The organism is Pseudomonas sp. GW821-FHT09E04, from assembly GCF_059416185.1.
Window position 1 is genome coordinate 57,672 of record NZ_JBWKOR010000009.1, and the last position, 56,465, is coordinate 114,136.

The following is a 56,465-nucleotide window of genomic DNA, read 5'->3' on the forward strand; positions in this document are numbered from 1 at the left end:
CAATCAGTCCGGTACGACTTCAGGCGCTTCCCGAGGCGCAGGCGCCGTCAGTGAAGTGATCTTGATCAGCAGGGCCAGGTGGCCGTTGTCCAGGTAGTTGAGCTGGCCGTTTTTGGTGTGGCTTTCCTGTTTCAGGCGTTCGCTGGCGGTGACCATGCCATTGGCGTCGATCTGGTTGACCCAGAAGTCGGCGTTCACGTCGGTGAAGCGCCCGAGCTTCATTTCGATCGTGCCCTCGATGGGGAACTGGCCGAACTGCTCCTGACCTTCGCTGACCGCGACCTTCGCGGGCGTCTCGCCCAGTGTCTGCTGCCAGGCTTTGTGCATCAGCACGCTGTACTCGCCGCTGGCGGTGAGTTTGGTGGCGACGTCGTTCAGCGCGGTGGTGCGCTTGCTGTCATCGCCCAGGCGTTGGGCGCCTGCGGCCCAGTCTTCGGGTGCGGCACGGCTGACGATGGCCGGCACGGCGTTCTGGCGCACCAGAATCATTTCGACCTGATACAGGTCATCGGCAAACACCGAGGGCGCTACCAGAGTCAGTAGCAAAGTCAGAGAGCGAAACAGGCGCATGCGGCGTCCTTCAAGCAGTTTTCGGGATGAGGCGCTCGAACAGCGCCTCCACAGTATTAAAGCGCTCTTCCGGGCGCTCCATCGGCACCTGGAACTTGAACATCGTGGCGCCTTCGAATTTGTAGCGTTTTGGCTGACTCTGGATCAGTTTGATCAGGGTCATCGGATCGACCGGCGTCTGCGCCGCGAACTCGATGCGTCCGCCTTGCGGGCCGCCATCGACTTTCTTGATGCCCAGCTGTTCAGCCTGCAATTTCAGCGCCGTGATGCGCACCAGATTTTTGGTCGGTTCCGGCAGCAGGCCGAAGCGGTCGATCATCTCCACTTGCAGATCCTTCAGGCCTTCCTCGTCGGTGGCCGAAGCGATGCGTTTGTAGAGGATCAAGCGTGCATGCACGTCCGGCAGGTAATCTTCCGGGATCAGCGCCGGCACCCGCAGGTTGACTTCCGGACCGCCGCCGAGCGGTTGATCGAGGTTCGGCTGTTCGCCCTTGCGGATCGATTTCACCGCGCGCTCGAGCATTTCCATGTACAGCGTGAAGCCGACCGCCTGAATCTGCCCGCTCTGTCCGTCGCCCAGCAGTTCGCCGGCGCCACGGATTTCCAGGTCGTTGGTCGCGAGCACGAAGCCCGCGCCCAGATCCTGAGTATTGGCAATCGCCTCCAGGCGCTTTTCCGCATCACCGGTGATCTGCTGGCGTGGCGGAGTCAGCAGGTAGGCGTAAGCCTGGTGGTGACTGCGGCCAACACGCCCGCGCAACTGGTGCAGCTGCGCCAGGCCGAACTTGTCGGCGCGCTCGATGATGATGGTGTTGGCGCTCGGCACGTCGATGCCGGTCTCGATGATGGTCGAGGCGATCAGCACGTTGAAGCGCTTGTGGTAGAAGTCGCTCATCACCTGCTCGAGTTCGCGTTCGCGCATCTGCCCGTGGCCGATGCCGATTCGCGCTTCCGGCACCAGTTCGGCCAGTTCGGCGGCGCATTTCTCGATGGTCTTCACATCGTTGTGCAGGTAATAGACTTGGCCGCCGCGCAGCAGCTCACGCAGCAAGGCTTCTTTGACCGTGCTCTTGTTCTGCTCCATGACGAAGGTGCGCACCGACAGGCGTCGCGCCGGCGGTGTGGCGATGATCGACAGATCGCGCATGCCCGACACCGCCATGTTCAGCGTGCGCGGAATCGGCGTGGCGGTCAGCGTGAGGATATCGACTTCGCTGCGCAGGGCCTTGAGCTGTTCTTTTTGACGGACGCCGAAACGGTGTTCTTCGTCGATGATCACCAGCCCGAGGTTTTTGATCTTGACGTCATCCTGCAGCAGCTTGTGGGTGCCGATGACGATGTCGATGTTGCCTTCGGCCAGCTCGGCCACCGCAGCGTTCACTTCCTTGGTCGACTTGAAGCGGCTCATCACTTCCACGGTTACCGGCCAGTCGGCGAAGCGGTCGCGGAAGCTGTTGTAGTGCTGCTGGGCGAGCAGGGTGGTCGGCACCAGGATCGCCACTTGCTTGCCGCCGTGCACGGCGATGAACGCGGCGCGCATGGCCACTTCGGTCTTGCCGAAACCGACGTCGCCGCAGACCAGCCGATCCATCGGTTTCGGCGCGAGCATGTCTTCGCGCACGGCTTCGATGGTGGATTGCTGGTCCGGGGTTTCCTCGAATGGGAAACCGGCGCTGAAGGTTGCGTAGTCGGCTTTCGGATCGGCAAACGCGTAACCCTCGCGGGCAGCACGACGGGCATAGATGTCGAGCAGTTCGGCAGCCACGTCGCGGACTTGCTCGGCAGCCTTGCGCTTGGCCTTCTGCCAGGTCTCGGAGCCGAGGCGGTGCAGCGGCGCCAGTGCATCATCGCTGCCGGTGTAACGGGCGATCAAATGCAGGTTGGCCACCGGCACGTAAAGCTTGGCGTTCTCGGCGTATTCGAGGGTCAGGAATTCCGCGGCCTGATTGTCGATTTCCAGAATCGTCAGGCCGAGATAGCGACCGACACCGTGGTCGATGTGCACCACCGGCGCACCTTCGCGCAGCTCGGTGAGGTTCTTGATCACCGCGTCGTTGTTGGCGTCGGCGCGTTTTTCGCGACGGCGACGCTGCATCACGCGTTGGCCGAACAGCGGACTTTCCGCGACCAGTGCCAGCGCCGGGTCGTCCAGCATCAGGCCTTCGTCGAGCGGGGCGATGGTGATCGCCAGGCGATCCTTGCTCGCGACAAAGTCCGGCCAGCTGTCGACGGTTTTCGGTCGCAGCTTCAAGCGTTCCAGCAATTCCAGCAGCACTTCGCGACGGCCGGCGGATTCGGCGGTGAACAGCACGCGCCCCGGGAATTCGTCGAGGAAGGCGGAAAGCGCGGCCAGCGGTTGCGTGGCCTTGGCTTCGATCGCCAGATTCGGCAAGGCCTGCGCCGGGAAGCGCTCACGGCCGGCACCGGTTTCCACGTCCTGCTGACTGGCGACCACTCGCGGCCAGTTCTTCAGGCGGGCGAAACAGTCTTCCACCGGCAGGAACAGTTCGGCCGGCGGCAATAAAGGACGCGATGGATCGACGCGGCGCTCTTCATACCGATTGCGCACGTCGTTCCAGAAGTTTTCCGCCGCTTGCTCGATGCCCGGCAGCGAGAACACCTGGGTGTCCTGGGGCAGGTAGTCGAACAGGGTCGAGGTCTCTTCGAAGAACAACGGCAGGTAGTACTCGATACCGGCCGGCGTGATACCGCTGCTCAGATCCTGGAAGATCGGGCAGCGTCGGAAATCGACGTCGAAGCGCTCGCGAAAGCGCGCCTTGAAGCGGGTGACCGCGTCCTTCTGCAGCGGGAATTCCTTGGCCGGCAGCAGCTTGACCGAATCGACCTTGTCGATGGAGCGCTGGTTTTCCGGGTCGAAGGTGCGCAGGGTTTCGATTTCGTCGTCGAACAGATCGATGCGATACGGCAGTTTGCTGCCCATCGGGAACAGGTCGATCAGTGCACCGCGTACGGTGAATTCGCCGTGTTCGTAAACCGTGTCGACGTAGCGATAGCCACTGGCTTCGAGCCGCGAGCGCATTTGCTCGACGTCGAGCTTCTGCCCGACATCCAGCACCAGGCTGCTGCCAAGCAGGAACTTGGTCGGTGCCAGGCGATGCAGGGCGGTGGTGATCGGCACCACCAGCACGCCATGTTCCAGTTCCGGCAGTCTATAAAGGCTGGCGATGCGCTGGGAGATGATGTCCTGATGCGGCGAGAACAGGTCGTAGGGCAGGGTTTCCCAGTCCGGGAAATGCAGCACCGGCAAATCCGGGGCGAAGAAACTCAGCTCCTGCTCCAGCCGTTCGGCACTCTGGCTGTCGGCGGTCAGTAGCAACGTGAAGCGCTTGGCAGCGCTGGCAGCCTCGGCAATGGCCAGGCTCAGGGCGGCACCGGGGAGGTTGCCCCAGTGCTGTTTACCTGCCGCGGCAGGGAGAAGCGGTAGACGCAGAACAGGCACGGAAGGTTGAGCTCCAGGCGTTGCGACAAAGTCGGTAATTGTAGCGGCGTCCGGTGCCGCCTGTCAGTTGCAGACTGCGTCTATCTGCGCTGTTTCAGCGAAATGTAGTGGTAACCATAAAAACGAGCACTTTTTTGACGATTATGTAGTGCCGAAAGTGGGCGGTGTTACGGAGGGTTACAGACATCGTCTAACAGTCGTCGAAAAACTGACTGCGCTGAAAGCCCCGGTTTTACTGGGCTGGCGGAGAGCGTTATTTTTTTGGACGGAATTTTGTTACCGTTTGCGCGACAAGCGCGCATTGCTACGAGAGCTTCTCGGCGGCATAATGTAGCCCCTTTTTTCTGCCCCTACATGTGGAAGGTTCCCGTGACTCAGAAGCCCGACCAGTGTCTTGGTGAATGGATCGACCGTGAAGCACTCGCAGAAGCGATGATTCCGCTTATCGGTCAGCTCTACCGCAATAACAACGTGGTGAGCTCGATCTATGGCCGCAGCCTGATCAACCAGTCTGTCATCGCGATTCTCAAAGCTCACCGCTTTGCTCGCCATCGTTCTTCCGACGATAGCGAACTCTCCGTCCACGAAACATTCCCTCTGCTGAAGGCCATGAGCGAGCTCAAGCTCGGCGCGGCTTCGGTAGACCTGGGCAAGTTGGCGTTCAAATTCCGCAACGAAGGCAACGGCCGTACCGCCGAGCAATTCGTTCGTGAAGAAATGGCTGACGTGGTTGGCCAGCAGAACGCTTCGGCCCGCAAAGGCACTGACGTTGTGCTTTACGGCTTCGGTCGTATCGGCCGTCTGCTGGCGCGCATCCTGATCGAAAAAACCGGTGGCGGCGACGGCCTGCGTCTGCGTGCCATCGTGGTGCGCAAAGGCGCCGAAAACGACCTGACCAAACGCGCCAGCCTGCTGCGTCGCGATTCGGTACACGGTTCGTTCAACGGCACCATCACCATCGACGAAGAAAACAACACCATCACCGCCAACGGCAACCTGATCCAGGTTATCTACGCGAAAAACCCTACCGAAGTGGACTACACCCAGTACGGCATCAAAGATGCGCTGCTGGTGGACAACACTGGTGTATGGCGTGATGCCGATGGCCTGGGTCAGCACTTGCAGTGCCCGGGTATCGACCGCGTTGTTCTGACCGCGCCTGGCAAAGGCAAGCTGAAGAACATCGTTCACGGTATCAACCACAGCGAAATCACTGCTGACGACAAGATCGTGTCCGCTGCTTCCTGCACCACCAACGCCATCGTGCCGGTGCTGAAGGCTGTGAATGACAAGTTCGGCATCGTCAACGGCCACGTCGAAACCGTTCACTCGTACACCAACGACCAGAACCTGATCGACAACTTCCACAAGGGCGATCGCCGTGGTCGTAGCGCCGCGCTGAACATGGTAATCACCGAGACCGGTGCTGCCACCGCTGCTGCCAAGGCCCTGCCTGAGCTGGCCGGCAAGCTGACCGGTAACGCGATCCGTGTTCCGACGCCAAACGTGTCGATGGCCATTCTCAACCTGAACCTTGAGAAAGCCGCTACCCGTGAAGAGATGAACGAGTACCTGCGCTACATGGCGCTGCACTCCGATCTGCACAAGCAAATCGACTTCGTCAATTCCCAGGAAGTGGTTTCGACCGACTTCGTTGGCTCGCGCCACGCCGGTGTTGTCGACGCTGAAGCGACCATCACCCAGGATAACCGCGTTGTTCTGTACGTCTGGTACGACAACGAGTTCGGTTACAGCTGCCAGGTGATCCGCGTGATGGAAGACATGGCCGGTGTAAACCCGCCAGCCTTCCCGCGCTAAGCCTTAGCTGCAAATGAAAACGCCCCGACTTTGGTCGGGGCGTTTTTGTTTGTGCGCGATTCAGGTCAGTTGGGGATAGCCGCTTGTGCCGTGCGCAGTTCGTGCTTGTTGCCATGGAACAGCACCAATGTCGCGATCAACCCCAGCACCGCTGCGCCGCTCAGCCAGATCCCCGGTGCCGCCTTGTTGTCCAGCACATGAATCAGGTAAGTGCAGGCGGCTGGCGTGAATCCACCGAAGGTTGCGGTCGCCAGGCTGTAGGCCAGTGAGAAGCCGGTCGTACGAACTTCTACCGGCATGATTTCGGTCAGCGCTACCACCATCGCGCCGTTGTACGAGCCGTACAGGAACGACAGCCACAATTCGACGATCAGCAAATGGCTGAAGCTCGGGTTCGCCACCAGCCACGACAGCGCCGGGTAGGCGGTCAGGATTGCCAGAATCGTCGCCGCCAGCAGCAGGGGTTTGCGACCGATCTTGTCAGAAAGCGCGCCCATCACCGGCAGCCAGAAGAAGTTCGACAGTCCGATGCATACCGTCACCAGTAACGCATCGAAGTCCGACAGGTGCAGTTCCGCCTTGCCGAAGGTCGGGGTGTAGGCGGTGATCAGGTAGAACGACACGGTGGTCATCACCACCAGCGCCATGCCGGCGATGACAATGCCGAAGTTCTGACCGATCGAACGAACGATTTCCTGCAGGGTAGGGCGATGTTTACGTGCCTGGAATTCCGGCGTTTCCTCCAGGGAACGACGAATGACGAAGATCACCGGAACGATCATGCAGCCGATCAGGAACGGCACACGCCAGCCCCAGTCGCCCATCTGTTCCGGGCTCAGCCAGTGGTTGAGGCCGACGCCGAGCAGACCGGCGAATACCACCGCCGCTTGCTGGCTGGCGGACTGCCAACTGACGAAGAAACCCTTGCGGCCAGGCGTGGCGATCTCTGACAGGTACACCGACACACCGCCCAGTTCCACGCCGGCCGAGAAGCCCTGGAGCAATCGGCCGAACAGCACGATCAGCGGCGCGGCAACACCAAGGGTGGCGTACCCCGGCACGCAGGCGATCAGCACCGTACCGGCCGCCATCAGTGCGAGGGTGATGATCAGGCCTTTGCGACGGCCGTGACGGTCAATGTAGGCACCGAGGAAAATCGCCCCCAATGGACGCATCAGGAAGCCTGCGCCGAACGTCGCCAGTGCGAGCATCAGGGAGGCGAAGGCGCTGTCGGTGGGGAAGAAGGTCTTGGAGATGGCTACGGCGTAGAAGCCATAGACCATGAAGTCGAACATTTCGAGAAAATTGCCGCTGACAACGCGAAAAATCGCTTTGCCTTTGCCCGTGGTGGAGGACATGTTCAGGTACTCACTTTTTTGATTTTGTATGAAAGCGTTGCATCCGTTTGGGAGCTAGCGGGCTCTGTGGTCATAATGGCGGGCTCGGTTTTGCTCGGAGATGAAGAATTGTTAACTGGACGGTTGGTGGTTTTCGTGATTCTTCTCGGCGTTTTGTCCGGCTGCGGCTCCGGCGACTCGATGGAGAGCTTCGGCGGCCCAACCATGGGCAGCACTTATTCGATCAAGTACGTGCGCCGCGCCAATCTGCCTGCCCCTCAGGATGTCCGCGTCGAAGTCGAGAAGATCCTCGCCGACGTCGACCAGCAGATGTCCACCTACCGTGCGGACTCCGATATTTCGCGCTTCAACGCGTTACCCGCCGATCGCTGTCAGACCATGCCGGCGCCGATCCTCGAATTGGTCCGGGTTGGCGAGCAGCTGTCGCAACAAAGCGAAGGTTCCTACGACCTGACCGTGGAGCCACTGCTCAATCTCTGGGGGTTCGGTCCGCAGGGGCGTGAAGAAAAGGTGCCCAGCGCGGCGGCGCTGGCTGAGGTGCAGAAACGGGTGGGCTACCGGCATCTGCGTGTCGATGGCGACCAGTTGTGCAAGGACGCGGCGGTCGAGGTCGATTTCAACAGTATCGCTGCCGGTTACGCGGTCGACACCATTGCCGCGCGACTCGACGCCATGGGGATTCATGATTACCTCGCCGAGGCCACGGGCGAGCTCAAGGCGTCCGGCAAGAAACTCGATGGCTCGCCATGGCGCATCGCGCTGGAAGAACCCCGTGACGATCAGCAGGTGGCGGAGCGGGTTCTCAGCGTCGATGGCTATGGCCTTTCAACGTCCGGCGACTACCGCAACTATTTTCAGCAGGATGGCCGGCGCTATTCCCACACCTTCGATGCCCGCACCGGGGCGCCGGTCCTACACGATCTGGCGTCAGTCACGGTAATTCATCCTTCAGCGTTGATGGCCGATGGACTATCGACACTGTTGCTGATTCTCGGGCCGGAAAGGGCCTGGGACTATGCCGAAAAACACGACATTGGTGCATTCTTTGTGATTCGTGCCGATACAGGTTTCGTCACCCGCACCAGTCAGGCTTTCGAGCGGCTCAGTGGCGCAAAAGTTGACTGAAGACAGTACGAAAACTGGCGTTGTAGTGCAGGCAAAAGTAGCCTACGACGCGACCAAGGGTTAATGTGCGCGGCGTTGACGCTTCTATAGACTGTGTCCGGGTTTTCTACTGGCCCCCAATTGTTCCTTCGCGCCGCCGTTCGGCGTGATTTAGCCGCCGGTGCTGCTGGCACCGCGGCCTGTTCTGAGGAGTACGCATGGCTGTCTACAACTACGACGTGGTGGTATTGGGTTCCGGCCCGGCGGGAGAAGGCGCGGCAATGAACGCCGCCAAAGCAGGGCGCAAGGTGGCGATGGTCGACAGCCGTCGTCAGGTCGGCGGTAACTGCACCCACCTGGGCACCATCCCGTCCAAGGCCTTGCGTCACTCGGTGCGGCAGATCATGCAGTTCAACACCAACCCGATGTTCCGTGCGATCGGTGAGCCGCGCTGGTTCTCCTTCCCGGACGTGTTGAAAAGCGCCGAGAAAGTCATCTCCAAACAAGTCGCTTCGCGTACCGGCTACTATGCCCGTAACCGCGTCGACGTGTTCTTCGGCACCGGCAGCTTCGCCGACGAGCAGACCATCGAAGTGGTCTGCGCCAACGGCGTGGTCGAGAAACTGGTGGCCAAGCACATCATCATCGCCACTGGCTCGCGTCCTTATCGCCCGGCGGACATCGATTTCCACCACCCGCGTATCTACGATAGCGACACCATTCTCAGCCTCGGCCACACCCCGCGCAAACTGATCGTTTACGGCGCCGGCGTGATCGGTTGCGAATACGCTTCGATCTTCAGCGGTCTGGGTGTACTGGTCGAGCTGGTGGACAACCGCGGTCAGTTGCTGAGCTTCCTCGACTCGGAAATTTCCCAGGCGTTGAGCTACCACTTCAGCAACAACAACATCACCGTGCGCCACAACGAAGACTACGACCGCGTCGAAGGCGTGGACAACGGCGTGATCCTGCACCTGAAGTCCGGCAAGAAGATCAAGGCCGACGCCTTGCTCTGGTGCAACGGCCGGACCGGCAACACCGATCAGTTGGGTCTGGAAAACATCGGCGTCAAGGTCAACAGCCGTGGCCAGATCGAAGTCGATGAGGCCTACCGCACCTGCGTGCCGAACATCTACGGTGCCGGTGACGTGATCGGCTGGCCGAGCCTGGCCAGTGCCGCCCACGACCAGGGTCGCTCGGCGGCCGGCAGCATCGTCGACAATGGCAGCTGGCGCTTCGTGAATGACGTGCCGACCGGCATCTACACCATTCCGGAGATCAGCTCGATCGGCAAGAACGAGCAGGAACTGACCCAGGCCAAAGTGCCGTATGAAGTGGGCAAGGCGTTCTTCAAGAGCATGGCGCGTGCGCAGATCGCCGGCGAGCCGCAAGGCATGCTGAAGATCCTGTTCCACCGTGAAACCCTGGAAGTGCTGGGCGTTCACTGCTTCGGTTATCAGGCATCGGAGATCGTGCACATCGGTCAGGCGATCATGAACCAGCCGGGTGAGCTGAATACCCTGAAGTACTTCGTCAACACCACGTTCAACTACCCGACCATGGCCGAAGCCTATCGGGTAGCGGCGTACGACGGCCTCAACCGGCTTTTTTGACGGGCTCCGGCCGGTGGCCTGAGCCGGCCGGGGAGACCGATTTCAGCTATTCCCAAGGGTGGCAGTGGCCAAACCGGGAAAGTCTGTAATCAGGCTGTCAACGCCGAAGTCGGCGAGTCTGCGCATCAGCGCAGGCTCGTTGACGGTCCACACCGACACGTGCAGCCCTTGGCGCTGCGCCTTCTGCAGGCGTTCCGGCGTACACAGCGTCCAGTTCAGCGCGAGAATCTCGCAGCCATAACTCTGAGCGACCTTCAACGGGTCGAGCCAGGCGTATTCGGCCACCAGGCCGCGCGATACGTCGGGCACCAGATCCAGCGCAGCCTTCAATACTTCCCTTGAGCTCGAGGTGATCGTCACCTTGTCGAGCAGCCCGTGCCTGACCGCCATTTCGCGGATGGCCAGCACGGTGGTCGCGGCGCGGGTGCGCGAAGCGCTTTTGACTTCGAGCTGCCAGTGATCGAAATCACATTGCTCGAACAGTGCTTCCAGCGTCGGAATCGGACACGGCTTGATCCAGCCCGGGCCGCCCTTGCGGGCGTCGTAGGTCACCAGATCGGCAGCAGAGTGCTCGACCACCTTGCCACGGCGCTCGGTGGTGCGCTTGAGGGTCGGGTCGTGGATGACCATCAACTCACCGTCCTTGGACAGGTGCAGGTCCAGTTCGCAACGGCGTACGCCGTGCTTGAGACATTCCTGAAAACTGGTCAGGGTGTTTTCCGGTGCTTCGCCCTTGGCGCCGCGGTGGCCGTAGATAAGGGTCACGGTTCTTCCTTAATTAAATGCCTGATTCGTTCTGTTCGCGGGCCAGACGTCGTTCCTGTGCCTGCTTTTGCAAGATATAGCGGGCGAGCAACTGGCGCTGGGCATCGGTCAAGTGTTCGAACTCGGTGCCGATGTCGTAGCCGTCGCCCTTGCGGTCGCAATGGGTCACCCGGGCGCGCAGCAACAGGCCAAGCGCCTGGGGCATCAGCACCAGTTTGACCGACAGGTGGGCGCCGGTGGCGATCGGGGTCGGGTACTGAAAGTCGATGCCGCCCTCGGAGATGATCACTGGCTGCGGCTCGCCGATGTGGCCGAGCACGGTCAGGGCGACCACCTGGCTGAGCAGGTCAATGCGTTTGTTCTGGGATTTCAGGAACGCGGCGATGGCGCGGTCACGTTCACTGATCTGGCGCAGCAGGTGCTGCGACTCGAATTCGCTCAGGTGCAGTTCGCTGAGCAGATTGAACAGTGGGGAAGCATCCTGCAACACTTCCTGGCCTGCGGCTTCGGGAGCGGACAGGGGCCTAATTTCCAGTGCGATCGTGTCCTCGATACGGTAGTATTCGCGGCGATCTTCTTCATCTAATGTCGACATGGCGAACCCATGGTAGCGGCGGTGGTCTGAGTGTAAAGCTGGTTATCGACCCCCGCCACAAGGACGTTCCTTTTCCCTCCGAACAAGCCCCGACATGTTCAGACCTCTCTTCGTATTTATCGGCACGCGTTATACCCGTGCAAAGCGTCGCAATCATTTTGTGTCATTCATTTCCCTGACTTCGATGATCGGGCTCGCCCTTGGCGTGGTCGTGATGATCGTGGTGTTGTCGGTGATGAACGGCTTCGATCATGAGATGCGCACCCGCGTGCTGGGCATGGTGCCCCACGCGACCATCGAGTCCGGTGAAGCCATCAGCGACTGGCCGAGCCTGGCCGCCAAGGTCAAGCAGAACCCGCAGGTGGCGGCCGTCGCGCCGTTCACCCAGATGCAGGGGCTGCTGACCAACAACGGCCAGGTGTCCAAGGTGTTGCTCAATGCCATCGATCCGGCGCTGGAGCGCAACGTCTCGATCATCGACAACTTCATGAAGCAGGGCAAACTCGACGACCTGACGCCGGGCAGCTTCGGCATCGTGATCGGCGACAAGGCCGCGACCAAGCTCGGCGTGGGCATCGGTGACAAGATCACCTTCGTCGCACCGGAGGTCAGCGTGACGCCGGCCGGGATGTTCCCGCGCATGAAGCGCTTCACCGTGGTCGGCATCTTCCATGTCGGCGCCGGCGAGCTGGACGGTTACCTGGGCGTGACCAACCTGCAGGATCTGGCGAAGATGCACCGCTGGAAGCCTGATCAGGTGCAGGGCCTGCGTCTGAAGTTCGACGACCTGTTCCAGGCACCGCGTGAAGCGTGGAACATCGCTCAACGGCTTGGTGAAGACCATTACTACGCCCGCGACTGGACCCGCACCCACGGCAATCTGTATCAGGCGATCCGCATGGAAAAAGCCATGATCGGCCTGCTGTTGCTGCTGATCGTCGCGGTTGCCGCGTTCAACATCATTTCCACGCTGGTGATGGTGGTGAACGACAAGAAGGGCGACATCGCCATTCTGCGCACACTGGGCGCCACGCCGGGCACGATCATGCGCACGTTCATGGTGCAAGGCACGGTGATCGGTGTGGTCGGTACGGCCATCGGCGCCGTGGTCGGGATCTTTGCCGCGCTCAACGTCAGCGCCGCGATTTCGGCCCTTGAAGGCGTGATCGGACATAAATTCCTCAACGCCGACGTGTATTTCATCGATTACCTGCCGTCGCAGGTGCAGAGCCAGGATGTGATCATGGTCTGCGCCGCTGCGTTGGTCCTGAGTTTCCTCGCCACCCTGTATCCAGCCTGGCGTGCCGCGCGCACCCAGCCGGCGGAGGCGCTACGTTATGAGTGAGTCGGGCATGAGTGAAAAAGCAATCTTGAGCTGCCGCAACCTGGGCAAATCCTACGAGGAAGGCCCGGAATCGGTAGAAGTACTGGCCGGCCTGCAACTGGAGTTGCACCCGGGCGAGCGTGTAGCGATTGTCGGTACCTCGGGTTCGGGCAAAAGTACGTTGCTCAACCTGCTGGGTGGCCTCGACACGCCGACCAAGGGCAGCGTCTGGCTCGACGGCGAAGAACTCTCGGCCCTCAGCGAGAAGAAGCGCGGCCTGCTGCGTAACCGCTCGCTGGGCTTCGTTTATCAGTTTCACCACTTGCTGCCGGAATTCACCGCGCTGGAAAACGTCTGCATGCCGCTGCTGATCGGCAAGACGCCGATCCCGGAAGCGCGTCAGCGCGCCACCGCGTTGCTGGAGCGAGTCGGTCTGGGCCATCGTCTGGAGCACAAACCGGCCGAACTGTCCGGCGGTGAGCGTCAGCGTGTGGCGATTGCCCGTGCACTGGTCAACAAGCCTGGCCTGGTGATGCTCGACGAGCCGACCGGCAACCTCGACTCCCACACCGCCCAGGGCATTCAGGACTTGATGCTGGAACTCAGCACGTCGATGCGCACGGCGTTCCTGGTGGTGACTCACGACATGAACCTGGCTCGCCAGATGGACCGCGTCCTGCATCTGCAGGAAGGTTGCCTGACCCCTATCTGACGGCTTGAAACCCGATGCCTGAAAAGGCCTCGGGTCTTTTATTTTTATACGGTGCCCCAGCGAATGTTCAGACCGTTATCGATCTTTATCGGCACGCGCTATACCCGCGCCAAGCGCCGCAATCGCTTTGTTTCGTTCATTTCGATGACCTCGATGATCGGTCTCGCCCTCGGCGTGCTGGCGATGATCGTGGTGTTGTCGGTGATGAACGGCTTCCAGCGCGAAATGAGCTCGCGCATCCTCGGCATGGTGCCCCACGCGACCATCGTTGGCGTCAAGCCGATCGATGACTGGCAACCGGTGGCTGCCGCTGCCCTGAAAAATCCCGAAGTGACCGCCGCCGTGCCGTTCACCGAGATGGAAGGCATGCTGTCCTACAAGGGCATGATGCAGCCGATCCAGATCAGCGGTGTCGACCCGGCCCAGGAAGGCAAGGTGTCGATCGTTGCGCAGCACATCGTGCAGGGCCGTCTCGACGCCTTGAAACCGGGCGAATTCGGCGTAGTGCTGGGTGAGATCACCGCCCGCCGCTTCCGCCTGAACGTCGGCGACAAGATCACCCTGATCGTGCCGGAAGTCAGTACCGCGCCGGGCGGCATTACCCCGCGCATGCAGCGTTTGAACGTGGTCGGTGTGTTCAAGGTCGGCGCCGAGCTGGACGGTTCCATGGGCCTGATCCACGTCGCCGATGCCGCGCAGATGCAGCACTGGGAACCGAATCAGGTGCAGAGCGTGCGCCTGGCGGTGAAAGACCTGTACGCCGCGCCGAAGGTCTCGTCGGACATCGCCACCGGCCTTGGCACTGACTTCAAGGCTGACGACTGGACCCACACCCAGGGCAGCCTGTTCAGTGCGATGAAGATGGAAAAAACCATGATCGGCCTGTTGCTGCTGATGATCGTCGCGGTGGCGGCGTTCAACATCATCGCGACCCTGATCATGGTGGTGAACGACAAGGGCGCGGACATCGCGATCCTGCGCACCATCGGCGCCACGCCACGGCAGATCATGGCGATCTTCATGGTGCAGGGCACGGTGATCGGGATTGTCGGCACCATCATTGGTGGTGTGCTCGGCGTGATTGCCGCGCTGAACGTCAGTGAGATGGTGGGCTGGATCGAACGAGTGTCCGGTCAGCACATCTTCAGTTCCGACGTTTACTTCGTCAGCAACCTGCCATCGGAATTGCAGGGTGGCGACGTGCTGCTGATCTGCTCGGCGGGCTTCATCCTCAGCTTCCTGGCCACGGTTTACCCGGCCTGGCGAGCGGCGAAGATCGAGCCGGCGCACGCGTTGCGCTATTCGTAAGTTCCCCCGTTGAGGCCGGCATTGCCGGCCTCAATCGTTTTTCGGCAACTCAATCACAAACCGCGTCCACCCCAGAGCTGATTCGCAATGAATCTGCCCGCCATGGGCCCGGATGATCGACTGAGTAATCGCCAGCCCCAGCCCCGCATGCTCCGAGCTGCCTTCCTGGCGCGCCGGGTCCGCCCGGTAGAAACGGTCAAACAAGCGCGGCAACAAATCCGAAGAAATGCCTTCGCCACTGTTTTCCACAGTCACCCTCAAGGACTTCGCCTGCTCGGCCACCCGCACGCGTACTTCGCCGGCCGCCGGTGTGAAGCGCAACGCGTTATCCAGCAGATTCGATAGCGCTCGGCGCAACATCGCGCGATCACCCTCGAACCGCCCCTGACCGTCACGACTCAGGTTGACCTGAGCGTCCTCGGCCAGCGGTGCAAAAAACTCCAGTAACGCATCGGCTTCTTCCGCCAGTTCCAGCGGTTCGCGCTTGGGAACCAGCAATCCGTGGTCAGCCTTGGCCAGATAAAGCATGTCGTTGACCAGTTGCGCCATCCATTGCAGCTCTTCGAGGTTGCTGTGCAGGGCCTCGCGATAATCCTCGAGTGGGCGAGGGCGGGTGAGGGTGACCTGCGTGTGGGTCAGCAGGTTCGACAATGGGGTGCGCAGTTCATGGGCGATGTCGGCGGAGAACGCCGAGAGACGCTGAAAGGAGTCGTCGAGGCGTCCGAGCATGGCGTTGAAGCTGTGGGCCAATTCCGTGAGTTCCGCAGGCATCTGCGCTTCCGGCAGTCGGGCATTGAGCGATTGCGCCGAAATCCCGCGCGCGACGGCACTCATGCGTCGCAGCGGGCGCAATCCGCTGCGCGCTGCCCAGGCGCCGAGCAGTGCGGTCGCCAGTGCCGAAAGACCGACGGTCAGCCAGATCAGATGCTGCATGCGTTGCAGGAAGTGCTGGTGGTGGGTGATGTCCAGCAGCAGGGTCAACTGTGGCGAGTCGGTTTGTTCCGGGTAGAGCGGAGCGTTGAGCAGGCGATAATCCGTGCCGTTGTCGTTGATGGTGGCCAGGCCGGGCTGCTGCGGCAGGTTCGCCGGCATTTGCAGGGAGCGGCCGAACCAGCGTTGCCCCTCAGGGCTGCTGATGCGCAGGGTAACATCGCCCTGTTGGCTCAATTCAGCAGTGATATGCGCGGCGTCACCATCACCCAGCAGTGTCTGACGCACATTGATCAGCTTGCCTTCGAGCAGTTGCTGATCGAGCTCGATGAAATGCGCCTCACTGGCCCGATTGAAAACCACGCCCGCCACCAGCGACACCGTCGCGGTACACGCGGCGAAGAGCAACGCCAGCCGACTGCCGAGTGACAGGCGGCGCATCAGTCGGCACGCTCTTCAAGGACATAACCCATGCCACGCACGGTGTGAATCAGCTTGTTGGGGAAGTCGTCATCGATCTTCAGGCGCAGCCGACGAATCGCCACTTCGATCACGTTGGTGTCGCTGTCGAAATTCATGTCCCAGACCTGGGAGGCGATCAGGGATTTGGGCAGCACCTCACCCTGGCGGCGCAGGAGCATTTCCAGCAGCGCGAACTCTTTTGCGGTGAGATCGATGCGCTGACCGCTGCGCTCGACGCGGCGGCGAATCAGGTCAAGACGCAGGTCGGCCAGTTGCAGGCAGGTTTCCTGCGGAGTGGCGCTGCCGCGTCGCAACAGGCTGCGCACCCGGGCCAGCAGTTCGGAGAAGGCGAACGGCTTGACCAGATAATCGTCGGCGCCGAGTTCCAGGCCATGAACCCGGTCTTCCACGGTGTCTTTGGCGGTCAGAAACAGGATCGGGGTTTCGAGCCCGGCACCGCGCACCGCTTGCAGAATCTGCCAGCCGTTGCGACCGGGCAGCATCACGTCGAGGATCAACAAGGCATAGTCACCGCTCAAGGCCAGTTGCTGTCCGGTGGTGCCGTCGGCCACCAACTCGGTGTTGAAGCCGGCCTCGGTCAGGCCCTGGCGCAGGTAGTGGCCGGTTTTCGGTTGGTCTTCGACGATCAGCAGTTTCATGGGGTGTGGAGCTCAAATAGACAGAACAAGGGCGTTATACCGTGGGCGGTGGTTATGCAGACCAACCTGACAAAGTTGTAATCTGGCTGTCAGGTAGCTGCCAGCGCGGGCGGGCTAAAGTTTCCCACAGGCTGAACCTTATCTAGTTGGAGTATGACTATGTTTTTGCGCAACCCTCTGGCCGTCGCCGCCTGTCTGCTGGCGTTGAGCTCATCCGTTTGGGCCGACCCTGCGCACACCTATGACTTCGGCCAACCCGCCCCGGCCGCCAAGGCCAGCCGCAGCATTGAAGTGGTGATGGGCGACATGACGTTCGATCCGAAGGCCATCGAGATCAAGGCCGGTGAGACCATTCGCTTTGTCTTGGTGAATAAAGGCCAGTTACTGCATGAATTCAACCTCGGCGACGCGGCGATGCATGCCAAGCATCAGCAGGAAATGCTGCAGATGCAGCAAAGCGGCATGCTGACGCCGACCGGCATGAAAGAAATGTCCCACGACATGGCGGGCATGGATCATGCCTCGATGGGGCACGTCATGAAGCATGACGACCCTAACAGCGTACTGGTCGAACCGGGTAAGACCGCCGAGCTGACCTGGACCTTCAGCAAAGCCGTGAACCTGGAGTTTGCCTGCAACATTCCCGGGCATTACCAGGCCGGAATGGTCGGCAAACTGACTGTCAGTCAGTAAGCACTCAAAGGCGGGAGCAAAGGCTGATAGAATCCGCTGATTCTTCAGTCAGGTTTCCGCCATGCATCCCGCAGCCGAACATTCGCCGCTGGGCAAGTCCAGCGAATACATCGCCACTTACACACCGTCCCTGCTGTTTCCGATCCCGCGCACCGCGAAGTGGGCCGAGCTGGGCCTGACCGCCGAGACCCTGCCGTATAAAGGTGTGGATTTCTGGAACTGCTTCGAACTGTCGTGGTTGCTGCCGTCGGGCAAACCGGTGGTGGCGATCGGCGAATTCAGCATTCCGGCGGACTCGCCGAACATCATCGAATCCAAGTCGTTCAAGCTGTACCTGAACTCGTTGAACCAGACGCCGTTCGCCGACGTCGCGAGCCTGGAAGCGACGCTGGTCAAGGACTTGTCCGCCGCTGCCGGCAAGCCCGTGGGCGTGCGGGTTCGCAGCCTGAAAGACGTTGAAGCCGAAGGCGTCGTCGCGCTGCCGGGCGTGTGCATCGACGATCTGGATATCAGTGTCAGCAACTACGAACATCCGCGTCCTGAACTGCTGCGTTGCGATGATTCGCGGGTGGTGGAGGAGAGCGTGCACAGCCATCTGCTCAAGTCCAATTGCCCGGTGACCAGCCAGCCGGACTGGGGCAGCGTAGTCGTGGAATACCGTGGCGCGGCACTGGATCACGCCAGTCTGCTGGAATACATCGTCAGCTTCCGCCAGCACTCGGACTTCCACGAGCAATGCGTGGAGCGGATTTTCCTCGACCTGCAGCGTTTGCTGAAACCGGAAAAGCTCACGGTGTTTGCACGCTATGTGCGCCGGGGCGGGCTGGATATCAATCCGTACCGCAGCACTGAAAGCGTGCAGTTGCCGAACCATCGTCTGGTTCGTCAGTAACCTGCAAAGCGGACATGAAAAAGCCCTGCCATTGCTGGCAGGGCTTTTTGCATTTCAGGGGAGGGCGATCAGATGCCCATGCTGCCCAGCGCATTGACGATATTGCGCAGGGTGCCCGCAATAGCAGGGTGTTCGAGCTCGAAGCGATCAACTGCCAGATTCACGCCATCGGCGATGCTGGCGTCCTGCGTCGCGCTCTCCAGTTTGATTTGGGATTCGATCTGCGCCATAAGCTCACGAAGATGTTCGCGCTCTTCTTCTGTAAGCGGCGGATTCTGATCCAGTTGCTCGCGCAGGGTGTTGAGCTGTTCTTGCAGTTCGCGGGCGGGCATGGTGTTTTCCTTTTATCGAGAGGCACTGGCATAGACCGCAGCCGTGCGCCAAAGGTCTATGGCTCTCCTTAAGACTAATCCACTCTCGATGAACCTGCATGATCCCGGTCAGGGCTTTTCGCCTTTGAGGCGGCGCAGGCTGATGTCTGCCAGGCAGGTATCGAGATCGCCCAGGTGATCGATCACCGAGTGCACGCCCAGGCCGAACAGTTGCACAGTGGCCTTGCCGCGCAGTTGTTCGCGTTCTTTCTGACTGAGGGCTTGCCATTCACCCGGGGCCAGGCCGCAGAGTGAGCCACAGGACGCCAGGCCAATGGTCCACAGCCCGGCATTCAAGCCCGATTGCAGCAAGCGCGGTTCACCGCTGACCAGCACGCAGCCGTCCAGGCGATCGACATTCAACGCCATCAAGGCTTGCCAGCAGGCATTCGGTGCCGGCCATGGATTGTTTGTTGCGGGATGTTGCGAGGGTTTGATCCAGCCCGGCAATCCGGATGCCAGTACCTGGGTGAGGGCAGGGGGCAAGTCATCGAGCCAGGCGCAGGGGATCAGTTGACGCTGCAGGCTGCGCAGGCTGTCTAGCGCGCCCGGCGTGGTGTCTGCGTGCTCTGTGCCGGGGCTGGCGTGGTGACGGGCGCGGGCGCCGAAGTCCACCAGGCAACCGCTGAGCCCGAACAGCACGGCCGTCAGGTTGGGGGCGGACAGGGGCAAGGCTTCGGCTTGAGGCATGGAAAACGTCCCTGAAATAGAAGTCAGGCTAAGCATCGCCGGTGACAGTTGGATGACAAGCGCATGACGCACCGTCCTACAGAGGTGTTCATGCTGGAATGCCTAAAACCTTGTTTCCGTCTTATACTGCACCTCTTATAACCGTGGCCCGCTTGCCGCGTATGTACAATCCAAGGAGTTTTCTATGCGCTGGAGCAACCCTCTCGCTCAGCTTTGTGTATGTGCCAGCGTGATGCTGGTGCCGTTCGCCGCTAACGCTGCAACGGAAGAAGACCCTTGGGAAAGCGTCAACCGTCCGATCTTCCAGTTCAACGATTTCGTCGACACCTACGCGCTGAAACCTCTGGCGCAGGGCTATGAATATGTAACGCCGCAATTCCTGGAAGACGGCATCCACAACATGTTCCGCAACGTCGGTGACATCACCAACCTGGCGAACAACATTCTGCAGGCCAAACCAGCCGCTGCCGGTGTCGACACCGCGCGCCTGATCTTCAACACCACCTTCGGCCTGCTCGGCTTCTTCGACGTCGGCACCAAGATGGGCCTGCATCGCAGCGACGAAGACTTCGGCCAGACTCTCGGCTACTGGGGCGTCAGCAGCGGTCCGTACGTGATGCTGCCGTTGCTGGGCCCGAGCACTCTGCGTGACGCGCCGTCCAAGTACGTCGACACCTACACCGCACCGTACCGCTACATGAACGACATCCCGGCGCGTAACACCATCTACGGCCTGAACATCGTCGACACCCGCGCCAGCCTGCTGTCCAGCGAGAAGCTGATCAGCGGCGACAAGTACACCTTCATCCGCAATGCCTACCTGCAGAACCGCGAGTTCAAGGTCAAGGACGGTCACGTCGAAGACGATTTTTGATCTCGATTGATCGACATGAAGGGGCGACCGCAAGGTCGCCTTTTTTGTGGGCGCGTCCAATGATTGGGTTACGGTTGAAGCCGTTCTTATAACTGCGAGTGATTTGACAAACAAAGTCTCCAAGCGACCATCGGCGCATGCTTGAAACGCCTCTCGGATGGGAGTACCGTCTGCGCCTTAGAAGGGCACCTCTGGTGCAACCGTGTACAGGGCGAACGCTCTGAAACGGTGCAGCAGAGAGGCTAGAAAGCGAATCCAGTAGTCTGCGCCGGGCCGTTGCCCCGCCTGCTACGCCAACCTAATTCTGGCGCCGTTTGCCCACATGCCAAAAACCAGTGCCACGCTGCTGATAATCGATGATGACGAAGTAGTGCGCGCGAGCCTCGCGGCCTATTTGGAAGACAGTGGTTTCAGCGTCTTGCAGGCCAGTAACGGTCAGCAGGGTCTTCAGGTATTCGAGCAAGACAAGCCCGACTTGGTCATCTGCGATCTGCGCATGCCGCAGATGGGCGGTCTCGAACTCATCCGTCAGGTCACCGAGCGGTCACCACAGACTCCTGTGATCGTGGTTTCAGGTGCCGGCGTGATGAACGATGCGGTCGAGGCCCTGCGCCTGGGCGCGGCGGATTACCTGATCAAACCTCTCGAAGATCTGGCCGTGCTCGAGCACTCCGTGCGCCGGGCCCTGGATCGTGCGCGCCTGCTGCTGGAAAACCAGCGCTACCGCGAGAAGCTGGAAAAGGCCAACCGTGAGCTCGAAGCCAGCCTGAACCTGCTCCAGGAAGACCAGAACGCCGGTCGCCAGGTGCAGATGAACATGCTGCCGGTCAGCCCGTGGACCATCGACGAATTCAAGTTCGCCCACCAGATCATTCCGTCGCTGTACCTGTCGGGTGATTTTGTCGACTATTTCCGGGTGGACGAGCGTCGGGTCGCGTTCTACCTGGCGGACGTCTCGGGCCATGGCGCCTCTTCGGCCTTCGTCACCGTCCTGCTGAAGTTCATGACCACGCGCCTGCTGTTCGAGTCCAAGCGCAACGGCACCTTGCCGGAATTCAAGCCTTCGGAAGTCCTTGGTCATATCAACCGGGGGCTGATCAGTTGTAAGCTGGGTAAACACGTCACAATGGTCGGTGGAGTCATCGACGAGGAGACCGGTTTGCTGACCTATAGCATCGGCGGCCATCTGCCGTTGCCTGTGTTGTACACGCCTGACAGTGTTCGCTACCTCGAGGGGCGCGGTCTGCCCGTGGGGCTTTTCAATGAAGCCACCTACGAAGATCACGTGCTCGAGCTGCCACCGACGTTCAGCCTGACGCTGATGTCTGATGGCATTCTGGATCTTTTGCCAGAACCCACACTCAAAGAGAAAGAAGCTGCCTTGCCCCAACGGGTCAAGTCGGCGGGCGGCAGCCTGGATGGCCTGCGGCAGGTTTTTGGATTGGCCACGCTAGGGGAGATGCCGGATGATATCGCCTTGTTGGTGTTGAGCAGGAATCTTTAATGAGTACCGGTAGAATCCAGTTCGCCGAACAGGACGGCACCTTCGTCCTGAAGTTCGTCGGTGAAGTTCGCCTGACCCTGTGTTCGGCGTTGGATGCGACTATTGAGAAGATCTTCACCGCGCTGAATTTCAACGCGATCGTGATCGATCTGACCGAAACCCGCAGCATCGACAGCACCACGCTGGGCCTGCTGGCCAAGCTGTCGATCCTGTCGCGGCAGAAGGTCGGCCTGCTTCCGACCGTGGTCACCACCCACGACGACATCACCCGTCTGCTGCAATCGATGGGTTTCGAGCAGGTGTTCAATATCGTCAACCATCCCGTGCCTTGCCCGGAATGTCTCGATGACCTGCCGGATCAGGATCAGTCGGAGGAAGTCGTGCGGATCAAGGTGCTGGAAGCGCACAAGATCCTCATGGGCCTGAACGACTCCAATCGCGAAGCCTTCCATGATCTGGTGAATGCCCTCGAAAGGCATTGATTCACCCGCCATCAGGCACAAAAAAGGGCGAACCTGTGAGGGTTCGCCCTTTTTGCGTTTGCCGTCAGCCCATTACAGCTTGGCTTGCAGCAGCGCCTCGAGTTTTTCCTGGTCGCGGGCAAACTGACGAATGCCTTCGGCCAGTTTCTCGGTGGCCATCGCGTCTTCGTTGGACAACCAGCGGAATTGCGATTCATTGAGGCTCAGGCGTGCTTCGCCTGCGTGACCTGGAGCCAGTTTGCGCTCCAGTTTGCCGGTGTCTGCCGCCAGTTTGTCGATCAGGTCCGGGCTGATGGTCAGGCGGTCGCAGCCCGCCAGTTGCTCGATCTGATTGAGGTTGCGGAAGCTTGCGCCCATGACCACGGTCTTGTAGTCATTGGCCTTGTAGTAGTTGTAGATGCGCGTGACGGACTGCACGCCCGGATCATCGGCGCCGGTGTAGTCGTTGCCGTTAGCCTTCTTGTACCAGTCGTAGATGCGGCCCACGAACGGCGAAATCAGGAACACGCCGGCATCGGCGCATGCAGCGGCCTGAGCGAAGGAGAACAGCAGGGTCAGGTTGGTCTGGATGCCTTCCTTCTCCAGCACTTCGGCGGCGCGGATGCCTTCCCAGGTCGAGGCGATCTTGATCAGCACGCGGTCACGGCCGATGCCGGCCTTGTCGTACAGCTCGATCAGACGGTGCGCACGCTTGAGCATCGCGTCCTTGTCGAACGACAGACGTGCATCCACTTCAGTGGAAATGCGGCCCGGAATCACTTTGAGGATTTCCTGACCCACCGCGACGCCAAAGCGGTCGCTGGCCAGGCCGACATCGCCCTTGCAGTCGCGAACAGCGGCGTTCAGCAGCTCGGCATAGGCCGGAATGGCCGCCGCCTTGAGGAGCAGGGAAGGGTTGGTGGTGGCGTCGACCGGTTTGACCCGGGCAATCGCTTCGAAGTCGCCGGTGTCGGCAACCACGGTGGTGAATTGTTTGAGTTGTTCCAGCTTGGAAGTCATGAGCGTGCTCTGTCCTATGGGTCTGACGACATTACCCGAGCGCTGACGGCCACTCAAGGGCATGTGGATGTATCGATTGCCCCGTGGGCAACAACCTGAAAACGGCTGTTTGAATGATCGGGGCGCGATGTCGATAAATACGATGCCAAAACCGGCCACAGGTTCAAGGCATCTGACCGTCAGTACTCTGTGGGCCAGCTGATTACATAGGATTGAGCTCGGCTTTAACCGTGACTTCCGCAGGTTTCGGCTGGCCGTCGGCGTTCAGCATGCCGAAGTTCCTTTCCCGGTCATTGCTGCCCGACGTGGTGTCTTTCCATTCGTAAATCGATGTCAGCGGGATGTTGAGCCTTTTCATATCGGTGACGAACGCGCCGATTTTGCTAGCCTGTCCCGCATTCCCGCCATTGGAGGCGAGTGACGACACGCCCCATTCACTGATGACGCCCGGCAGATGGAATTTCTGCTGGATGAACGTCTGTGCGTTGCTGATCTGCGTCGTGGTCATGCCGTACGGGTGATAGGAAATCGCACTCAAGCATTTGGGGTAGGCACTGACGATGCTGTTCAGTGCCGCCGTTGATGCAGAGCTGTCACTCGGTGGCCGGGCGAAGCCGAAGCCGATCAGGGGTGTCGACGGTGGATTTCCCTGCAGCGTTTTACACACAGCGGTCATGAAGGGCGCGAACGTAGTGCTGAAATTGCCGGTTGGCCAGTAGGTGTCCAGATCCGGCTCATTCCATATCTCGATGGCGACCAGTTGCGGGCCGTACGCTTTCTCCAGGGTCGTCACCGCGCGGGCGAACGTCTCACCGGCCGAGGTGAAATCGCGGTTGTTGCCGGGTGCAGAGGTCAGCGCCTGGGTCGAACGTACGGTCAGCAGCACCGGCAGGCCGGCTGCCCGGGCGGTCGCAAAGGCATCGTTGACCTGTTTTTGATAGCCGGGGTCACCCAGGCTGTCCGTCCAGACACCAAAACGCACGAAACCCAGGCCGGCCGCTTTGATCTTTGCAGCGTCGGTGGGGGAAAAGGTCTGGATCTTGACCTGCACACCAATGGTCTTGTTGGCGGGCAGTTCAGGGAACAATTCAGTGGCGTGAACCTGGCTGGTGACACCGAGCACCGACAGGGTCAGGGCGGCAAGCCGTTTGAGGTGTGTTGATTTCATTTCTGTGTTCCTTGTTAGAAATGACACTGGCCATTGGTTATCACATCGCACGTTTTTAGAGCGTCGCAACGGTACAAAGTGCATCGATGTTATTTTTTGTCGGAAAACTTCGGTCGGGAAAATACCCTGAAAATCACAGTTATTTTTAGTCCGGTAATTCTGGTTGGGTGACTTTTAGACCCCGTGGTACTTAATGCACCGGTACTAACAGGCGAATCTATTTCCGAATGCAGGAAAGTCCGGTGGGTTCATTTCAATCCACACGGCATGTTGGCCGATTGACATTACACGGGAATGTAAACCTTGTTCAGAAAGATCCTTGTCGTCTGCGTGGGCAATATTTGCCGAAGTCCGACAGCTGAGCTGTTGCTGCGTAACGCGCTGGCGCCCTCGACGATCACGGTCACCTCCGCAGGCCTGTCTGCACGGGTTGGCGAGTCCATGGAGAGAACGGCCCGCCAGGTGCTGGAAGACCGTGGACAGAGCGCCGAAGGGTTCAAGGCGCGGCAACTGACAGCAGACATCGTCAATGAATCAGACCTGATTCTGGTCATGGAAAAAGAACATGTAAAACAAGTACTGAAGATTGCCTCTCACGCCAGAGGCAAAGTGTTTCTTCTCGGCAAGTGGCAGAACGAGCGAGAAATACAGGATCCGTATCGTCAAGGGCAGGCCGCTTTTATTCATGCCCATGCATTGATTGAAGATGCTGTTGGCTCATGGGCACAACGCCTCGGGCATTGATGAATATTCTTCAGAACAGTGAATGGTAAGAAAGACTTATGCAGTTACCGTCAGTAGTCGGCACCCGTGACAACGATCAAGACAGTATTGATCTTCTCGGCATATTTGGCAGTTTGATCGATCAGAAATGGTTGATCGGCGCCTTCACCGGCGCGTTCATGATGACCGGCGTTGCCTACGCGATTCTGGCCACGCCGGTATATCTGGCCAACGCGCTGGTACAGGTCGAACCGAAGAAGAACGACATGCTCGGTTTTTCCGATCTCAACAGCATGCTGGGCGGGCAATCGCCGTCCGTGACCGAGATCGGGATCATCAAATCCCGTGCAGTGATCGGCAAGACGGTCGACGATCTGCGCCTGGACATCGATGTCACCCCGAATACTTTTCCGGTGATCGGCGGCTTTCTCTCCCGTCGTTATCGCGGTGAAACCGAATTCAGCGTCGCACCGCCGCGTTTCGGCCTGAACAGCTACGCCTGGGGCGGTGAGCGCCTGGAGTTTTCCCGGCTCGATCTGCCCAAGGAGCTGCTGGGCAAGAAACTCAGCCTGATCGCCGGCGAGCAGCATCGCTTCCAGCTATTCGATGACAACGACAACCTGCTGGCAGAAGGCGTTGCCGGCGAAGCCTTCGCGCAGGACGGCGTAGAAGGGCAGATCACGCAGCTGTTGGCCAACCCCGGTACCCGTTTCGAAGTGGTGCGCTACCCACGAATCGTGACCATCCAGGGTTATCAGGACGCGCTGGATATTTCCGAGCAGGGCAAGGAGTCGGGAATCATCCGTCTGGCCCTGGCCAGCAGCGACGCCGCTGAAGCGGTGAAGATCCTCAACAAGATCGCGTCGCTGTACGTCGATCAGAACGTACGACGCACCTCGGCCGAAGCGGCGCAGAGCCTGGCCTTCCTGCAAAGTCAGTTGCCGCAGGTCAAACGCGATCTGGCCAAGGCCAGCGATGCGCTCAACGCCTACCAGACTCGCGGCAAGACCGTGAATATCTCCCTGGAAACCCAATCGGTGCTCGGTCAGTCCGTTGCACTCGAAACGCGGATTTCCGAGCTGAAACTGCAGCAGGCGGAGATGGATCGCAAGTTCACCAAACAGCACCCGGCCTATCGTGCGTTGATGACCCAGATTGGTGAGTTGACCCAGCAACAGCGGTCGCTGGAAGGCAAGGTCCAGGACCTGCCAGCCACGCAACAGGAACTGCTCAACCTGACCCGCGATGTCGAAGTCGCTTCGCAGATCTACACCCAGTTGCTGAACAAATCCCAGGAGCTGGACATTATCCGAGCCGGCGCCGTGGGTAACGTGCGTCTGGTGGATACGGCAGACGTCGACCTGACCAGCCCGGTCAAACCGAAGAAAGCCCTGATCGTGTTGATCGCGACCTTCCTCGGCGCTTTCGTCGGCGTGGCCCTGGTGCTGTTGCGCAAGTCGCTGAGCAAGGGCCTGGAAGGGCCGGAAGCCATCGAACAGCTCGGTCTGCCGGTCTACGCGTCGATTCCCTACAGCGCCCTGCAACAGGAAGAGGACACCAAGAAAGTCCGCGCCAAGGTCACGGTGGATACGCCGGCGTATCTGCTGGCGCTGCGCAATCCGACGGACCTGTCCATTGAGTCGATCCGCAGCCTGCGCACCTGCCTGCATTTCGCGGCGCTGGATTCGACCAACAACCGCATCATGATTTCCGGCCCGAGCCCGCAGGTCGGCAAGACCTTCGTGTCGTCCAACCTCGCGGCGGTCATGGCGCAGAGCGGGCAGCGCGTGGTGCTGATCGATGCCGACATGCGCAAGGGGCATCTGCACAAATCGCTGAACACACCGATCACCAACGGCTTGTCGGACCTGCTGGTCAAGCGCTGCACCCTCGAACAGGCGATCAACAAGGTCGAAGTCGACAATCTGCACTTCATCAGCCGTGGCCAGGTGCCGCCCAATCCATCCGAGCTGTTGATGCACGCCAATTTCCGCGAACTGCTGGCGCAACTCAGCGAGCGTTATGACGTGGTGATCATCGACACACCGCCGCTGCTGGCGGTGACGGATGCGGCGATTGTCGGTCGCGAAGCGGGCATCAGTCTGATCGTCGCGCGCTTCGGGGTGAACCCGGCCAAAGAGATCGAACTGACGATTCGCCGCTTCGCCCAGAACGGCATCGAGTTGAAAGGCGCGGTGTTCAACGGCGTCGAGAAGCGTGCGGCCAGTTACTACGGCAACGGCAACTACGGCTATTACAACTACGAATACGCGTCCGACAAGTCCTGAAAATCAGCGATTGTCCTTACCGGCAAGAAAGTGGGTGGGTTGTGAAAAAAATACTGCACGTGGCTGAAACGATAAAAGGTGGCGTCGCGACGGTGATCCGCACGATTTCCGCGTCCCCGGAAGAGGATCGCGCCAACTACGAGCTGGTGTATCTGGTGCCGCAGGATCAGGAAAAGGAGCTGCACGGCATCGCGCCACAGCAGATCCGTACTTTCGATCGAACCGGGCGCAATGTGCCTTCGCTGCTGCGTTTTGCCTGGCGCCTGATGCAAGTGATGCTCAAGGAAAAGCCCGATGTCGTGCACCTGCACAGCACGTTTTCCGGGGTGATCGGCCGTTGCGTGTGCGTGCTTTTGCGGCCGTGGCGCAAACCGAAAATCGTCTATTGCCCGCATGCCTTTTCGTTCCTGATGGAAAGCTCGCCGATCAAGCAGAAAGTCTATGCGTGGATCGAGCGGGTGCTGCAGAAGGTCACGGACACGATCATCTGCGTCAGTCAGTACGAGATGGACAAAGCCGCAGCGTTCGGCATCGAGCGCAAGCGCATGCGACTGATCTACAACGGCATCCACCCAAAGGATGACGAGCGCAAAGCCGAGGATCCGCAGCCGATTCATCTGCTCTTCGTCGGTCGGCTCGACTATCAGAAAGGTTTCGACGTGCTGCTCAAGGCCTATGCCAAGGCCGGGCGCAACGATCTGAAACTGACGGTGGTCGGCAGTGCGGTCAACGAGGCAACAGTCGAGTGCCCACCAATGGACGGCGTTCAATACCTGCCGTGGGTCACGCCGGCCGAAGTCAACGCGCTGTATCAGCAGGCCGATGCGCTGATCGTCCCGAGTCGTTGGGAAGGCTTTGCCATGGTGCCGCTGGAAGGCATGGCGCTGGGCCTGCCGGTGATCGCCAGCGACTGCACCTCGCTGCCGGAACTGGTCACTCACGGGGTATCCGGCTACGTGTTCCCCACCGGTGACCACCACGCGTTGGCCGATCGCCTGAAGCTGATCCAGAAACCCGCGTTGTCGGTCCTTGGTCTCGAAGGTCGACGCATCGTCCGCGAGCGCTTCAGCGCCGCGTTGATGATCCGCCAGACCTACGACGTGTATTCCGCTCCCTCTTATTAAGTAGAAATCCGCTCATGAACGTAACGATTTTGCATGGCTACAGTGCCTCCAATTCCGGCGATGGTCTGCTGGTCGATCTGGCCATCGCGCTGGTGCAGCGCAACTTTGGCGAGGACACCGCGATCAGTGTCGTGGCCTCCGATCCGGACTCTTTCAAATACCTGCCGCACCCGCGTTTCGACGCGCCGGTCATGGCAGCCAAGGGCCTGGGTCGGGTCAAACAGGCAGTCTTCCTCAATCAGTCCTACGCCGGGCTCGCGGATCTGTTGAAGAAAACCGATCTGATCGTCGGCGTCGGTGGCGGCTACATGCGTTCCAAAAGCGCCTTCGAACACATCAAGCTGAAACTGGGCCACGCCAAGCAACTGGAAACGGCGATCCTCAGCAAAGTGCCGTCGGTGTACCTGCCGCAAAGCATTGGGCCGTTCCATGGCGAGAGCGACAAGATCGTCGGGCACTACGCCAGTGCCGACGCAGTGTTCGTGCGCGATAACCGCTCCTCGGCGTTGTTCGATGCCTGCGAAAATGTCTACCGCGCACCGGACCTGGCGGTGCAGGCCCTGGCCGGCAAAATCCTTCAGCAACCCAAGTTCACCCGCTGCGCCTCGACGCCAGCCACGGTGTGCGTGGTGCTGCGCAAACCGCCAGCGTGGAGCAAGGAAAAGAAGCTCGCCTACGTGGCCAATCTGAAAGTGTTGCTGCAGCGTTTGAAGAACAAAAGCAAAGTGGTCTGCGCGGTGCAGAGCGCTGTGCGGGGCAACGACGACGGTGCGTTCTATCGCGAACTGGGTATTACCGAAGACCTGCTGCCATTGAAGGCGACGCTGGCCAAATACCAACCGGACCTGGTGATTTCCGTGCGTCTGCACGGGGCGATCGAATCGCTGCTGTCCGGGGTGCCGGCGTACCACATCAGCTATGAGCGCAAAGGCTTCGGCGCCTATCAGGACATGGGCGTCGAGGACTGGGTGATCAACGGCGGCGACATCAATGTCGACACCATCATCGACACGGTTTTTGCGCCGAACGCGCTGTCGAACTTCGGCAAACGCCTGACCGACACCTGCCGTGAAATCGAGGCGAAAACCGTGGCCATGGACGACATCATCAAGGGCGTCATTCGATGATATTCCGCTTGTTGCTGCGCGGCGGAGCACTGGGCGCGAAGTTCTTGCTGGTGCTCGCCATCACTCATTACCTCGGTTACGAGGCGCTGGGTTTCTACGGGGTGGTGGTCGCGGCGTCGTTGATCGCGTCGAAGTTCTACAGCGTCGGTTTCAGCTCCGAGATCAATCGGCTGATCAGCGTCGGCGGCAGCTCGAAGCGGGTCGTCGACAAGGTTCTGCTGCTGTACCTGGCCGTGGGGTTGCTGTTGTCGGTGGTGACAGTGCTGATTTATTCACTGTTCCAGCAAGTTGAGGCGACGACGGCATTGATCGCCTGTGTGACGCTGGTGCTGCTGACCGAGCACCTGTCGTTCGAGATCAACTCGTTCGTGTTTTCCGCGCAGAAAGCCACGGCGGGCGCGTTGCTGTTCTTCATCAAGACTGGTCTTTGGGCGCTGCTGGCCGTGGGCGGGATGATGCTCGGCTGGGTGTCCGGGATCGCCAGCGTGTTGTGGCTGTGGGTCATCGCCAACGTGCTGGTGATCGTCGCCGGTTACCTGATTGTGGTGAACGTTCATCGCGGGCGCGAAGAGGGGACGCTGGCGACAGCGACCGTTTGGAAAGCCGGGTTGCCGTTTTACCTGGGCACCGGTCTGATCGCGTTGAGTCAGTATGCCGAGCGCTTTCTGATCATCGACCTCGAACCCTACGCCAGCCTCGGTAAATACGTGTACGCGTGGTCAGCGGCCAATACCTTGCAGGCGCTGTCCTACGCGGTGGTGGCGGTGGTTGGCATTCCGGTGCTCGCCAAGCGTTATCAGGCGGATCAACAACCGTTCACGGTCACCCAGTTGTTCGTGAACAAGTGGGTGATGCGTTCGCTGGTGGTGTCGGCCGGGGTGGCGGTGTTGATTTACCTGTTCTTCAACATCGTGCTCGATTACGTCGCAACGGCGGTGCCGCGTCCGGACAACGGGATCCTCGGCGTACTGATCTTTTCCTTCGCCCTGCGCGCCATTGGCGACATCGTCTGGGGTGGCTTGATCGCGTCGAAAAACAGCCGGGTATCCCTCGCCAGTTCGGCCATTTGCCTGCTGATTTCGGTGCCTGTCAGCTACCTGCTGATCAAGCACTATTCGATCTACGGCGCGGCCTGGGGCAACGTCTTCGGGATCATCGTGCAGCTCGGCGTGATTGCGCTGCTGACCCGTGCCACGCGCGCGAAAAAGGCTGTCGTGTCATGGGCCTGAAACTGCCGTGCATCGAGTTTCGCGGCAGGAAACTCGACTCGTCGCTGTCGTTCCTGATCCTGTTCACCGGCCTGTTTCTGTCGGTGGCCATGCCGTTGCTGATCCCCCGCGATCCGGGCCCGGATGCGATGACTTTGTGGTCGTCCTATGCCCGGGCCGACAACTGCAATTTCTGGAACCCGTTCTCGCCGGATCGCTCGTCCTACGAGTGTTCGGCGTTCCTGTTGCGGCCAACCGGGATCAACCTGACCAATGCCTGGGCCTACGGGATGTTCTGCAATTTCTTCCTCACGGCGATTCCCGTGGTGGTGTTCCGGCGCATGCCGCTGGCGATCTTCGGCACGCTATGCCTGTGGGGCATCGTCCGCTCGTTTTTCCTGGAAAACCTGACCAAGGAAATCATCGTGTCGGTGGCGGTGCTGAGCATTCTGTTCAGCTCGCTGACGCGCAAATACCGCGGCGGATTTTTCCTGTCGGCGGTGATCTACGGCGTGCTGATCCGGCCCTACTGGATTCTGTTTTCGCTGTCCTGGGTGGGCGTCTGCATGATGAAGAAGTACGTGTCGCGCATGACCTTCTTCCTGATGCTGTTCCTGTTCTATCTGGCGGTGGCCATGGCGATTCAGTTGGCGCTGGGCTTTCCGGTGTCGTCGATTCGTGCCAGCAACAACGAACTGCGCACGGCGGGCGAGGAGGGTTCCAAGTCGCTGATCGTTTCGTGGCTCAGCGGTAGCGACTTCGTTTCGCAGGCCCTGGATTCGATGATCATCTTCTTCCGGTTGTCGTTCCCCGTGGAGCTGATCCTGCTGTCCGGGCCGGGTCAGGTGATCTTCGTGGCGTTGATGATCATGACCGCGCTGCTGCTGTTCAAAGTCATCACCTCGACCGATTACAAAGGCGCGCCGATCCAGACCAAACCCAAGGAACTGATCGCGATTCCCTTGGCGTTTCTGTTGGTTCAAGGTCTGTTCGAACCGGACTTCGGCTCGTTCGCCCGGCACTTTTCGATGGTGGTGCCGGTGCTGTTCGTGGGCCTGGGGTTGATGTTGCGGGCGAACAAACCGGTGCAGGTCGAGTCAAGAATTCTGAATTGAGGCGGGTGTTTTATGTCGAGCAAGAAAAAGTCGCTGGAGATCGAAACCCTGCGCGGCCTCGCGTGCCTGTTGCTGGTGCTCTATCACGTGATCGGCCCGTTGGGCGGCGGTTTGAAGATCGACATCGGCTCGCCGTTCCGGGTGATCGCCGATTCGATGGTGTACGTGCGTATGCCGCTGTTCACCTTTATCTCGGGTTACATCTATTCCATCTACAAGATTCGCGGCAATGACTTTTCGGCGTTCTTCAGCGGCAAGGTGCGGCGGCTGATCGTGCCGCTGTTTTGCGTGGGTGTGCCGTTTTCCGTGCTGCAGGCGGTGGGGCCGGGCGTGAACAAGGACGTCGGCGTGATCGATGCGTTGTTGTCGTTCTTTGTGCCGATCAACCACTTCTGGTTCTTGCAGGCGGTGTTCATCATCTTCATGTTTGTCGGCCTGCTGGAATGGCGTGGCTTGCTGCGTTCGGCGACGCGTTTGTACCTGCTGTTCGCATTCTCCGCCGCCGTGTTTCTGCTGCCGCCGTTCAAGTTCGATGCGTTCGGCATCAATGGTGCGACTTATCTGTTGCCGTTCTTTGTGGCCGGGATGATTGGCCAGGAGAACGTCAGCGCGCTGAAGCAGCGATTCAAAGTGCTCGGCCCGTTGGTGTTCGTGCTGATTTCCCTGACGCTGTTGTACATCGCGGCGCTGGATCGCGAGCTGATCATCGATCGTCGCAGCCTGATCGGCCTGACGGTGGGTTGCGTGTCTTGCTTTGCGTTGCTGTCGAGTGACATGCGCTCGAAGGCGCTGACCTGGCTCGGTGGTTACTCTTACGCGATTTTCCTGTTTCATGTGCTGTTCGCCGCGACATCGCGTTCGGTGCTCGGACGCCTGGGCATCAAGGACGAAAGCGTTCTGGTGTTCTGCGGCGTGGCTTGCGGCTTGCTCGGGCCGGTGTTGCTGTCGACGATCTTCAGTCGGTTCAACTTCACTTCGGTGCTGTTTCTGGGCGAGCGTGCGGCGGCGAAAAAACCGGCGGGGAACGTCTCCCCGGCGCAAGTCTCGGCTAAAGGAAGTGTTTGATGGTTGCAGTGGGTGATGCCGCGCCGGTCGCGGCATCGGTGGTCGAAGTCGGCGACGCTCGCCAGCGGTTTGCCCAGTGGCGCGAAGGCAAGGCCGGGAAGGTTCTGTCGGTCTCGGTGATCGGCGACAGCTACAGCGCCGGGCAGGATTTCTATCTGAACAAACTGGTGCAGCGGCTGGTCGGGGAGGTCGGTTTTGCCGGCCCCGGTTATGTCGGTTTCAACCATGGCGCGGCGCTGGGCGGCAGCCATTTCAAGTACACCCGCAGCAGCGAGAAATACTTCGGTGGCGACTGGCAGGTGTCGAGCCTCGGCCAGGCCAGCCCCGACAGCCGCACCGTAACCGGAAGGCCCGGTGCATGGCTGCAAGTCGATGCTCATCCGAGCGAAACGATAAACACCGCCGTCACCCAGGCAAAACTGCTCTATCTCGGCAACGGCGAACCCAATGAAATCCGCTATCGCTGGGCGCCCTCGCAATCCTGGCAGCCGTTGAAACTGACCGGTGCCGGTGTTCAGGAAGTCCCGTTGTCAGGTACATCCGCCGCGACGGACTGGGCGTTCAGGCTGGAAGTGGTGAAGGGCGCGCCAACGCTGTTCGGTCTGTGGATGAGCAACGATCAGGCCGGTTTGCGGGTGTCGAAACTGGCGGCGTCGGGTGCGGCCTCTGCCGACTTTTATCATGGCGACGGTCAGTGGCAGGCGCAGTGGAAAGTGGTGGTCTCGAAGATCCCCGCAGACATCTACTTGATCATGCTCGGTGGCAACGATCAGGGTTTCGGGGTGAAACCCGAGCAGTACCTGAAAAACGTTCAAGGGCTGGTCGGGATGATCCACGAGATTCAGCCGTCAGCGAGCGTCAACCTGATCATGCGTCAGGACACCACGCGTTCCAGTGCCTATCCGATGTCGGCGTATGCGCAGGTGCTGGAGCCCTGGGCTCGTGAGCAGCATCTGGGTTACGCCAATCTGCAATGCGCGTTCGGTACGGATGTCAAACGTTACGCGGCGGCGATGATCGGCCCGGACAAGATACATCCGGTGCCGGCCACGGGAGGGAAGGTGATTGCCGATTACTTCTATCGGATGATCGTCGGCGGCAACCACGGGGCTTCCTGCGGCGCCGCCTCGGAATAAGGGTTCAGCCCTTGTCGAAGTTGTCCACGTGACCCAGAAGCTCTGCGGTCTTTTGTGGCATCAACTGCGTCACGCAACGGGTTTCCACAGTGATGATGATCGCCGGGTCGTTGCAGCAGATGCGCACCCGGAATCGCCAGTCGCTGAGAATCACTTTCAGGCCGTCGCGGTCATCGACCTCCAGCGCCTGTTCACCGTAGATCCGTTTCAGATGGGCGAGCAGGGGATAGGGATCGCGCAGCGGCCGGCGAATGTCCCCGGATGAAGGAAACATGCCGATCCGCTCCACCAGCAGGATGGTCCCGAGCCAGGATTCGTTGGCGCTGGGCAACGGCTGATGACGAGACAACCAGCTCATCACCCCGAGGTTGTCCACCTCCCGTTCAATGTCTGTCGAATGTTGTGCGATGTTCATGGTTGCCTCGTCGGATGTGCGCGGGGGCGGTTTAACGGCCCTTGAGGTAGACGTTCTCGTAGCAGAAGTTGGTCGCCTGCAGGTAACCCTCGGCGTCGCCGCAGTCAAAGCGCAGGCCCTTGAATTTGTAGGCCAGCACGCAACCGTTCTGCGCCTGTTTCATCAGGGCGTCGGTGATCTGGATTTCGCCGCCCTTGCCCGGCTCGGTGTCGGCGATCAGGTCGAAGATGTCGGGCGTCAGGATGTAGCGGCCGATGATCGCCAGGTTCGAGGGGGCGTCCTGTGGCGCGGGTTTTTCCACCATGTGATTGACCCGGTAGATACCGTCGGAAATCGCCTCGCCGGCGATCACGCCGTACTTGTGAGTCTGGTCGCGCGGGACTTCCTGGATGGCCACGATCGAGCAGCGGAATTTCTTGTAGAGCTGGATCATCTGCGTGAGCACGCCGTCACCTTCGAGGTTCAGGCACAGGTCGTCGGCCAGGACCACGGCGAAGGGTTCGTCACCGATCAGCGGGCGGCCGCTGAGAATCGCGTGACCCAGGCCTTTCATTTCCACCTGACGTGTGTAGGAGAAGGTGCAGGTGTCGATCAACTCGCGAGTGCCGGCCAGAAACTTCTCTTTCTCGGTGCCGCGAATCTGGTGTTCGAGTTCGTAGCTGATGTCGAAGTGGTCTTCCAGCGCGCGCTTGCCCCGTCCGGTGACGATTGCCATGTGCTGCAGGCCGGCGTCCCGTGCTTCTTCAACGGCGTATTCGATCAATGGCTTGTTGACGATCGGCAGCATCTCTTTGGGCATGGCTTTGGTGGCCGGCAAGAAACGCGTGCCATAGCCGGCAGCGGGGAACAAACATTTACGAATCATAGAAGTTTCCTGGACATTCATGGCATACAGCCATCGGTTACATTGCAATAAAGAAAAGTTGCAAGTTGATGAAGCTGTACTTTAATACCTGAGTCAGGTTGTAAGTGGCAATGTTAGCTTAGTGTAAAGCGGGGTAATGTTATTAGATGTCGGCTTGATAAATAACAGTTATTTTTAGTCGGTATCTGTCGATAGTGGTGAAAGTGCGAGAGTGCTAATAAGTACCGGGCAATACAGTTTGGCCTTTAAGAATATTTTTGGCCAGCGATGGAACTGTTTTTGTTTTGGATTGTTGTCGCCTTGTTTGTGTGAAGCAAGACACACATTAAACAAATGGGGCTTGACACGCTAGTTGGCACTTTCCCCACTATGGACCGCGCTATGAAGATTCTGGTAACGGGTGGCGCCGGGTATATCGGCTCGCACACCACACTTGCATTGCTTGAAGCAGGTTATGAAGTTGTTGTTCTGGATAATCTTTGCAACAGCAGCGATGCGGCACTGCATGCAGTGGAAGGCATTTGCGGCAAAAGTGCAGTGATGGTCCGCGGCGATGTGTGCGACCGGGCGTTGCTGGACCGGATATTCCAGCAGCATTCGATCGACGCCGTCCTGCATTTCGCCGGCCTCAAGGCGGTCGGCGAGAGCGTGCGCAAGCCGCTCGAGTATTACGAAACCAACGTCAGCGGCAGCATCACGCTGTGCCAGGCGATGGCAGCGGCGGGGGTTTTCCGGCTGGTGTTCAGCTCCTCGGCGACGGTGTACGGCGAGCCTGAGCAGATGCCGATCCGCGAGGATTTCCCTACGGGCATCCCGACCAATCCCTACGGCCGATCCAAGCTGATTGTCGAAAATGTGCTGCGCGACCTGAGCCTGGCCGAGCCGCGCTGGAGTATCGCGCTGCTGCGTTACTTCAACCCGATCGGCGCCCACGACAGCGGCCACATGGGTGAAGACCCGAGCGGCATCCCCAATAACCTGCTGCCTTACATCAGTCAGGTCGCGGTCGGCAGCCTGCAGGAGCTGTCGATCTTCGGCGACGACTACCCCACGGCAGACGGTACCGGCGTGCGCGATTACATCCATGTCGTCGATCTGGCGGACGGTCACCTGAAGGCCTTGCAGGCCATCGACGGGCGCACCGGCATTCATACCTGGAACCTCGGCACCGGCGATGGTTACAGCGTGATGCAAGTGCTGCGAGCCTTCGAACAGGCGTGCGGGAAGCCGGTGCCATTTCGGGTGATGCCACGGCGTTCGGGCGATATTGCCGAGAGTTGGGCCGACGCTTCCAAAGCGGAAAAAGAACTGGGCTGGAAAGCCACGCGTAACTTGCAGGACATGGTTACCGACACTTGGCGCTGGCAGTCGAATCATCCCAAGGGTTACCTGGAATGATGGCCTTTTAGTTCAATGTTATTTTCGGTCAGGTTGTTAGATATCGTCGGGAAATTACGCTGGCAATGCCTTTTGCAAGTCCGTAGATATAACCTGCCGTTCGACTTTATCAGTTGAGTCTGACTGTGAAAGAACAGCGGATCTTGTTCGCGCTTTTTGCGACTTGAACTCTACCACCTCTAACGAAACACCCGATGTAACGGTGCAATGTTAGAAAGGAGTTGATATGAAAAAAGTGATGGCGATTGCCTTGTTGACGATGTTGAGCAACTGGGCATCCGCAGCTGAAGCGCCGCTTACTGCGGTGACCAATGTATCGGGCAGTGTCGCGGCTTCTACAGCGCCTGCTGCCAGTACTGCAATGGTCGCCAGTGCCGTAGCGGCGTCCAACAGTGGTGGAAGTGCCAACGGCGGTACAACGGGTACCACCGGTACCACGGGTACAACCGGCACGCACAACTAACTGAAGTAACTGTTGGTGCAGTACAAGGTCGCCCGACGTAAGTCGGGTGACTTTGTTTTGGATTCGCCCTTGAATAGCGTAGTGCCATTATGACTCGTAGTTTTTCTCTTTTAATGCTGGCAAGTCTCGCTCTGCAAGGTTGCATGTTTTCCCCCGGTCAACACTTGAGCACCTTTGGCATCACCCGCCAGGGCGCCAGTGAAAGCAGCCGGGTCGAGTTGATTCCGATCACGCCCAAGCTGATCTCCATGAACCGGGCCACGCAGAAGCGTGAGTCGGTGCCTACGGAATTGCTGGCGACGCCTGCCGAATACCGCATCGGCAACAACGACGTGCTGTACATCACGGTCTGGGATCATCCCGAGCTGACCGCGCCGTCGGGCGCGCAGCAGCAGATCGACGCCAACGGTCGCCTGGTGCGCTCCGACGGTACGTTGTATTACCCGTACATCAAGGAAGTCCAGGCCGCCGGCCGGACCATCCAGCAACTGCGCGACGACATCGAACAACGGCTGTCGGCCTTCATCGCCGAGCCGCAAGTGGATGTTGCCGTGCTGCGCTTCGCCAGTCAGAAGGTCGTGGTCACCGGCGCCGTCGCCAAGGCCGGCCCGCAAGCGATTTCCACCAACCCGCTGAGTGTGGTCGAAGCCCTCGGTTCGGCGGGCATCGACACCAACAATGCCGACTTGTCCGGGCTGTTGCTGACGCGCAACGGACGGGTCTATCCGCTGAATCTGGATAACCTCAACCAGCAGGATTCCGAGTTGCAGAACGTCTACCTTCAGGGTGGCGACAAACTGTATCTGCCGTACAACGACAACAAGCGCATCTACGTGATGGGTGAGGTCAACCAGCCGCGCGCCCTGAGCTTCAAGACTGCCACGATGAACCTGTCCGACGTGCTCGGCTCGGTCGGTGGCCTGAGCCAGACCACCGCCAACGGCAACGCCGTGTACGTCATTCGCGGCGTGGAAAACCTCGATGTCGAGCCGGCAAAAATTTATCAACTGGAAGCCGAATCTCCCACCGCCATGGTCCTAGCCACGCACTTCGAAGTGCGCCCGCAGGACGTCGTTTATGTAGGGCCTGCCAACGTGACTCGCTGGAACCGTCTGATCAGCCAGTTGGTGCCATCGGCATCGATTGTCGGAACGGGTGCTTCCGCTGCGAAGAACTGGAGCGAATTCACCAACAACAGCAAATAAGGCCCGACTGTGAAAACGTTGAAAGTTGGCGTCTGCCTGATGGCGGCCTTGTTGCTGTGTGGCTGCAACCCGTTGATGGTCGCGTCGGTGACCAACCTCAAGTCGGCGGTAGTCGGCCCGGATGATATCGACGTGACGCCGGCCCAGGTGGCTGAGGTCAACTACCCGCAACTCAAACTGACCACGCCGTCCGGCTCCGGGGTATTGGCGCTGGTGCGTGAGCGTGAGGACCTGCAGTTCTGGGTCGCCTCCGGCAAACAGGTTCTGCTGCTGCGCGACGGTCTCGCCGTGCGCACCATCGGTCTCGGTGCGGAAGGCGATCTGGACGGCACGCGGCTGTCCGATGCGTCGCCGTTCAAGCGCGGTCTGCACAACGTTGCCGATGGCGACACCAGTCAGCGCTGGATCGATCTCTACAAGGGCCAGGAAGTCGGGCTGATCGTCAACAGCCGCTTCACCCGCAAATCCATGGAAACCCTGAAGATTCTCAACAAGGAATACGCCGTGCTGCGTGTCGATGAGCGTATCGACGTCCCGGCCATCGGCCTGCGGGCGACCAACCGTTACTGGGTCGATCCGGTTGACGGTTTCATTGTGCAGAGTGAGCAGCAACTGACCTCGCAACTGCGAGTGAAGATCGTGCAGCTGACCCCTGATCGCAGGCGCGTGCCATGAAGCGCTTGAGGGTTTTGTCGGCGGGTTTGATGTTGCTCGCCGGCGCAAGCCAGGCAGCGGTGACCGTCAGCGGCGACGTTGCCAACCCGGGGTCGGTCGAGTTGCCGGCAGGTGGGCGATTGACTGATGTGATCAGCGTCGCCGTACCGAATGCCGAAGGTTATTGGCTGGCGGGGGAGTTGCTGCGTCAGTCCCTGCTGGAGCAGCAGACCCGGCTCAAGGTCGGCGTGCTGTTCGACCTGGACGTGTTGCAACGCATGGCCGATTTGTTCGATCGACCGAGCCGCAAAGCCCTGGCGGTGCGCATGGCCGAGGACGTGCGGCAGATGCCGGTCACCGGGCGCCAGATCGCGGATCTGGACCCGGTGGCGCTGGAAGTCGGGTTCGCCCGCAACATCCGTCTGGACGATGGTGATCGCCTGATCTACCCGCAGCGGGTCGATGAAGTGCAAGTGCTCGGCGCCGTTGCCGGGACCTGCCGACTGCCTTATCAACCGTTGCTCGAGGCGCGCGAATACCTCAGCAGCTGCGTACTGCTGGAGGACGACGCCGACGCCGATTACCTGTGGCTGATCCAGCCCAACGGCGTTTCGCGGCGCGTCGGCATTGCCCATTGGAATCGTGAGAGCGGGCAGTTTCCCGTAGCCGGCAGCAAGATTCTGGTGCCCTTGAAAAACGATGATCTTGACCCGCCTATCCCTGAACTGAATCAGCAGTTGGCCGAATTTATTGCCACGCAGTTGGCTGAGGTGGTTCGTTGAATTTGCGTTTTGCAGCTGTGTTGTTATTGCCGTGCGGCCTGGCCCATGCCGAGCCGCGCATTACCCAGGGCGATTTTGGTGGCACCGGTCTGTTGCAGACGCCCACCGCGCGCATGGCCCCGGCCGGCGAGTTGAGCGTCAACGCCAACCGCACCGAGCCTTACAGCCGCTACAGCGTTTCGTTGCAGCCGCTGGACTGGCTCGAAGGCTCGTTTCGCTACACCGCCATCACCAACCGCCCTTACGGCCCGGAGTCGATGAGCGGCAACCAGAGCTATAAGGACAAGGCGGTCGACGTCAAAGTCCGGCTCTGGGAAGAAACCCATTGGGCGCCCGACATCGCGTTGGGCTTCCGAGACGTCGGCGGTACGGGTTTGTTCGCCAGTGAATTCCTGGTGGCCAACAAGCGCTTCGACAACCTGGATTTCAGCGCCGGCATTGCCTGGGGTTACATCGGCAATCGCGGAGATGTCGACAACCCGTTGGGCTATCTCGACGATCGCTTCAAGACCCGGCCGGCGATGGAAGGCACCGGTGACGTCAATGCCGGCTCGTATTTTCGCGGCCAGCCATCGTTCTTCGGCGGTGTGAGTTACCAGACGCCATGGGATCGCCTGAGCCTGAAACTCGAATACGAAGGCAACGACTACAAGCACGAACCGAAGGACAACGTGATCAAGCAGGACTCGCCGATCAACCTCGGCGCGGTGTTCAAGGTGACCGACTCCCTCGACGTGAGCGCGGCGTGGGAACGCGGTAATACGGCCATGTTCGGCGTCACGTTCCACACCAATTTCGTCAGCCGCAAAGCCCCGGCGAAGACCTTCGATCCGCCGCCGGAACCGTTGCCGGCCAAGGCACCGACCACGGCGCCGGACCAGGTCGACTGGGCCAACGTCTCGCAACGCTTGCAGCAGAACGCGGGCTATCAGGTCGAGCGCATAACCCAGCGAGACTCCGAGTTGATCGTGTACGGCGAGCAGCAGCGTTATTTCCATTCGGCGAAAGCGGTGGGGCGTGCGAGCCGGATTCTGGACAACAGCGTCAACGACGACATCAACTGGTTCACCGTGGTCAACAAGCGCTACGACCTGCCGCTGGAAGAAACCAGTGTGCCGCGCCAGACCTTCCGCGAAGTGATCAACAACGAGGAGCCGCTGCAAACGTTGCACCGCACCACCGAGGTCAACCCGGCGATGCCGCACAACGAGAAGACGCTCTACACCCAGGCGCCGCAGCACTTCAGTTATGGCGCCGGTCTGGGCTTCAAGCAGAACGTCGGCGGCCCGGATGGTTTGCTCTATCAATTCAGTGCCGACCTCGACGCCGAGTTCCGCTTCAACCGCAACACCTGGTGGAGCGGCATGCTCAGCCAGAACCTGGCGAACAACTTCGACAAGTTCAAATACGACGCACCCAGCGGTCTGCCGCGTGTGCGCACCGACTTGCGCCAGTACCTGACCACTTCAGAAACCACCATGCCGTTATTTCAGGTCAGCCACGCCGAGCAGTTGGACAAAGACTTGTACGGCATGGTCTACGGCGGTTATCTGGAATCGATGTTCGCGGGTGTCGGCGGCGAGGTGCTGTTCCGTCCGACCGGGGAGCGCTGGGCGATCGGTGCGGACCTGAACTACGTGCGTCAGCGCGAATTCGACCAGGGTTTCGACCTGCGTGATTATTCGGTGCTGACCGGCCACATCACCGGCTACACCGACTTGCCTTACGAAACGCTCGCGGCGGTCAGCGTCGGGCGTTATCTGGCGGGCGACTTTGGCGGCACGCTGGATATCTCGCGAGAGTTTTCCAACGGTGTGCGCTTCGGTGCGTGGGCGACCATCACCACCGCCGGCAGTACGGAATACGGCGAAGGTAGTTTCGACAAGGGCATTTACCTGTCCATTCCGTTCGACGAGATGATGAGCATGTCGACCATGCGCCGGGCCAATCTGGTCTGGGCGCCGCTGACTCGTGACGGTGGTGCGAGGCTTAATCGCAGCTTCCAGCTGCACTCGATGACCGATAGCCGCGAAGACGACATGTTCTATCGCAACTTCGGGAAGATTACCGAGTAAGTCCGGGAGACCGGGAAGCCAAAATGGGAGCCCTTCGGCTCCCGTTTTTGTTTGTGGTGGATGCCTTTGTTGATCCTTCCACCGTTGCCACAGGTTATTGGGTAATGCCTGATCTTCAGCATTGCCCGGAACCTTGTGGGAGCGAGCCTGCTCGCGATTGGCGTCAGTCCGGTCGGCATCAATTCAACTGCCCCAGCGTGCTCGCAAGCTGCCCGCCAACCCCCAAGTCCCGCCCACAAAAAAGGGGACTTTCGTCCCCTTGCGGTGTTGCTTTCTGCAGCTCTGCGTCTCAGTAAATATCCTTCGACAACAGGGTAAACGGCGTCTTCACCAGGATCTTCACGTCCAGCCACAGCGACCAGTTGTTGATGTACTTGAGGTCGATCTCGACACGCTTCTCCATCTTGTCGAGGGTATCGGTCTCACCCCGGCAACCGCTGATCTGCGCCAGGCCAGTGATGCCCGGTTTGATTCGGTGGCGCGCCATGTAGGCGAGGATTTTCCCCGAGTAGTAGTTGTTGTGCGCCACGGCGTGCGGGCGAGGGCCAACCAGTGCCATGTGGCCTTGCAGCACGTTGAACAGTTGCGGCAGTTCGTCCAGCGAAGTGCGGCGGATGAAGCGTCCGACGGCGGTGATGCGCGAATCGTTGCGGCTGGCCTGTTTGACGTCGCGGTCATCGTGCACGCGCATCGAGCGGAACTTCCAGACCTGGATCACCTTGCCGTTCCAGCCATGGCGATCCTGCTTGAAGAACACCGGGCCGGGGGAGCTGAGCTTAACCGCCAGGGAGATGAGCAACAGCACCGGGCTCAACAGCACGATGGCCAGCAGCGCGACGCTTTTCTCCATCAGGCTCTTGCTCAGGGCGGCGGTGGGGCGGCTGGTCAGCGGGCTTTCGTTGAGGTAGATCGCCGGCAGGCCGTCCACGACTTTTACCGAGTGATTGAGCAGCGTCAGGCTGTTCAGATCCGGCACCCAGACCACGTCCACGTTGGCATCCAGCAGATCGACATACATCGCTTCGATCTTCGCCGCTTCGGACAGCGACAGCGTGATGTACAGGCGACGGATGTCGTGGCGTTTGATCAGTTCCAGCAGGTTTTCCTGATCGCCGACGACGCGTGGTGCATTTGCGTCCAGAGCGGGCAGGGTGCCGTTGCTGACCAGACCCACCAACGGCAGGTTTTCGTGTTCGCTGAGCTTCTTCGCCAGGCCCAGGGCCAGTTCGCCAGTGCCGACGATCAGGGTCTTGTGCTCGCTTTTGCGCGAGCGCTGGTAGTACTTGGAGAACGCATGCAGCGGTGCATACAGCAACGCTTGTCCGAGGAAGCCGTACACCGCCCAGTCAAGGATCACCTGGCGCGAAAACAGCTCATCGGCCTTGCAGATGAACGCGATGAATGTCAGCCCGGCCATGGTCATCGACCAGCCCATGAACAGCCGTCCCAGACCGGTCAGGTAGTTGTCTCGCTTTCGGTAAGCGCCGCTGAAGGTATAAGCCGGAACTGAGGCCAACACCGCCAGCATGGTGCACATCCGGTAATAGAACTCGACCGTTCCCGTGTGCTGCTCAGCCAATATAAATAACAGTGAAACAATAAAGCACTGTGCCAGTGCCCATTGGCCCCAGAAGGTAAGTCCCTTGAGGCCCGTGTTTCGGTTGATGCGTAGAGTGAGATCCATATGCGATATCCCCAAAAGACTTCCATTCAGGTTTCGACAGTTGAAATCCGAGTTGTTAAGCAGACTTGTTTTTGTTTTAGGTGCCCATGTTCTGAGGTAACAACATCGGTATGCCGAACTGTCGTCAATCAATAGACTAAGTTATTGGGGAAGAAGCTGTCTGACGAGTTCTAACAAGATGGCAATGTGCCAATCATTTTAATTGAAGAATATCAAACGTTAGAAAAGGTCGAAGGGCGGAGGGTTAATAATCCCTGTTGTGTTTGCTATCGTAGGAAGGGTGAGGAGGGAGGCATTACTGACAAAGGAGGGTTAAACCAAGCAAAGTGCTTTTTTATTTTTGTAATTGCACTTGCTTCTGTTCATTGATGGGAAGGCTGTGCTTAGGCAACAACTTCCTGGATCAGGCAATAACCGCGATTGCGGACAGCGCGAAACAGTCGCTCACCGTTACTGGCACTTTTGAATTTGTCTTGAAGACGGCTCAGGCACATCTCCAGACCGCGATATTGTTCCGGTTCCCGACCGATGCTGAGAATCAGATCGTCGCGACTGACAACGCGTTCTTCATGGTGCAGCATTTTCCTGACGAGTGCGGTTTCGAGGCCGGTGAGACTGATCTCGATATCCTCCCGGACAAGTACGCCTTGATCATTGTCGAGGTGCCAGGCTTCTGTGACCGGCCGGGAAGTGTCGTTGACGTCCGACGTTATGGCCTGGGTGTTCTGGAATGAATGAGTAGATTGTGCAGCCAGCCATTCGGACTCGAGGGTGGCCAATATTCGCTGGGTATCATGTTCAATACTGCGAGCGACGCTTTTCCTTGTGCCGCGTGGGTAAGTGAACTCCATCAGCGTGGGAGTGGAAGAGGGCGAAGCAACACCTTCAACAAACATCTGTGCCTGAGACGTACCAAACGAATTGAAACGCTCACTGGAGAGAATGCTCTCGAGTTCGCGCTGCGACGCGGAATTGTTCGTCACGACAACAAAATATTTTCTTGGGAGGGTTGTACTGGTTTCCATGTCTCTCTCCTGAAATAACGCACCAAATATGGCTAAAAGGTATTCGGCAGACGAGTAATAACGCGCTCGGAAAAAATCGACAGGCAGGGTCTGGGCCCAATTATGGCCGCGATAAGTTCCACTTGGTCTGCTTTTAGAGTAATGATTTATTGTTATGTTTAAGTGTTGCAGCGCTCATTCAATTGACAGCTTTTTATTGGATAGATATTGCGGATAAAGCGGTGAGACGTTGGATTTTCATAGCGTTGCATCAGACGTTCCCTCGTATGCTGCAAATGATGATTTCCTGACTCAGGCGGTCGAGATCAACCCCCTCATCAGGCGGTAGCCATACCCGCGAATGCTCTGTATGGCGTTCGTACCGTACACGTCCTTGATTTTCCCACGCAAGCGGCTGATGGATTTTTCCAGTGCCCGGGGATCGTAGAAATTGCTGTTGAGCCCCATGATGCTGGCGATTTCATCATGGCTGAGTATGTGATTACTGGTCTGCGCAAACGCTTCCAGAATCTTCATTTCGGCAAAGGAAATGTCCAGTTTCTTGCTGGTGTCCGACAGGCAAATACGGGTCGGGTCCAGCACCAGGTCTATATCCCTGAGCCATTCTTCACTGCTGAAGAACTCACCGAACAACTCGGCGCCTTCGTCGGCAAGCGTATTGAGCTTGATACAGAAGTCCGCCCCCGCAAGATGGTATTTGATCTTGCTGTAGGCGCCTCGCCCTGTAATGACCGCGCAAATGATCGGCTTCAAGTTGTCGGCACGCAGGTTTTCCACCCGCGCCAGATTGTCTTCGAGTGCCTGGGGAGTGTCGATGATGATGAAGATGGCTCGATATGAGCCGTGATATTCATTTTGCTGATATGAACTAGTGAAGGAGTTGGCCTCTAGAGCCAGATCGGTCTGCACATGCTGCGCGATCAACGCTCTAAAATGTTCAGCCACAGCACGGGTACGGGCCAGAGTGAGAACGCCTGGCTCGTTGTTTGTCCGGTGTGGGCTGCTAGTCGCCAAGTTCCCTGTAAGCATGATGCGTTGACTCGAAAAAGTGCTGACATCGGGATGTTAAAGCACCGGTTCTCATCTGTGACTGACAATTGGTAACATTTACGCGGTTTTTAGACGTGGCTCCCGAGTTTTCTAACAATAATTAAGCATTTCAAGCTTTTAGTTGATTTTCTCGGGGCTGTGAACTAACGAAACGAAGGCCGTTAGATGGTGGCGATGTGCAATGGTGCCACTATTTTGTAATTATGGCGACCTGTTTTATGTCCTATGGCCACTATTGGTCGTGGCTTGAAACTGGAGAATGTGAGGTGGGTCACATTTTAGGGTGTGAGGGCTTTTTTTGCTACTAAGAGAACAAGTTCACAGACGGACGATTATTAACATGGCTTGAGTGTGTCTTTTGATAAGACATATTCTCCGTCACCGAGTCGGGCAATGGGTCTGGATCTACCAATTGTTTAACTTCAGATACCCAATGCCTGAATACAGTTGATCGGGCGCTCTTTACGAGCGTTCTGACGGAGGATTAATGGATTTACTGACCTTGTTCAAGGTGTTGATTTTAGGTGCGGTAGAAGGTCTCACCGAGTTCTTGCCCATCTCCAGTACGGGCCACCAGATTATCGTTGCCGACTTGCTCGATTTTGGTGGCGAACGCGCCATGGCGTTCAACATCATTATTCAACTGGGTGCCATTCTTGCCGTGGTCTGGGAGTTTCGCCCGAAGATCTTCGAAATCGTCAAAGGCCTGCCGACCCAGCGCAATGCGCAACGATTCACGCTTAATTTGATGATCGCATTCTTCCCGGCGGTCGTACTGGGCGTGTTATTCGCCGATGCCATTCATCATTACTTGTTTAATCCGATCACCGTCGCTGTCGCACTGGTGGTGGGCGGTATCGTGATGTTGTGGGCCGAACGTCGGGATCATGTGGTGAGCGTCGAGCACGTCGACGACATGGCCTGGTCCGACGCGTTGAAGATCGGTTTCGTACAGTGCCTGGCGATGATTCCGGGTACTTCGCGCTCCGGCTCGACCATCATTGGCGGCCTGCTGTTTGGCCTGTCGCGCAAGGCGGCCACCGAGTTTTCGTTCTTCCTGGCGATGCCGACCATGGTCGGTGCTGCGGTGTACTCAGGCTACAAGTACCGGGAACTGTTCCAGGCGGGCGACTTGCCTGTGTTCGCCCTGGGCTTCGTCACCGCGTTCGTGTTCGCGATGATCGCCGTACGCGGCTTGCTCAAGTTCATTGCGAACCACAGTTACGCCGCGTTTGCCTGGTACCGGATCGCCTTCGGCTTGCTGATCCTGGCGACGTGGGTGTTTGGCTGGGTGAACTGGACGGAAGCGGCGGCCTGATCACTGACTGCTGATCAGCGCCGCGACGGCGAGGTCGCTCAACTCCGTATCAGGCGATTCCTGACGAAAGCGCTGCAAGGCTGACGTGAAATACGCAGCCTTCAGCATGCCGTCGCTGGCGAGGTAGAGTCGCGCGTCTTCCAGCTCCTCGGCGGAGTAAACGCGTTTATGGCTTTCGGTGGTTTCTTGCGAGGCCGTAAAGGGCGTGAGCAGCAAAGAGACAAGCGTGAAACCAGACAGCTTGGTCACCTCCCATGGCGTATCGGTGTTACCCAGACACAGCCCGTCGCAGTGGGCCTGAACATTGGAAGTGATGCAAAACAAGGCAAGGAGGGTGCAGCGCTTGAAGCCAGGGAAATTCAACGTGGGCATAAACAAAAGACATCCTGTCAGTACATCAAAAGAATTACAGCAGCGGGCAACGGTCATTCGTTGCCCGCACATTCAACGCCTCGATCAACGACCGGCCAACAACTCCGCCGCCTGATCCAGCAACGCCAACGGATCCTTGGCCTTGTGGATATCCACCGACAACAACTGCCGAAACTTGCGCGCCCCCGGGAAACCGGTGCCCAGGCCCAGCACATGGCGCGTGATGTGATGCATCGCCCCGCCAGTCGCCAGATGCTCGGCAATATAAGGCCGCAGCTGCGCCAACGCCTCGGCGCGAGTGATCACCGGCGCTGAACTGCCGAACAACTGCTGATCCACCTCGGCCAGCAGATACGGATTGTGATAAGCCTCACGGCCCAGCATCACACCGTCAAAGGTCTGCAAATGCTCATGGCAGGCCTCCATCGTCTTGATCCCGCCGTTCAGAATGAACTCAAGCTCCGGAAAATCCGCCTTCAACCGCGCCGCCACGTCATAACGCAGCGGTGGAATGTCCCGGTTCTCCTTCGGCGACAGCCCCTCCAGAATCGCAATCCGCGCATGCACCGTAAAACTGGTGCACCCGGCATCCCGCACCGTGCCGACGAAATCACACAGCTCCTCATAACTGTCCCGCCCATTGATCCCGATCCGATGCTTCACCGTCACCGGAATCGACACCGCATCACGCATCGCCTTCACACAATCCGCCACCAACTGCGGATGCCCCATCAGGCATGCACCGATCATATTGTTCTGCACCCGATCACTCGGGCAGCCAACGTTCAGATTCACCTCGTCGTAACCGTGCTCCTGCGCCATTCGGGCGCAGGCGGCCAGGTCCAGCGGAACACTACCGCCCAGTTGCAAGGCCAGAGGGTGCTCGGCTTCGTTGTGGCGGAGGAAGCGCTCGTGATCGCCGTTGAGCAGAGCGCCGGTGGTGACCATTTCGGTGTAGAGCAGGGCGTTTTTCGACAGCAGGCGCAGGAAGTACCGGCAGTGACGGTCAGTCCAATCCATCATCGGCGCGACGGAGAAACGGCGGGAGAGTGGGGCGGGTGTGGCGGTGATTGGGGGCATTGGGGGTACGGAATCGGTGTGGCTGGGAGGTGGGGGAGTTTATCAGGAATGGAGGGGTGGGGCTTGGGGGGCGTCTGGGTGGTGTGTCGACGGATACAGCAGCTTGATAAAGGGGCGCGAATAATAAATCCGGCACCATTTCTAGAGAATTATTTCTCTCGGCGGCTTGAGTTTTCTTTAGATTGAACCATCGTGTTTGATGCCAATGATGGCAGATAACGGACTATAAATATGGCTAACGTATATGTGGAACCGCGCCCGAAGGGCAGGCCAGACGGCGCGGCAATCGATCACTATGTGCTTGAGCATGCCGGTGGAGCGAGCGTTGATGGAATTCGTCACAGAACGCAGGAGGCGGCCATCAAAGCAGCTAAAAGCTTGGGGCACAGTCCCTTGGTGGGACGTGTGCGTGATACCAGCAAAGGCAATCCTGACCATTGGAGATCGGCATAGCTGAGTTGAGTCGCGCAAACGGTTAGGGCAATAGCGTAAGGGTGGGCTCGACTCTGAGGTTCAAGCTACGTTTCCTTGTATAGCCGGTCCTGCTGCCTTTTTCGGGTAACAGGGCCTCTATGAAAAAAGTGAGCAGATTTTTTTTCGGATTTCTATGTGGTAAATAAACCAGTCCCTATTTCCTAGTGATTTCTAATAAATAAATCTGTCCTGTTTTTTGTCTATAGTTACTTTTTTGCTTTTTTTTCGGCGTTGTAAGCACAAGGATTGCAGAAATGCCCGACATAAGCAGTGCATATAACTGGACCGCAAATAATAACCATAATGTTCGCCTCTTCGCGCGCGCCACCATTGTCAGCGGGCGGCATGTCACAGAAAATTCACCTCAGATGTCTCAATGGCTGAATCGAGTCAGCATTGCCGCGAACAGTACTGACATGGTGTTGCAGACCCGGCCGATGTCTGGCGCCAATTGGAGTGCCGTAAACCCGGCGGTAAGCATCACGCAGGCGCAACTACTAGCCTTCGTCAACTTTATTAATCAAAACTCTTACGATGATCAAGCGCATCGAGGTGTGCTCACCAATGCAACATGGCGAGGCTTCTACAATGTTGCGCCGCGCGCCCTTGTCTATGTAGACCATGCTGGTGCACCCGCCGGCCCTCCAGGGCCGTTGCCAGACACCGTACCCTGCTACGACTGTTGGTTAGTGCATACGCTCGACAACATTTCAATTGACCACCAACGCCCCATTGGGGGTAATCCGTACGAAGCTATCTGCAAAGTCTTTCGTGCATTGGGTCTCACCCGTGGTACGGTCCAAGGCCCAAAAGGCGCGCATTTTCAAGCCATCCATATGGCCGCAGTGGGTGGTGTAGCATCTGTCTCTACTGCTAAGGCGGACAAGTACACGTTGAATACCCGAGGTGAGATTTATTACTCTCTTTTTTTTCACAGAAATATGCTTCAAGAGCTCGCTATTGCCTGTATGAATCACATTATTAATCTTCGTCCTCTCTGCAATGGTTGCAACACCCCTAACCGCAATACATCACATTACCCCTAGGTCCGTTGAAAAAATATACGAATTTGTCTTTTGCCAGTCTTCAGGAATGAAGGAAGATGAGACGGGTTTGTTTGTTTTAACGCTATAAAGTTAAAAGGGTGGGGATTCTGGGTGGTAATAAATTTATCCACATTTCCGGTCAGGTTTTCTTCTTGGTTTTGGTGTGTGGAAGGAAAGAAAGTTGCGGAAAAAAGGTTAAGGGTTTGTTTTTAGAATGCTCACCTTTGGTCTTGATACTGCTTTTCTAATTTTATCCAGATGTACCTGTATCTATTTTTCAACCACATCACTAGTAAATCATTGGTTTTGCTTTTAAGCCAGGTGCTCTTTTTCGTCCCCAGCATTTTTTCAATGTCGTCTTCCAACTCCTCCCTGTTGAAGCAAAGCCATGTAGTTGGAAGTGTGCTCTCAAGGTTGGAGTGGCAAATAGGTGCCACCTCTTCAAAAAGGATGCGTTTTATTTCATTTCGATCGAATTCTCTTGTCCGCCTTGCAATTGCAGTATAGTCGACGTCGTTATCAACGAATGCATCTGATAGCGCCCAGCGTATATCCGCTCTCTGCTGTTTTGTCATAAAGGTATCAGATTTAAAAAAACAAATTCTTTCAATGAGGTGTTTGAATTCATAGGTTTCAATGTGTGTCTTGTTAGTTGCAGGATTTATCTTAGTTATTAATGTTTTTTAAGATTTCTTTCCAGATATAGCTATAACTACGTCGAAGCCAAAGAACCTTCAGTTTGTCAAAAGCTCGACGCGCCCTGTTTTTTTCACGAGCTTGCAGTTCTTTTTCAATCTCGTCTAACAACCACTCATCTTTGAACCCTGTCCAGATGGGAGGTGCTGGCGTCTCAAGATTGCCAAAGCACACAGGAGCCACTTCTGAATACAGTATGTCTTCAACAATTTTCAGATCATAGGATTTAATTCGCTCCGCGATGTATGCATAGTCGACTTCGTTGTCAACGAAGGCTTCAGCCAATGCTATCTGGATCTTGGCTTTATCTTCCGGAGTTAAAATACTTCCCAATGGGAAAGCTCCTCTAATTCTTCGTCAAAAGTATCTGCAACTACGCTTCCAGCAATGCCACCTGCCATGCTGCCTAATAAAACTACGGCTACAGCGCACGCTGGTGCCGCTGGGCCGCAAATTGAGCTCACACCCCGCAAGGAAGCCGCCGGCGGCTCCCGGACAGCGAAAGGGGACAGATTTATTTTTCTCCAGTTATTCCTGCCTGCGTCATCACGAGTCATGCTGAACTCTCGGACATCAGCCGAGGAAAGGGGAAATTAAGGCTGCGCACCGCAATAGCACATTGCCCTCACTGCACGTTATCATTGCTCCCTTGCGCCAAGAAGCCACCAAGCCGTACCACTTATTACTCATGGATTAGAAAGCAGCATGGAAAGCAGAGCCCCTCTCGAACCACGCTGGGTTGATTACTACGCCTCGTTCGAAACAGTCGTCAACGATGGCGATACCCAGACCGATTTCGCCACCGTTGTGATCGACGCTATCCCAAAGTCTTCAGCTGTTGCCCTCAGAACGCTCAACGTTGATAGGGCTTTCGAAGATCTGGATAGGTACTTCCCGGTGTTCATGCTGACTGCGAAGCTTGAGGTGAAGCGAGCGAACGACCTTGTGGAAAATTCAGGTTGGATCGAATTGTCGATTAGCACTGACCCGCATGGCGACGAGGAAAGTTTCCAAGCCTCATCGATCACGTTCGAAGGCGATGAAGAACAAGCAGAAGCTATATTTTGGGTGCGGGTGCGATCGACTTCTGTTGCAAAGAGAAATCTGAGCGCGCTTGCAGCGATAGCGGAATTTCCCACGGTGGCGGATGCCACAGCTCCGACTCTGATCCCTTTCGACTGCGCGCACGACGCTGTAGGCGTTGCGGTTTATGACGTGGGCCAAGCGAGCTTTTGCGCTCTGGTAGACCAATATGAACACCCCTTAATGTTCTTCGATTTTGGTTGGCCGCTGTCATTCAACAAAAAGTCGTTGCGGTTGCCAGGTCCGTTTTCGCCTATTGATGAATCCTTGCAAAGAAACGGCCCACAGCCGGTAGTTTTGTCTCATCTTGACTGGGACCACTGGGGGTTTGCGCAACTTTCCGGTAGGGCCCGGTTTGATCATCAGAACGGCCATTGGCATTCAGTCCCCAAATACAAGGAAGACGCCCTAAAACGGCCATGGCTAATGCGCCGGCCACGATTTCATCGCCACAAGCTTGGTCCGAGCCATATTCATTTCCTCTTGACGCTGAGTCGTACTTTCCTTCCAGATGGGACGTGCGCTCTAACATTTTGGCCTGCAAAACATTCGAAGTTATCTTTCACCAACTACACAATTATCCGATGCGGCCCTCCAAAAAACGGGAAAGCGAACTCTGCGTATCTCAGGAACAATGAGTCGTTGGCGCTAGCGGCAAAGCTTGAGAGCCGCCCTGAAAAAGTATTACTGACCGGAGACTCAGATTTCCCCTCCATCCCCGCTCACTATCTTAAGGGGCTAACTGGCATGGCTGCCCCTCACCATGGAGGGGCAATTACCAGGCATTCCACGCCTGCGGCACCGCGATATAGCCGAATGGTTCGCTCCACCTACCCTGGCTGCTATGAAAACGTTCCTTCACACTTGGCAGAAACTGAGGCGACAAATCAAGGCTGGGAACTTCACGATACAAACGACCGGGCCCTATGCCATTGCGCGCCTAGGTGTAACACACACGGTAATAAACTCATTCCACTGAGTGCAGATAATCCTAAGTGCAGTTGTGGCAATGTGCCCTCGTTCGGCCTGTGTCTCAGATAACGCCCCACCGAGGTTTTGATGGTCTCCAAGGTGCGGATCAGAACAGGGCAAAAGGGGACCGATTTATTTTTATCGGATTTCTAGATAGTAAATAAATCAGTCCCCATTCTGTTCCGGGCTGGCTGTGAATCAGGCGTTGGATAACGTCGAAATCAAGGTGTAACGGAAAACCCTTCCGTGGCCCGTGCCACGGAAGGGCAGTGTTTCTTCAGATTTCCCCACCATGGACGACAACTTACGCATTCCATTCCGCGTTTTGAGTTGCCCATGAAAAAACTAGTTGTCGTGATGCTCGCCGTCCTGTTTCTCGCAGGCTGTGCCAATCAGAAGTTCAAACCCGAATACCGCACGCAGATCCACACGGTGAAGATCCTCCCGGTGACGTGGAGTAACAAGGAAATGACCTACATGGGCCGCGAGCAGGCCTGGGGCGCTGCAATCGGGGCCGGTGTCGGCGCGGGTGTCGGGATGGCGTCCCATGCCGGGAAGCTGGGTACGGCGGCGCTCAGTGGGGCCGGGTTTGCAGCGGGGTTGAAGGCTGGGGATCTGGCGTCGATGTCCACGGTCGAGGCGATTCAGTACAACATGGCGAGTGCTGATATCGACTTGGGCAAGTTGGTCAAGAAAGGTTTCGAAGATCAACTGGCGGCGACCGGCCGTTTCAAGGTGGTTGCCGAGAATGAACCGGCCGATGCAGAGATCAAGTTGACCGTGGTCAATTGGGGCTTTGCGCTGACTCAGGGTTTCAGCAGTGTGGTGTATCCGACGATTGTGGTGAACGGCTCGTTGAAGCGCGGCGAGGAGTTGATCTGGCAGCGCAATGAGCCGATTACCGCGTTCAACGGTGCCAACACTTACGGTTACGAGCCGCTGCGTTATCGCACCGAGCCGGAGCTGGTCCGTGAGGCGTTGACCGGTGTGTCGCAGATTGTCGGCAATTATCTGGTCAAGGATCTGAACGAGTAATGATCAGGCGTTGATGATCTGTTAGTGGCCGCTTTAGCCAAAAGTCAAAGCGGCCATTTCAATAAATCGACGAAACCAGGTAGTGATTAAAGTTAGCCGTAATTTCCTAAGCCCCGAAGTTAAAGGCTATGGAAATTCGCGGTCTCGTTCCTTCAAAACGTTGTACGGAATGCATCAACCAGGATGGAAACATGATGAAGGTTCCACTTTTGGCGGCGCACCTGCAACTGAAGCCGGCAGTCAGGCAATCTTCGACTCTCATTCGCAGCGCAGGATTGTAGGTCGATGCGACCATGCCCCGAGGGTCTACGAATTCCAGGTCGCCACCCACCGCTGCACCGTCCTCGCGGCCGCCGGCGTCGACCCAGTAAACCCCTGACCAAAAAGCACCGGGGTGCCCATGGAGGGAGTTGCTGTGGCCAGCCTCGTTAACGTTTGTCCACGCGTTGAGTTTCCACTCGAAGCTGGGTTCGGTTAATCCATATTGGTCGCTATGAACCGCTGTCAGTTGAATGGCAAAGTCGGTGGCGAATTTCACCAATGCATCGCAGGCTTCGCCACCCCATTCAGGGAAGTCGTTTGCAGACTGCCAGCCACCTTCATTACTCCGATGTGCGCCGCGGCGATCTTCCGCCATACGGCGGGTGATTATAACTTTCAGTTCAGCATTGAGTCTTTCTGCATCCGGGTATTGGATACTCGCCAGGGGTGTTGCGAACAGCCGTCTGATCTTTATCAGTTCAGGATCTATTAGTGTGTTATTCGACTGCATTGAGTCTTATCCAAGTCTCGCTAGTTGCAAAAAACTATACCGAGCGAAATGAATAACCGATGTAAACCTTTGTTAAAAATTGGTTGGTAAGTACAACAGACCATTATTGAGGCGGCGGGTGATTGACAGAGAAGTCCTCGCCTGCGGTTGCCCAAACCTGAACCCGCGCTGTCGATCAAGAAAGTTTCATCTTCCCAGCTCCCACAAGCGCCTACGATGCAGGCATAAGGTCGTGCTATTTCGCGTTTGATCCCAGGGGAGCCCCACCATGCGTGCCAATGTCGTCAAAGTGCTGTTGATCGCTGCAGCTGTCTCGGTATTGAGTGCCTGTTCGGGCTCCGGTGGGTTGACCACTACCAGTTGTTTTTCTTCGGATTGCCAGTCGCCGGAAGGGCGCGCCAGCGCCAATACGCTGAAGTTCGGCGGCACCGGTATTGGTGCCAGTCTCAACCAGTACAGCTCCGGCATGTTGCATGACGATTGAATAGAAAAGGGCGCCCATCGCGGGCGCCCTTTTTCGTATGGCCTAGATCGCGCCGATGCGCTCGACGACTTTCTGCAATGCCGGTCGTTTGGAAAGCCACTCATCTTTGGTAATCCCCAGCAGTACCACGTCAATCCGCTCACCATCCTTGAGGATGTTCTGCCGTCTGACGCCCTCCAGCTCAAATCCGAACTTCTGATGCATTTTCACCACCGCCGGATTGCTCGCCAGCACTTCGCAATTGAGCTTTTCCAGCCCCGCTTCGGCAAATGCGTAATCCAGCATCCAGAACTCGACCACGCTGCCCAGGCCTTTGCCTTGTAGTTGAACGTCGAGATAAAACGCCCAATCAGCCGTCTTCTGTACGGTGTTGATTGCATTGAGTGAAACAACGCCTACCGCGCGCTCTTCCTTGAGCACGACAAACACTTGCTGGCGCGAATTGCCTTTGAGGGACGTCAGCCAGTTCGCATGTTCCTGGTCGCTGATTTCATGGGAGGTGTACATGTATTTGCGCACGTCTTCCTGGTTTCGAAGGGTGCGCACGTGGGCCTGGATGGCGGGGTTGGCCTCGGTGAGGGGGACGAACTGCATGGTGCTTTCCTTGTCTCGCGGGCGCCTGAGCTGAACCCGCGGGGTCGATCGTTGATGTTTCAGGTTGTGTTCCCGGGCAGGCGCGCGGGAGGGGTGGGATTTGGGGGTATCGTTTTTTCCAGAGCAATCGCGAAATAAACACCAAATGTTTCAAGGCGTTATTGAACGGCGTCAGTGTTTTGCTCATAAAAAAGGGCGCCTATGGAGGCGCCCTTTTTCGTTTTACGTATTTCGTCCTGAAAGACTCACTGCGGCCCTGCCAGCCACTCGCCAATGACCTTCTGATACTTCCCGGTCACCTTGCTCAAGTGCAGCCACTGATCGACATACAGCTTCCAGCTCATGTCATCACGCGGCAGCAAGTAGGCCTTTTCCCCGTACTGCATGAACTGCTCCGGGTTGACCGCGCAGAGACCGGGTTTCTGTTTCTGTTGATACCGCGCTTCGGAGGCGTCGGTGATCATCACGTCAGCCTTGTTGTCGAGCAGTTGTTCGAAGATCGTCACGTTGTCGTGCAAGGCCAGTTGGGCCTTGGGCAGGAAGGCGTGGACGAAGGCTTCGTTGGTGCCGCCAGCGGGTTCGACCAGGCGCACGTTCGGCTGGTTGATCTGGTCGATGGTCTGGTACTTGGACTGGTCGGCGCAGCGCACCAGCGGGATCTTGCCGTCGACGTCGAGGGTGTTGCTGAAGTAGGCCTTTTTCTGCCGCTCCAGCGTTACCGAAATGCCGCCCATGCCGATGTCGCACTTGCCGGCCTGCATGTCCGGCATCAGGGTTTTCCACGTG

General features: G+C 58.2%; 53 protein-coding genes (1 of these 53 only partly in view). 30 read left to right on the forward strand and 23 right to left on the reverse strand.

Features of this window, described 5'->3' with window-relative positions; all coding sequences use genetic code 11:
• Window positions 1-3: 3 nt before the first annotated feature.
• Window positions 4-570, reverse strand: a complete 567-nt coding sequence (locus AC07N4_RS27205) for a CsiV family protein (RefSeq protein ID WP_096822086.1) — start codon at window positions 568-570, stop codon at window positions 4-6.
• Window positions 571-580: 10 nt separating this feature from the next.
• Window positions 581-4,030, reverse strand: a complete 3,450-nt coding sequence (gene mfd / locus AC07N4_RS27210; RefSeq protein ID WP_102621842.1) for a transcription-repair coupling factor — start codon at window positions 4,028-4,030, stop codon at window positions 581-583.
• Between the two features lie 354 nt (window positions 4,031-4,384).
• Here mfd and AC07N4_RS27215 point away from each other — a divergent pair, with 354 nt between their 5' ends.
• Window positions 4,385-5,848: a glyceraldehyde-3-phosphate dehydrogenase gene (locus tag AC07N4_RS27215; protein ID WP_096822084.1), complete on the forward strand. Its 1,464-nt coding sequence runs from the start codon at window positions 4,385-4,387 to the stop codon at window positions 5,846-5,848.
• Window positions 5,849-5,913: 65 nt separating this feature from the next.
• Here the strand turns inward: AC07N4_RS27215 and AC07N4_RS27220 are convergent, their stop codons facing one another.
• Complete coding sequence (locus AC07N4_RS27220) at window positions 5,914-7,206, reverse strand: MFS transporter (RefSeq protein WP_096822083.1); 1,293 nt, start codon at window positions 7,204-7,206, stop codon at window positions 5,914-5,916.
• A 75-nt stretch (window positions 7,207-7,281) separates the two neighbouring features.
• Between AC07N4_RS27220 and AC07N4_RS27225 the strand changes: the two genes are divergently transcribed.
• Both AC07N4_RS27225 and sthA read left to right on the forward strand, forming a co-directional pair.
• Entirely contained in the window at window positions 7,282-8,331 is a 1,050-nt protein-coding gene (locus AC07N4_RS27225) for an FAD:protein FMN transferase (RefSeq protein WP_493066506.1), read from the forward strand.
• A 197-nt stretch (window positions 8,332-8,528) separates the two neighbouring features.
• On the forward strand, window positions 8,529-9,923 hold the full coding sequence (gene sthA, locus AC07N4_RS27230) for a Si-specific NAD(P)(+) transhydrogenase (RefSeq protein WP_007984277.1): 1,395 nt from the start codon (window positions 8,529-8,531) through the stop codon (window positions 9,921-9,923).
• A 42-nt stretch (window positions 9,924-9,965) separates the two neighbouring features.
• Here sthA and AC07N4_RS27235 read toward each other — a convergent pair whose 3' ends face one another.
• Together AC07N4_RS27235 and AC07N4_RS27240 are read right to left on the reverse strand one after the other, a co-directional pair.
• The gene (locus tag AC07N4_RS27235; RefSeq protein WP_096822081.1) at window positions 9,966-10,688 is read right to left on the reverse strand and encodes a glycerophosphodiester phosphodiesterase; all 723 of its coding nucleotides are present in this window, start codon (window positions 10,686-10,688) and stop codon (window positions 9,966-9,968) included.
• Window positions 10,689-10,701: 13 nt separating this feature from the next.
• On the reverse strand, window positions 10,702-11,283 hold the full coding sequence (locus AC07N4_RS27240; protein ID WP_096822080.1) for a PilZ domain-containing protein: 582 nt from the start codon (window positions 11,281-11,283) through the stop codon (window positions 10,702-10,704).
• Between the two features lie 94 nt (window positions 11,284-11,377).
• Here AC07N4_RS27240 and AC07N4_RS27245 point away from each other — a divergent pair, with 94 nt between their 5' ends.
• The 3 genes from AC07N4_RS27245 to AC07N4_RS27255 all read left to right on the forward strand — a co-directional run bounded on the left by AC07N4_RS27245 (window position 11,378) and on the right by AC07N4_RS27255 (window position 14,627).
• Window positions 11,378-12,628: a lipoprotein-releasing ABC transporter permease subunit gene (locus tag AC07N4_RS27245; RefSeq protein WP_096822079.1), complete on the forward strand. Its 1,251-nt coding sequence runs from the start codon at window positions 11,378-11,380 to the stop codon at window positions 12,626-12,628.
• Between the two features lie 7 nt (window positions 12,629-12,635).
• Window positions 12,636-13,319 carry a lipoprotein-releasing ABC transporter ATP-binding protein LolD gene (lolD, locus tag AC07N4_RS27250; RefSeq protein ID WP_169844077.1) on the forward strand — a complete coding sequence of 228 codons (684 nt, stop codon included), beginning with the start codon at window positions 12,636-12,638 and terminating at the stop codon, window positions 13,317-13,319.
• Window positions 13,320-13,382: 63 nt separating this feature from the next.
• Window positions 13,383-14,627 (forward strand): lipoprotein-releasing ABC transporter permease subunit, encoded by a 1,245-nt coding sequence (locus AC07N4_RS27255; RefSeq protein WP_493066507.1) that lies wholly within the window; start codon window positions 13,383-13,385, stop codon window positions 14,625-14,627.
• 30 nt (window positions 14,628-14,657) lie between these two features.
• Here AC07N4_RS27255 and AC07N4_RS27260 read toward each other — a convergent pair whose 3' ends face one another.
• Together AC07N4_RS27260 and AC07N4_RS27265 are read right to left on the reverse strand one after the other, a co-directional pair.
• Window positions 14,658-15,998: a heavy metal sensor histidine kinase gene (locus tag AC07N4_RS27260; RefSeq protein ID WP_192558565.1), complete on the reverse strand. Its 1,341-nt coding sequence runs from the start codon at window positions 15,996-15,998 to the stop codon at window positions 14,658-14,660.
• The gene (locus tag AC07N4_RS27265; protein WP_493066508.1) at window positions 15,998-16,678 is read right to left on the reverse strand and encodes a heavy metal response regulator transcription factor; all 681 of its coding nucleotides are present in this window, start codon (window positions 16,676-16,678) and stop codon (window positions 15,998-16,000) included. Before AC07N4_RS27265 ends, AC07N4_RS27260 begins: the two co-directional genes overlap by 1 nt.
• A 159-nt stretch (window positions 16,679-16,837) precedes the next feature.
• Between AC07N4_RS27265 and copI the strand changes: the two genes are divergently transcribed.
• Window positions 16,838-17,371 carry a copper-resistant cuproprotein CopI gene (gene copI / locus AC07N4_RS27270; RefSeq protein WP_096822075.1) on the forward strand — a complete coding sequence of 178 codons (534 nt, stop codon included), beginning with the start codon at window positions 16,838-16,840 and terminating at the stop codon, window positions 17,369-17,371.
• A 61-nt stretch (window positions 17,372-17,432) separates the two neighbouring features.
• Window positions 17,433-18,263: an NADPH-dependent 7-cyano-7-deazaguanine reductase QueF gene (gene queF / locus AC07N4_RS27275; protein WP_096822074.1), complete on the forward strand. Its 831-nt coding sequence runs from the start codon at window positions 17,433-17,435 to the stop codon at window positions 18,261-18,263.
• Window positions 18,264-18,331: 68 nt separating this feature from the next.
• Here the strand turns inward: queF and AC07N4_RS27280 are convergent, their stop codons facing one another.
• Complete coding sequence (locus tag AC07N4_RS27280; RefSeq protein ID WP_096822073.1) at window positions 18,332-18,595, reverse strand: DUF4404 family protein; 264 nt, start codon at window positions 18,593-18,595, stop codon at window positions 18,332-18,334.
• Between the two features lie 108 nt (window positions 18,596-18,703).
• Window positions 18,704-19,324: an HAD superfamily inactivated hydrolase PcrP gene (gene pcrP, locus AC07N4_RS27285; RefSeq protein ID WP_273538449.1), complete on the reverse strand. Its 621-nt coding sequence runs from the start codon at window positions 19,322-19,324 to the stop codon at window positions 18,704-18,706.
• Between the two features lie 184 nt (window positions 19,325-19,508).
• Between pcrP and AC07N4_RS27290 the strand changes: the two genes are divergently transcribed.
• From AC07N4_RS27290 to rssC, 3 genes are all read left to right on the forward strand, one after another.
• The gene (locus AC07N4_RS27290) at window positions 19,509-20,198 is read left to right on the forward strand and encodes an MlaA family lipoprotein (RefSeq protein WP_096822071.1); all 690 of its coding nucleotides are present in this window, start codon (window positions 19,509-19,511) and stop codon (window positions 20,196-20,198) included.
• A gap of 322 nt (window positions 20,199-20,520) precedes the next feature.
• Window positions 20,521-21,702 (forward strand): two-component system response regulator RssB, encoded by a 1,182-nt coding sequence (gene rssB, locus AC07N4_RS27295; RefSeq protein WP_096822070.1) that lies wholly within the window; start codon window positions 20,521-20,523, stop codon window positions 21,700-21,702.
• Window positions 21,702-22,184 (forward strand): anti-sigma factor antagonist RssC, encoded by a 483-nt coding sequence (gene rssC / locus AC07N4_RS27300; protein ID WP_042560140.1) that lies wholly within the window; start codon window positions 21,702-21,704, stop codon window positions 22,182-22,184. The genes rssB and rssC overlap by 1 nt, the downstream gene beginning before the upstream one ends.
• 72 nt (window positions 22,185-22,256) lie before the next feature.
• Here rssC and tal read toward each other — a convergent pair whose 3' ends face one another.
• Both tal and AC07N4_RS27310 read right to left on the reverse strand, forming a co-directional pair.
• Window positions 22,257-23,183, reverse strand: coding sequence for a transaldolase (gene tal / locus AC07N4_RS27305; protein WP_096822069.1), 927 nt, complete (start codon window positions 23,181-23,183; stop codon window positions 22,257-22,259).
• A gap of 202 nt (window positions 23,184-23,385) precedes the next feature.
• Window positions 23,386-24,351, reverse strand: a complete 966-nt coding sequence (locus tag AC07N4_RS27310; RefSeq protein WP_493066509.1) for a glycosyl hydrolase family 5 — start codon at window positions 24,349-24,351, stop codon at window positions 23,386-23,388.
• A 303-nt stretch (window positions 24,352-24,654) separates the two neighbouring features.
• Between AC07N4_RS27310 and AC07N4_RS27315 the strand changes: the two genes are divergently transcribed.
• Genes AC07N4_RS27315 through AC07N4_RS27350 form a run of 8 tightly spaced genes read left to right on the forward strand, consistent with a single transcriptional unit; the run spans window position 24,655 to window position 34,137 of the window.
• On the forward strand, window positions 24,655-25,095 hold the full coding sequence (locus AC07N4_RS27315; RefSeq protein ID WP_096822067.1) for a low molecular weight protein-tyrosine-phosphatase: 441 nt from the start codon (window positions 24,655-24,657) through the stop codon (window positions 25,093-25,095).
• A 38-nt stretch (window positions 25,096-25,133) separates the two neighbouring features.
• Window positions 25,134-27,362 (forward strand): polysaccharide biosynthesis tyrosine autokinase, encoded by a 2,229-nt coding sequence (locus AC07N4_RS27320; RefSeq protein WP_493066510.1) that lies wholly within the window; start codon window positions 25,134-25,136, stop codon window positions 27,360-27,362.
• 41 nt (window positions 27,363-27,403) lie between these two features.
• Window positions 27,404-28,486, forward strand: coding sequence for a glycosyltransferase (locus tag AC07N4_RS27325; RefSeq protein ID WP_493066511.1), 1,083 nt, complete (start codon window positions 27,404-27,406; stop codon window positions 28,484-28,486).
• 14 nt (window positions 28,487-28,500) lie between these two features.
• On the forward strand, window positions 28,501-29,613 hold the full coding sequence (locus AC07N4_RS27330; RefSeq protein WP_096822064.1) for a polysaccharide pyruvyl transferase family protein: 1,113 nt from the start codon (window positions 28,501-28,503) through the stop codon (window positions 29,611-29,613).
• On the forward strand, window positions 29,610-30,842 hold the full coding sequence (locus tag AC07N4_RS27335) for an MATE family efflux transporter (RefSeq protein ID WP_493066512.1): 1,233 nt from the start codon (window positions 29,610-29,612) through the stop codon (window positions 30,840-30,842). Before AC07N4_RS27330 ends, AC07N4_RS27335 begins: the two co-directional genes overlap by 4 nt.
• Window positions 30,833-31,936 carry a hypothetical protein gene (locus tag AC07N4_RS27340; protein WP_096822062.1) on the forward strand — a complete coding sequence of 368 codons (1,104 nt, stop codon included), beginning with the start codon at window positions 30,833-30,835 and terminating at the stop codon, window positions 31,934-31,936. Before AC07N4_RS27335 ends, AC07N4_RS27340 begins: the two co-directional genes overlap by 10 nt.
• Before the next feature lie 12 nt (window positions 31,937-31,948).
• Complete coding sequence (locus AC07N4_RS27345; protein ID WP_493066513.1) at window positions 31,949-33,001, forward strand: acyltransferase family protein; 1,053 nt, start codon at window positions 31,949-31,951, stop codon at window positions 32,999-33,001.
• The gene (locus tag AC07N4_RS27350) at window positions 33,001-34,137 is read left to right on the forward strand and encodes an SGNH/GDSL hydrolase family protein (protein WP_493066514.1); all 1,137 of its coding nucleotides are present in this window, start codon (window positions 33,001-33,003) and stop codon (window positions 34,135-34,137) included. Before AC07N4_RS27345 ends, AC07N4_RS27350 begins: the two co-directional genes overlap by 1 nt.
• Window positions 34,138-34,141: 4 nt before the next feature.
• Here AC07N4_RS27350 and AC07N4_RS27355 read toward each other — a convergent pair whose 3' ends face one another.
• Complete coding sequence (locus AC07N4_RS27355) at window positions 34,142-34,552, reverse strand: mannose-1-phosphate guanylyltransferase (RefSeq protein ID WP_493066515.1); 411 nt, start codon at window positions 34,550-34,552, stop codon at window positions 34,142-34,144.
• 31 nt (window positions 34,553-34,583) lie between these two features.
• Window positions 34,584-35,417, reverse strand: a complete 834-nt coding sequence (gene galU / locus AC07N4_RS27360) for a UTP--glucose-1-phosphate uridylyltransferase GalU (RefSeq protein WP_085733509.1) — start codon at window positions 35,415-35,417, stop codon at window positions 34,584-34,586.
• Between the two features lie 381 nt (window positions 35,418-35,798).
• On the opposite strand from galU, the gene galE reads away from it, so the two are divergent.
• The 6 genes from galE to AC07N4_RS27390 all read left to right on the forward strand — a co-directional run bounded on the left by galE (window position 35,799) and on the right by AC07N4_RS27390 (window position 41,994).
• Window positions 35,799-36,815 carry a UDP-glucose 4-epimerase GalE gene (gene galE, locus AC07N4_RS27365; RefSeq protein WP_493066516.1) on the forward strand — a complete coding sequence of 339 codons (1,017 nt, stop codon included), beginning with the start codon at window positions 35,799-35,801 and terminating at the stop codon, window positions 36,813-36,815.
• A gap of 226 nt (window positions 36,816-37,041) precedes the next feature.
• Window positions 37,042-37,278, forward strand: coding sequence for a hypothetical protein (locus AC07N4_RS27370; RefSeq protein WP_003226528.1), 237 nt, complete (start codon window positions 37,042-37,044; stop codon window positions 37,276-37,278).
• 89 nt (window positions 37,279-37,367) lie between these two features.
• Window positions 37,368-38,483, forward strand: a complete 1,116-nt coding sequence (locus tag AC07N4_RS27375; RefSeq protein WP_141401799.1) for a polysaccharide export protein — start codon at window positions 37,368-37,370, stop codon at window positions 38,481-38,483.
• A gap of 9 nt (window positions 38,484-38,492) precedes the next feature.
• Entirely contained in the window at window positions 38,493-39,158 is a 666-nt protein-coding gene (locus AC07N4_RS27380; RefSeq protein WP_493066517.1) for a YjbF family lipoprotein, read from the forward strand.
• Window positions 39,155-39,919 (forward strand): capsule biosynthesis GfcC family protein, encoded by a 765-nt coding sequence (locus AC07N4_RS27385; protein WP_493066518.1) that lies wholly within the window; start codon window positions 39,155-39,157, stop codon window positions 39,917-39,919. The genes AC07N4_RS27380 and AC07N4_RS27385 overlap by 4 nt, the downstream gene beginning before the upstream one ends.
• Window positions 39,916-41,994: a YjbH domain-containing protein gene (locus tag AC07N4_RS27390; RefSeq protein WP_493066519.1), complete on the forward strand. Its 2,079-nt coding sequence runs from the start codon at window positions 39,916-39,918 to the stop codon at window positions 41,992-41,994. The genes AC07N4_RS27385 and AC07N4_RS27390 overlap by 4 nt, the downstream gene beginning before the upstream one ends.
• A gap of 289 nt (window positions 41,995-42,283) precedes the next feature.
• Here AC07N4_RS27390 and AC07N4_RS27395 read toward each other — a convergent pair whose 3' ends face one another.
• From AC07N4_RS27395 to AC07N4_RS27405, 3 genes are all read right to left on the reverse strand, one after another.
• Window positions 42,284-43,678, reverse strand: a complete 1,395-nt coding sequence (locus tag AC07N4_RS27395) for an undecaprenyl-phosphate glucose phosphotransferase (protein WP_102621823.1) — start codon at window positions 43,676-43,678, stop codon at window positions 42,284-42,286.
• Between the two features lie 383 nt (window positions 43,679-44,061).
• Entirely contained in the window at window positions 44,062-44,703 is a 642-nt protein-coding gene (locus tag AC07N4_RS27400; protein WP_102621822.1) for a winged helix-turn-helix domain-containing protein, read from the reverse strand.
• Between the two features lie 291 nt (window positions 44,704-44,994).
• Window positions 44,995-45,735 (reverse strand): winged helix-turn-helix domain-containing protein, encoded by a 741-nt coding sequence (locus AC07N4_RS27405; RefSeq protein WP_102621821.1) that lies wholly within the window; start codon window positions 45,733-45,735, stop codon window positions 44,995-44,997.
• A 505-nt stretch (window positions 45,736-46,240) separates the two neighbouring features.
• Here AC07N4_RS27405 and AC07N4_RS27410 point away from each other — a divergent pair.
• Window positions 46,241-47,071 (forward strand): undecaprenyl-diphosphate phosphatase, encoded by an 831-nt coding sequence (locus AC07N4_RS27410; RefSeq protein ID WP_102621820.1) that lies wholly within the window; start codon window positions 46,241-46,243, stop codon window positions 47,069-47,071.
• Here the strand turns inward: AC07N4_RS27410 and AC07N4_RS27415 are convergent, their stop codons facing one another.
• Complete coding sequence (locus tag AC07N4_RS27415; protein WP_096822050.1) at window positions 47,072-47,443, reverse strand: DUF2388 domain-containing protein; 372 nt, start codon at window positions 47,441-47,443, stop codon at window positions 47,072-47,074.
• Window positions 47,444-47,527: 84 nt separating this feature from the next.
• Entirely contained in the window at window positions 47,528-48,523 is a 996-nt protein-coding gene (gene dusA, locus AC07N4_RS27420) for a tRNA dihydrouridine(20/20a) synthase DusA (RefSeq protein ID WP_102651361.1), read from the reverse strand.
• Between the two features lie 728 nt (window positions 48,524-49,251).
• On the opposite strand from dusA, the gene AC07N4_RS27425 reads away from it, so the two are divergent.
• Window positions 49,252-50,043, forward strand: coding sequence for a hypothetical protein (locus AC07N4_RS27425; RefSeq protein WP_273536825.1), 792 nt, complete (start codon window positions 49,252-49,254; stop codon window positions 50,041-50,043).
• Between the two features lie 218 nt (window positions 50,044-50,261).
• On the opposite strand, the gene AC07N4_RS27430 is transcribed toward AC07N4_RS27425, so the two are convergent.
• On the reverse strand, window positions 50,262-50,618 hold the full coding sequence (locus AC07N4_RS27430; RefSeq protein ID WP_493066520.1) for a DUF7079 family protein: 357 nt from the start codon (window positions 50,616-50,618) through the stop codon (window positions 50,262-50,264).
• Between the two features lie 91 nt (window positions 50,619-50,709).
• Window positions 50,710-51,072 carry a DUF7079 family protein gene (locus AC07N4_RS27435; protein ID WP_493066521.1) on the reverse strand — a complete coding sequence of 121 codons (363 nt, stop codon included), beginning with the start codon at window positions 51,070-51,072 and terminating at the stop codon, window positions 50,710-50,712.
• 372 nt (window positions 51,073-51,444) lie between these two features.
• Here AC07N4_RS27435 and AC07N4_RS27440 point away from each other — a divergent pair, with 372 nt between their 5' ends.
• A complete protein-coding gene (locus tag AC07N4_RS27440) occupies window positions 51,445-52,863 on the forward strand; it encodes a ComEC/Rec2 family competence protein (protein ID WP_493066522.1) in 1,419 nt (472 codons plus the stop codon).
• Window positions 52,864-53,130: 267 nt separating this feature from the next.
• On the forward strand, window positions 53,131-53,829 hold the full coding sequence (locus tag AC07N4_RS27445) for a hypothetical protein (protein ID WP_493066523.1): 699 nt from the start codon (window positions 53,131-53,133) through the stop codon (window positions 53,827-53,829).
• A gap of 106 nt (window positions 53,830-53,935) precedes the next feature.
• Here AC07N4_RS27445 and AC07N4_RS27450 read toward each other — a convergent pair whose 3' ends face one another.
• Window positions 53,936-54,601, reverse strand: a complete 666-nt coding sequence (locus AC07N4_RS27450; protein WP_493066524.1) for a TIGR02466 family protein — start codon at window positions 54,599-54,601, stop codon at window positions 53,936-53,938.
• 268 nt (window positions 54,602-54,869) lie between these two features.
• On the opposite strand from AC07N4_RS27450, the gene AC07N4_RS27455 reads away from it, so the two are divergent.
• A complete protein-coding gene (locus AC07N4_RS27455; RefSeq protein WP_096822039.1) occupies window positions 54,870-55,085 on the forward strand; it encodes a hypothetical protein in 216 nt (71 codons plus the stop codon).
• 42 nt (window positions 55,086-55,127) lie between these two features.
• On the opposite strand, the gene pseH is transcribed toward AC07N4_RS27455, so the two are convergent.
• Both pseH and AC07N4_RS27465 read right to left on the reverse strand, forming a co-directional pair.
• Complete coding sequence (gene pseH / locus AC07N4_RS27460; protein ID WP_273540047.1) at window positions 55,128-55,679, reverse strand: UDP-4-amino-4,6-dideoxy-N-acetyl-beta-L-altrosamine N-acetyltransferase; 552 nt, start codon at window positions 55,677-55,679, stop codon at window positions 55,128-55,130.
• Window positions 55,680-55,924: 245 nt separating this feature from the next.
• On the reverse strand, window positions 55,925-56,465 hold the 3' portion of the coding sequence (locus AC07N4_RS27465) for a transporter substrate-binding domain-containing protein (RefSeq protein ID WP_493066525.1). It continues 245 nt past the right edge of the window; the window shows 541 of its 786 coding nt (coding positions 246-786); its start codon lies off the right edge, out of view; the stop codon is at window positions 55,925-55,927.

Bases quoted from the DNA above. Each gene is read 5' to 3' on its own strand.
- AC07N4_RS27440 (WP_493066522.1), top strand. From the start codon at position 51,445: ATGGAAAGCAGAGCCCCTCTCGAACCACGCTGGGTTGATTACTACGCC.
- AC07N4_RS27410 (WP_102621820.1), top strand. From the start codon at position 46,241: ATGGATTTACTGACCTTGTTCAAGGTGTTGATTTTAGGTGCGGTAGAA.
- AC07N4_RS27450 (WP_493066524.1), bottom strand. From the start codon at position 54,601: ATGCAGTCGAATAACACACTAATAGATCCTGAACTGATAAAGATCAGA.
- tal (WP_096822069.1), bottom strand. From the start codon at position 23,183: ATGACTTCCAAGCTGGAACAACTCAAACAATTCACCACCGTGGTTGCC.
- sthA (WP_007984277.1), top strand. From the start codon at position 8,529: ATGGCTGTCTACAACTACGACGTGGTGGTATTGGGTTCCGGCCCGGCG.
- pcrP (WP_273538449.1), bottom strand. From the start codon at position 19,324: ATGCCTCAAGCCGAAGCCTTGCCCCTGTCCGCCCCCAACCTGACGGCC.
- AC07N4_RS27400 (WP_102621822.1), bottom strand. From the start codon at position 44,703: ATGGAAACCAGTACAACCCTCCCAAGAAAATATTTTGTTGTCGTGACG.
- AC07N4_RS27350 (WP_493066514.1), top strand. From the start codon at position 33,001: ATGGTTGCAGTGGGTGATGCCGCGCCGGTCGCGGCATCGGTGGTCGAA.
- galU (WP_085733509.1), bottom strand. From the start codon at position 35,417: ATGATTCGTAAATGTTTGTTCCCCGCTGCCGGCTATGGCACGCGTTTC.
- AC07N4_RS27290 (WP_096822071.1), top strand. From the start codon at position 19,509: ATGCGCTGGAGCAACCCTCTCGCTCAGCTTTGTGTATGTGCCAGCGTG.
- AC07N4_RS27340 (WP_096822062.1), top strand. From the start codon at position 30,833: ATGGGCCTGAAACTGCCGTGCATCGAGTTTCGCGGCAGGAAACTCGAC.
- galE (WP_493066516.1), top strand. From the start codon at position 35,799: ATGAAGATTCTGGTAACGGGTGGCGCCGGGTATATCGGCTCGCACACC.
- AC07N4_RS27280 (WP_096822073.1), bottom strand. From the start codon at position 18,595: ATGCCCGCCCGCGAACTGCAAGAACAGCTCAACACCCTGCGCGAGCAA.
- AC07N4_RS27310 (WP_493066509.1), bottom strand. From the start codon at position 24,351: ATGAAATCAACACACCTCAAACGGCTTGCCGCCCTGACCCTGTCGGTG.
- dusA (WP_102651361.1), bottom strand. From the start codon at position 48,523: ATGCCCCCAATCACCGCCACACCCGCCCCACTCTCCCGCCGTTTCTCC.
- AC07N4_RS27330 (WP_096822064.1), top strand. From the start codon at position 28,501: ATGAACGTAACGATTTTGCATGGCTACAGTGCCTCCAATTCCGGCGAT.
- AC07N4_RS27385 (WP_493066518.1), top strand. From the start codon at position 39,155: ATGAAGCGCTTGAGGGTTTTGTCGGCGGGTTTGATGTTGCTCGCCGGC.
- AC07N4_RS27445 (WP_493066523.1), top strand. From the start codon at position 53,131: ATGAAAAAACTAGTTGTCGTGATGCTCGCCGTCCTGTTTCTCGCAGGC.
- AC07N4_RS27215 (WP_096822084.1), top strand. From the start codon at position 4,385: ATGTGGAAGGTTCCCGTGACTCAGAAGCCCGACCAGTGTCTTGGTGAA.
- AC07N4_RS27395 (WP_102621823.1), bottom strand. From the start codon at position 43,678: ATGGATCTCACTCTACGCATCAACCGAAACACGGGCCTCAAGGGACTT.
- lolD (WP_169844077.1), top strand. From the start codon at position 12,636: ATGAGTGAAAAAGCAATCTTGAGCTGCCGCAACCTGGGCAAATCCTAC.
- AC07N4_RS27255 (WP_493066507.1), top strand. From the start codon at position 13,383: ATGTTCAGACCGTTATCGATCTTTATCGGCACGCGCTATACCCGCGCC.
- AC07N4_RS27370 (WP_003226528.1), top strand. From the start codon at position 37,042: ATGAAAAAAGTGATGGCGATTGCCTTGTTGACGATGTTGAGCAACTGG.
- copI (WP_096822075.1), top strand. From the start codon at position 16,838: ATGTTTTTGCGCAACCCTCTGGCCGTCGCCGCCTGTCTGCTGGCGTTG.
- AC07N4_RS27355 (WP_493066515.1), bottom strand. From the start codon at position 34,552: ATGAACATCGCACAACATTCGACAGACATTGAACGGGAGGTGGACAAC.
- AC07N4_RS27320 (WP_493066510.1), top strand. From the start codon at position 25,134: ATGCAGTTACCGTCAGTAGTCGGCACCCGTGACAACGATCAAGACAGT.
- AC07N4_RS27240 (WP_096822080.1), bottom strand. From the start codon at position 11,283: ATGTCGACATTAGATGAAGAAGATCGCCGCGAATACTACCGTATCGAG.
- AC07N4_RS27245 (WP_096822079.1), top strand. From the start codon at position 11,378: ATGTTCAGACCTCTCTTCGTATTTATCGGCACGCGTTATACCCGTGCA.
- queF (WP_096822074.1), top strand. From the start codon at position 17,433: ATGCATCCCGCAGCCGAACATTCGCCGCTGGGCAAGTCCAGCGAATAC.
- AC07N4_RS27225 (WP_493066506.1), top strand. From the start codon at position 7,282: ATGGCGGGCTCGGTTTTGCTCGGAGATGAAGAATTGTTAACTGGACGG.
- AC07N4_RS27335 (WP_493066512.1), top strand. From the start codon at position 29,610: ATGATATTCCGCTTGTTGCTGCGCGGCGGAGCACTGGGCGCGAAGTTC.
- AC07N4_RS27260 (WP_192558565.1), bottom strand. From the start codon at position 15,998: ATGCGCCGCCTGTCACTCGGCAGTCGGCTGGCGTTGCTCTTCGCCGCG.
- AC07N4_RS27375 (WP_141401799.1), top strand. From the start codon at position 37,368: ATGACTCGTAGTTTTTCTCTTTTAATGCTGGCAAGTCTCGCTCTGCAA.
- AC07N4_RS27220 (WP_096822083.1), bottom strand. From the start codon at position 7,206: ATGTCCTCCACCACGGGCAAAGGCAAAGCGATTTTTCGCGTTGTCAGC.
- AC07N4_RS27205 (WP_096822086.1), bottom strand. From the start codon at position 570: ATGCGCCTGTTTCGCTCTCTGACTTTGCTACTGACTCTGGTAGCGCCC.
- AC07N4_RS27415 (WP_096822050.1), bottom strand. From the start codon at position 47,443: ATGCCCACGTTGAATTTCCCTGGCTTCAAGCGCTGCACCCTCCTTGCC.
- AC07N4_RS27455 (WP_096822039.1), top strand. From the start codon at position 54,870: ATGCGTGCCAATGTCGTCAAAGTGCTGTTGATCGCTGCAGCTGTCTCG.
- AC07N4_RS27345 (WP_493066513.1), top strand. From the start codon at position 31,949: ATGTCGAGCAAGAAAAAGTCGCTGGAGATCGAAACCCTGCGCGGCCTC.
- AC07N4_RS27265 (WP_493066508.1), bottom strand. From the start codon at position 16,678: ATGAAACTGCTGATCGTCGAAGACCAACCGAAAACCGGCCACTACCTG.
- AC07N4_RS27430 (WP_493066520.1), bottom strand. From the start codon at position 50,618: ATGACAAAACAGCAGAGAGCGGATATACGCTGGGCGCTATCAGATGCA.
- pseH (WP_273540047.1), bottom strand. From the start codon at position 55,679: ATGCAGTTCGTCCCCCTCACCGAGGCCAACCCCGCCATCCAGGCCCAC.
- rssB (WP_096822070.1), top strand. From the start codon at position 20,521: ATGCCAAAAACCAGTGCCACGCTGCTGATAATCGATGATGACGAAGTA.
- rssC (WP_042560140.1), top strand. From the start codon at position 21,702: ATGAGTACCGGTAGAATCCAGTTCGCCGAACAGGACGGCACCTTCGTC.
- AC07N4_RS27425 (WP_273536825.1), top strand. From the start codon at position 49,252: ATGCCCGACATAAGCAGTGCATATAACTGGACCGCAAATAATAACCAT.